The organism is Streptomyces sp. NPDC015532, assembly GCF_043078065.1.
Classification (GTDB): Bacteria; Actinomycetota; Actinomycetes; order Streptomycetales; family Streptomycetaceae; genus Streptomyces.
This window is the reverse complement of record NZ_JBIBSY010000001.1, coordinates 1,219,516-1,277,186: the sequence shown is the minus strand read 5'-3', so window position 1 is coordinate 1,277,186 and position 57,671 is coordinate 1,219,516. Positions and strand designations below refer to the sequence as shown.

The window sequence follows — 57,671 nt, the reverse complement described above, 5'->3', positions numbered from 1 at the left end:
GCCATGATCTGGGCCGTGTACTGGCCGCCGCCGGCCAGCGTGTAGCGGGCGAGTTCCTGGCCGTTGGTCTCGTCGACCAGACGGCAGAACGCGTTCTGCACTTCCTGGAAGGTCTGGCCCGTGAAGGAGTTCACGGTGAAGATGATCTGGTCGATGTGGACCGGGATGCGCTGCAGGTCGACGAGGATGGCCTCGTCGTCGCCGCCCTGGCCCACGCCGCCGACGAGGTTGTCGCCGGTGTGCCGCACCGAGCCGTCGTCACTGACGAGGTGGCGGAAGAACACCACGTCGACGGGCTGCTTGTCCGCGAAGAGCACGGCGGACGCGTCGAGGTCGATCTCACGGGTGCGCGAGCCGAACAGGCCGCGCCGGGGGGCCGCCTGCCAGCCGAGTCCCATACGGACCGCGGTCAGCGTGCCCCCGTCGTTCTTCTGCAGACTGATGGCCTGACCCTTGGTCATGTTGACCGTCACGCGCTGTTCCCCTCTCGAACTGTCCCCTGTTTCCGCGGAGTCCGCGGATGAACAGAACCCTACGCAGCGGCACTGACAGCGCCGAACCCTGGGGCGGACTTTGTGTCGGTCTTGCAACACACCGCGCGTCCTCCGGGGTCCGGCGCCGTCGGCGGGACGGTCAGGCGATTCCCGCCTCCTTCATCTGCCGCAACTCCTTTTTCATCTCGGACACCTCGTCACGCAGACGGGCCGCGATCTCGAACTGGAGGTCGGCCGCCGCGGCGCGCATCCGTTCCGTCAGGTCCTCGATCTGCTGGGCGAGCTCGGCCGCGGGGCGGTCGGTCGGCACGGCGCCCTTGGCCTTGGCGGACTTGGCGGAGCGGGTCGCCTTGGCGCCCAGTGCGGGCACCGGGGCCTTGGCGCCCTTGCCGTCCTTCGTCTTGCGGTAGCCGGAGCCGAGGAGTTGCTCGGTGTCGACGTCCTCGCGGGCGATCTGCGCGACGATGTCGTTGATCTTCTTGCGGAGGGGCTGCGGATCGATGCCCCGCTCCTTGTTGTAGGCGATCTGCTTCTCCCGGCGGCGGTTGGTCTCCTCGATGGCCTTCTCCATCGCCGGGGTGATCCTGTCCGCGTACATGTGGACCTGGCCGGAGACGTTGCGCGCCGCGCGGCCGATGGTCTGGATCAGAGAGGTCCCCGAGCGCAGGAAGCCTTCCTTGTCGGCGTCGAGGATCGCCACCAGGGAGACCTCGGGAAGGTCGAGGCCCTCGCGCAGCAGGTTGATGCCGACCAGGACGTCGAACTCGCCGGCACGCAGTTCGCGCAGCAGTTCGACGCGGCGCAGGGTGTCGACGTCGCTGTGCAGATAGCGCACCTGGATGCCCAGTTCCAGGAAGTAGTCCGTGAGGTCTTCGGCCATCTTCTTGGTGAGCGTGGTGACCAGGACGCGTTCGTCCTTCTCGGTGCGCTGCCGGATCTCGTGCACCAGGTCGTCGATCTGGCCCTCGGTGGACTTGACGACCACCTGGGGGTCGATCAGACCGGTGGGGCGGATGATCTGCTCGACGTGGCCGTCCGAACGGGAGAGCTCGTAGTTGCCCGGGGTCGCCGAGAGGTAGACGGTCTGACCGATGCGCTGCTGGAACTCCTCCCACTTCAGGGGGCGGTTGTCCAGGGCGGAGGGCAGCCGGAAGCCGTGGTCGACGAGGGTGCGCTTGCGGGAGGCGTCGCCCTCGTACATCGCGCCGATCTGCGGAACGGTGACGTGGGACTCGTCGATGACGAGCAGGAAGTCGTCCGGGAAGTAGTCGATCAGCGTGTTCGGCGGGGAGCCGGGTTCACGGCCGTCGAAATGCATCGAGTAGTTCTCGACCCCGGAGCAGGAGCCGATCTGGCGGAGCATCTCGATGTCGTACGTCGTCCGCATGCGCAGGCGCTGGGCCTCCAGGAGCTTGCTCTGCTTCTCCAGTTCGGCGAGGCGCTCCCCCAGCTCCTTCTCGATGTCGTTGACGGCGCGTTCCATGCGCTCGGGACCCGCCACGTAGTGGGACGCGGGGAAGACGTAGATCTGGTCGTCGTCGCTGATGACCTCACCGGTGAGCGGGTGCAGCGTGGACAGGGCCTCGATCTCGTCGCCGAACATCTCGATGCGGACCGCGAGCTCCTCGTACACCGGGAAGATCTCGATGGTGTCGCCGCGGACCCGGAAGGTGCCGCGGGCGAAGGCGACGTCGTTGCGGGTGTACTGGATGTCGACGAAGCGGCGCAGCAGGGCGTCGCGGTCGATCTCGTCGCCGACCTTGAGGTTGACCATCCGGTCCACGTACTCCTGCGGAGTACCGAGACCGTAGATGCAGGACACCGACGCGACCACGACGACGTCGCGGCGGGTCAGCAGCGAGTTGGTCGCGGAGTGGCGCAGGCGCTCCACCTCCTCGTTGATCGAGGAGTCCTTCTCGATGTAGGTGTCCGACTGCGGTACGTAGGCCTCGGGCTGGTAGTAGTCGTAGTACGACACGAAGTATTCGACCGCGTTGTTCGGCAGCAGCTCACGGAACTCGTTGGCCAACTGGGCGGCCAGCGTCTTGTTCGGCGCCATGACGAGCGTGGGGCGCTGGAGCTTCTCGATCATCCACGCGGTGGTGGCGGACTTGCCGGTGCCGGTCGCGCCCAGCAGGACGACATCCTTCTCGCCTGCGCGGATGCGCTTCTCCAGGTCGGCGATGGCCGTGGGCTGGTCACCGCTCGGCTGGAAGTGGCTGATGACCTCGAAGGGCGCCACCGAACGTTCGATCTTGGATACTGGCCGCATGGATCCACCGTACGACCCCGCACTGACAACCGGGCCGGATCACCTGCTCTGCGGGGTCCTCGAGCGGCGGTAGGCGCGTTCCCGCGCGGGGTGGACGGCCGCGCGGCGGCCGGTGTGCGCGGAGCCGGGATGGGCCGGGACGCCGGGGCGCCGGATCTCCGCGGGACGCCGGTCGGGCTTGCCCACGACCATCTGCGGATCGAACATCACGACGACGCCCGCCAGACAGAGAAGGGCCAGGGGGCCGATCATCATGGGCGCGAGCAGCGCGGCCGCCGAGTCCCCGGCGGGGGCGCCGTCGGCGGGGCCGTGCAGATGCACGCTGAGTGCCGCCATGCCCGTGTAGTGCATGCCGCTGACCGCCAGCCCCATGACGAGGCTCGCACCCACGCTCCAGAGGAATCCGCGTACCTGCCCGGCGGCCCACAGGGCGGCGATGGCGGCGACGACGGCGATGACGACCGAGGCGGAGACGGTGAGGGTGTTGTAGGCGAGCTTCCCGTTGAGCCGCATCCCGGCCATGCCCAGGTAGTGCATCGAGGCGATGCCCAGGCCGGTGACGGTCCCTCCGGTGAAGAGCGCGGTCCCGGTGGCGCCCTGGTACCCGACGATGAAGATCCCGGCGCCGACCATGAGGACGGCGACGCCCAGGCTCGCGAACGTCGTCGGCCGGTCGTAGTGGACGGGGCTCTCCTCGACCGTGAAACCCATCATCGCTATGAAGTGCATCGTCCAGATGCCCGAGGCGATCGCCACCGAGCCGAGCGCGAGCCAGCCGGCCCGCCAGGAGCCGCCGACGAGCACGGATCTGGCGGTGCAGCGAAGACCCAGCGCCCCGCCCAGGCAGGCCATGAAATAAGCCACCAGCGGTGTGACGAGTCCGTAGGTGAAGCCGTCGACCGTGCCTTGCATGCGCGGCTGCCTTTCCCGCCCTGTTACTCCTGGAACCGTCCGAAAAACCCCCGCGGCCCCGACCGCCGGAGCGGACCGGGTTGAGGCAGAGACTACGACCCCACCGGAATGGTCGAACGATAATCCTGCAAACAATCACGACCTCTCCCCAGTTGTGCGGTGGCCGCGAGCGGACTTGGACAACTCCATTCAATCCGCGGCCATCTTCCTTCCCCCCTGTGTCGACTCTCTGCTGTCAATCTTGTGCTGTCCGTGATCGCCCGACGCGAGGAGAACGCATGCACGCGCGCGTTGCCGCCGCCACGACCGCCGCGCTTCTTGGGGGAGCCGTTCTGATACTGCCGGGCCCGCACGCGAAGGCCGGCGGCCGGATCACGGCACCGCTGGTCGTCGCCCACCGCGGCGCCTCGGCCTACGCTCCGGAGAACACGCTGGCCGCCGTCGACCGGGCGGCCGAAATGGGGTTCGACTGGGTCGAGAACGACGTCCAGCGCACCCGAGACGGCCGGTTGGTCGTCCTCCACGACGCCTCGCTGGCACGGACGACCGACGTCGAGGCGGTCTATCCCGGCCGGAGCCCCTGGAAGGTCAAGGACTTCACCTCGACGGAGATCGCCCGCCTGGACGCAGGGAGCTGGTTCGACCCGCGGTTCGCGGGCGCGAAGGTTCCGACGCTGCGGGAGTACATGGATCAGGTCTCGCGCAACCACCAGAAACTCGTCCTGGAGATCAAGAATCCTGAGCTGTATCCGGGCATCGAGCGGCAGACGCTCAGGCTCCTGAGCAACCAGGGATGGCTCGATCCCGTCCATCTGCGGGACCGTCTGATCGTCCAGAGTTTCAGTGCGGACAGTGTCCGGGCCGTGCACCGGCTGCGGCCCGGCATCACGACGGCCTACCTGGGAACGCCTCCGGTCGCGCAGCTGCCCCGGTACGCGCGGTTCGCCGATCAGATCAACTCCGATCACCGCTCGCTCTCGTCCGACTACGTCTCGGCGGTGCACGCGCTCCACGGCCCGCACGGCCCGATGAAGGTCTTCGCCTGGACCGTGGACGACGCGGCCACCGCGCGGAGCCTGGCGGGCCTCGGCGCGGACGGCGTCATCACGAACACGCCCGACGTGATCCGCGCGGCCCTGCACTAGCGTGCCGTCAGCCCGGGGCGCGGACGGGTTCCGGGTGCGCCCCGGGCATTGTCAGAGGCGGGCCGTACGGTGGATCGCATGAACAGCCACGGGCGGTACGAGCAGCAGATCGTGTGGTCCGTCGTCGGCACGGACATCGGTCCGCTGCTCCTCGCCGCGACGCCCCACGGCCTGGTCAACGTCGTCTTTCACGCCTCGGACACGGTGCGCGACAAGGCGCTCGGCCGGCTCGCGTCCCGACTGGGCGGCGAGCCGGTCGAGGCACCCGGCTCACCTCTGCTGGCCGAGGCGATACGCCAGGTCGAGGCGTACTTCGCGGGCGAGCGGCACGATTTCGACCTGCCGCTCGACTGGTCGCTGATCTCGGGGTTCAACCGCCAGGTGCTGCGTGAGCTGAACTCGGGCGTTCCGTTCGGTTCCGTCGTGGCCTACGGCGACCTGGCGGGGCGGGTGGGCGCGCCCGGAGGGGCCCAGGCCGTGGGGGTGGCCATGGGCTCGAATCCGCTGCCGGTCGTGGTGCCCTGCCACCGGGTGGTCGAGAGCGACGGCGGCATCGGCGGCTTCGGGGGCGGTCTGGAGACCAAGCGGAAACTGCTGGCCCTCGAAGGCGTCCTCCCGGAACCGCTGTTCTGAGGTCGGCGCGGGGGCCGGTGGCAAAGGGTGTGGTGGAGCGTCCCGTCCGCCGCACCTCAGAGGCTGATGTGGTACGCCTTGCGCAGCGTCTCGTGGACGGTCCACGTCGTGCGGTCGCCCTCGCGCAGGAACGCCGCGTCGCCGGGGCCCACCTCGATGACGTCGCCACCCTCCACCTCGATGGTGGCGCGGCCGCTGACCACCACGAAGAGTTCGTTGGCCTCGGTGTCGGTCACCACGCCGGGTGTGATCTGCCAGATGCCGCGCAACTGCTTGCCGTCGGCGGACTCCCACAGCACCTTGCCCGTCACGGCGGGGTCGCCGGAGACGATCTGGGCCGGGTCCAGCGGCTCGGGTTCGAGTTCGGCGTCGGGAATGTGCACAGCGAACGACGGCGTGGCCTGCGGGTACATGGTCATGAGCGGACACCCTAAGGGCTTGCCCTCCACTCGGTGCGCCGAGGGGGCCGCACGACGACATGGCCGAGTCGTGGCGAGTTGTCCGCACCACCTCCGCGGCGCGTGCCGTACGCCGCGGGTCGCCAGGGTTTGACCGGGGGCGCCGCTCGCCAGAGATCAGGGAGGGGAACGTCGACCGACAACAGGAGGCAGGCGCGTGATCGTGACGTCCGAAGAGGTGCGGGAGGCGCTCGACGCGCGTCGGCCGGTGGTGGCCCTGGAGTCCACGATCATCGCCCACGGGCTGCCGCGCCCGCGCAATCTGCAGGTCGCCCTCGAACTGGAGGAGGTCGTCCGCGAGGAGGGTGCCGTACCCGCGACGATCGCCGTGCTCGACGGCCGGCCTCACGTGGGCCTGGACAAGGACCAACTGGAGCGGGTCGCGAACGAGGACGGCATCCGCAAGCTGGGCCACCGTGACCTGCCTCTCGCGGTGGCCGCGGGGGCGAGCGGGGCGACGACCGTGTCCGCGACGGCACTCCTGGCGGCCCGCGCGGGGGTGCGGGTGTTCGCGACGGGAGGGCTCGGCGGCGTGCACCGCGAGTGGACGGCGACCCAGGACGAGTCCGCCGATCTGGGCCTGTTGGCACGTACCCGGATCACGGTGGTGTGCGCCGGGGTCAAGTCGATCCTGGACGTGCCCGCGACACTGCAGCGCCTGGAGACGCTGGGTGTGGCGGTGGCCGGGTACGGCACGGACCGGTTCCCCGGCTTCTATCTGTCCGACTCGGGGCACCCGGTGGACTGGACCCTCGACTCTCCCGAGCAGGTCGCGGAGGTGATGCGCGCCCAGGACGCTCTGGACGCCCCCGACTCGTCGCTCGTGGTCGCGAACCCCGTCCCCGAGGAGGAGCAGCTCGATCCCGCGCTGCACGCGCGTGTGCTCGCCGAGGCGCTGCGTGCGTGCGAGTCGGAGGGTGTGACAGGACAGGCGGTGACACCGTTCCTGCTCGCCTATCTGGTCCGGCACACGGACGGTGCCTCGCTCGCCGCCAACCTGGCGGCGGTGCGCGGCAACGTGCGTCTCGCGGGACGGATCGCGGCGGCCTGGGCGGGGGCGTGAGCGACACGGACCGGGGCGGCCGGGACGGCGGTGGCGAGGCCGCTGACCGAGGCGGCCTGGCCGAAGGCGCTCTGCTCGTCGTGGGGGACGTGGTCACGGATGTCGTCGCCCGGCATCGCGGACCGCTGGCGGCCGGCACCGACACGGTCGCCGCCATCCGGACCGTGCCGGGCGGCGCGGGCGCCAATGTCGCGTGCTGGGCCGTGCACGAGGGCTGCGCCGACGTGCGGCTGCTCGGCCGGGTGGGCTTCGACGCCGCCGCGTGGCACGAACGCGAACTCACGGCGGGCGGCGTGCGGCCTCTCCTGGTGACTGATCCGACGGTGCCGACCGGGACGGTGATCTGCCTGGTGGACGGCGGCGCGTCGGCGGAGCGTACGTTCCTCACGGACAGCGGGGCGTCACTGCGGCTGGCACCGGACGACTGGTCGCCCCCGCTGCTCGACGGGGTCGCGCGGCTGCATCTTTCGGGCTACCTGTTCTTCTCCGGGCCGAGCCGGGCGCTGGTGTCGGCGGTGCTGGAGTCGACGCGGGCGCGTGGTGTGCCGGTGAGCCTCGACCCGGCGTCGGCGGGATTCCTCACCGAGCTGGGCGTTGACCGCTTTCTCGAACTCTGCGCGGGTGTGGACGTCCTGCTGCCCAGCCGTGACGAGGCGTGTCTGCTGACCGGGCTGCCCGATCCGGCCGACGCTGCCGCCAAGCTGAGCCGCCATTTCCCCCTGGTCGTCGCCAAGCTGGGGAGTGACGGCGCCCTGGTCGCCCGTTCCGGATCCGTCCGGGCCCATGTCCCGGCGCTGCCGGCGACACCGCGGGACACGACGGGCGCCGGTGACGCGTTCACCGGCGCGTTCCTCGCGGCACTGCTCACGGGCGCCGGCCCCGAAGAGGCGGCCGGAGCAGGGTGCGTGGCCGGGGCGAAGGCCGTGGAACGGGTCGGTGGACGACCGCCCGCGGGAAGTGTCCGCCGAGGCGAAGGGGAGACCCGCGCCCGCTGAACGCCTGGGCCACGCGACGACGTCCGCGGGGGACCGACCGGGCCCGCCGTCCTCGCCCCTCGCTCAGTTCTTGCGCCCCCAGGCCGAGATCATCGGCGCGGTCGCCAGGTCCATGGACCCGGTGGCGATGTTCGCGAGGTGCTGGTCGATCTCCTCCTGGGTGGCCAGGCCGGCGTCGACGAGCTGGTCGCGGATCTGACGGACCGTGGCGGACTCCAGGGCCTCGCAGGCGGGTGAGGTGACGGGGAAGTACGCGTCGGCCTCCACACCCCGCAGCCCCGCGTCCCGGAGCAGCCGCGGGAGCTTGCGTCCGTAGGCGAGGTCGGCACCGCGTTCGGCGAGCAGTGCGCGAAAGCCCAGGCGCAGCCGGTTCGCGAGTTGCTGCTCGGGCCCGTACTCCTCGGGGCAGAGCAGCGGCTGCAGAGCGGGATCCGCGTCCTCGACGAGGAGCCTGCCGCCGGGCCGCAGGGCTTTGATCATCGACTGCAACGCGCGCTCCCGGTCCGGCACATGGACCAGGACGAGCCGGGCGTGCACGAGGTCGAAACCCTCCCCCGGCGGCTCCTCGGCGCCCACGTCGTGGACGCGGACCTCGACGGGTGAGCGTGCCACGGAGGCCGCCCACGAGGTGTCGATGTCGGTGGCGACGACCTTCCCCGTCGGCCCCACCTTCTTGGCCAGCCAGGACACGACGGACGTGCCCCCGGCCCCGACCTCCCAGCAGCGCCAGCCGGACCCGACGCCGAAGCGCTCCATGTGCCGCAACGTCGTGGGATCGAAGAGAGTGGCGAGGGCCTCGAAACGCCGGCCCGCCTCCGTCTGCTGGTTGTCGAGGAGATACCCGTCGGCTCGCGTCATGGGGAGATCATCCCAGTTGACCTGCTCATCCCGGATCGTCGACGCTCCCGTCGTCGGCACGGACGTCGTAAGAGGGGTCCGTCCCGCAGCGTCTGGCGGAATCGTCCGCACGCCGGAACGGAATGCTCCGTTCCCACAGGCTTTTCCGGTGTCCGACCAGGCCTGGCAGACTGGCGTGCCAGGCGCAAAGTGCGGCCCGAGGAGATCCACGCGAGGAGATCCAGATGTCCATGGCAGGGAATTTGCGGAGGGTGACGGCTCTCGGCGCGGTCGACGGCCTCCGCAGAGTGGCACGGCTGACACGGCGGAGCCGCCGGGTCGACCTGAGTCACCCCGCCCGGTCCCCCTTGGGTTCCTCGGTGGTGAACTGTGTGGCGTACCGGGACGGCGCGCGCATCCCCGAGGGCCGCGACCTGGTGGACACCGTGCAGCGGATCCGCAAGCGCGACGAGGGATTCGTCTGGCTCGGGCTGCACGAACCGACCGACGCCGAGTTCGCGGGCATCGCGGAGCTCTTCGACCTGCATCCCCTGGCCGTCGAGGACGCGGTGGAGGCTCATCAGCGTCCGAAACTGGAGTGGTACGGCGACACGCTGTTCGCGGTGTTCAAAACGGTCTGTTACGTGGAGCACAAGGAGTTGACGGCGACCAGTGAGGTGGTGAACACCGGCGAGATCATGGTGTTCGTCGGTCCGGACTTCGTCATCACCGTGCGGCACGGACGCCATGGCTCCCTGGGTCCGCTGCGCGAGGAGCTGGAGTCCGACGCGCAGCAGTTGTCCAAGGGGCCGGCCGCGGTCCTGCACGCGGTCGCGGACCATGTGGTCGACGAGTTCGTGATCGTCGCGGACTCCGTCCAGGCGGACATCGACCAGGTCGAGGCCGACGTGTTCGCCGAGGACGGCGCACGCGCCGACGCGGGTCGCATCTATCAGCTCAAGCGTGAACTCCTCGAACTGAAGCGGGCCGTGGTTCCGCTCGCCCGGCCCGTCCAGGAACTGGCGACCCGTCCGACCCGCGTGGTCGACCCGGAGATACAGGCGTACTTCCGTGACGTCTCCGACCATCTGCTGCGGGTCACCGAGCAGATAGCCGCCTTCGACGAACTGCTCAACTCGATCCTGCAGGCGCATCTCGCGCAGGTGACGGTGGCGCAGAACGAGGACATGCGCAAGATCACGGCATGGGCGGCGGTCATCGCCGTCCCCACCATGGTCTGCGGCGTCTACGGGATGAACTTCGACAACATGCCCGAACTGCACTGGAGGTTCGGCTACCCCATCGTCATCGGCGCCATATCCGTCGGCTGCCTCGTCCTCTACCGAGGGTTCCGGCGCAACGGCTGGCTCTGACACCCGCCTCGCCCGGCATGTCCGGTCGAGTGGTGTGGTTGGTGTGGTTGGTGTGGTGCGGACGGGCGGATCGGCCGGTCATCCCGTCGCGCTGCCCGCACCCCTCGCGTAGACACTCTCGACCCACGCGGCGAGTTGTTCGTCGCTGAGGTGCTGGGCGAGGTCGGCCTCGCTGATCATGCCGACCAGTCGTTTGTCCTCGATCACCGGAAGCCGGCGGATCTGGTGCCCCTTCATCTCCTGGAGCACTTCGCCGACATCGGCGCCCGCGTCGATCCAACGCGGTGTGCCCTTGGCCATCTCACCCGCGGTGATCTGGGCGGGGTCATGACCCATGGCCACACAGCCGACGACGATGTCGCGGTCCGTGAGAATGCCGCAGAGGCGTTCGTCCTGGTCACTGATGGGCAGCGCGCCCACGTTGAGCTCGCGCATCAGCTGGGCGGCGCGGTCCAGGGTCTCGTGGGCGGGGATCCACTGGGCACCACGGTGCATGATGTCTCCGGCGGTGGTCATGGGGTACCTCCCGGTGCCGGACGGCCGGCGCGGCGCGGAACACGCCGCTAGTCCCGGCGCCCTATATTCTCGCCGCGCCCCAGAGGCCACGCACCTGGAGATCCGTGGATGCGGGCTTCCGGTCAGCCGTTCCAGGCCGGGTGGCGGGGGTCGTCCGCCCGTACCAGGACGTCGGCGGCGGCGCCCGGATCCACCTCTCTCTCGTACTGGGCGAACGCGGGCAGAGTCCAGTGCTCCGCCTCGGGAGTACGACGACGGAGGGCGCCCGGGGAAAGGAGTATGTGGACGCTGAGGTCGAACGGGAACCAGTGACGCAGCAGGAGGGGGCCGTGCAGCAACAGCATTCCACCGGGCGGGAGTTGGACATAGGGACTGCGGGTGGCCCGGTCGGTGACGGGGTCCCGGAGATCGGGCAGGACCCGGCCGTCGCCGTCGGGTTCGAGGGGACCGAAGACCTCGCGCCACAGGGCGCCGGTGTCGAACCAGCCGTCGTAATAGGCCTCGACGTCCTGGTGGCCGTGTTCGAGCCGGAGCGACGCGGGGCGCAGGAAGTCCTGCGCGCCGACGACCAGCGAGGGACGGCCCCGTACCCGCAGCGCCTCGAAGACGCGCTGCGCGAGTTCGCCGGTGCGGGCGGCCGGTGCGCCGTCGAAGGCGACGCGTGGCCAGGGGCTGCCGTCCTGCGGTTTCAGTTCGAGCAGACGATCGGCGAGGTGGTCGCCGAGCCGTTCCCAGGTGATCGCTTCGAGTCGCACACGCCCCATGATGCCGCGCGCGTGCGGGGTCCCGGCCGGTGCGTCGGGCCGGTCGCGGGCGGGGAGGGCATCGGGCCACCGGGGCGAGCGCCGTACGGGGGTATCACCCGACGACGTAGATGGGGCACGGGTCCGGGGAAGGAAACGCGTATGGCACCGATCACCGATCCCCCGCGCCGGAACGGACTTCTCGTCGTCCAGCCGCTCAGGAAGCGGCACTGCGTCGAGTGCCGGAGCGGGCCGCTCCCGCTGCTGGTGCTGGAGGACGGGGCGCCTCGGTGTCTGGACTGCGCTGATCTCGGACACCTGGTGTTCCTGCCGCGCGGCGACACGGCGCTGACGCGCAGATCACGGGAGGGCAGCACGCTGTCGGCGGTGGTGGTGCGGTTCAACCGGCGGCGGGGGCGTTACGAGCGGCAGGGCGTCATGGTCGAGGAGGCGGCGCTCGCCCTGGCCGAGGAACGGTGCCTGGCGGACGCGGAGGCACGACGGCGGCGCCGGGCACGGGACGCGCGGCGCCGGGAGGCGGAGGACGTCCGCTTCACGGAGGCGTTCGCGCGGGAGATATCCCGGCTGTTCCCGGCCTGTCCGGCCGACCGGGCACGAACGATCGCCGCCCACGCCTCGGTGCGCGGCAGCGGGCGGGTCGGGCGCAGCTCGGCGGGCCGCGCGCTGTCCGAGGCGGCGGTGACCGCGGCGGTCCGCGCGTCGGTACGGCACGCGGAGACCCCGTACGACCATCTGCTGATGAGCGGCGTTCCGCGTCACGAGGCGCGCCGCCGGATCGCGGCGACGGTGGACACGAGGCTCTGGGAATGGCGCGACGAGATCACCGCGCAGGCGTGAGTGAAGGGTTCACGCGGGTGCGACGGGACGGCCTGCGGGCGCCGCGGGACGGTCGGCGGCGCCGCGGGACGGTCGGCAAGGTCGCAGGACGCTCGGCGAGGGTCGCGGGGCGGTCGGCTGCGATGTCCGGAAAGGGGGCCGGCGGCGATGTGCGAGGAGAGGGACGGCGGCGTGTGAGGGAACGGCCGGCGGCGATGTGAGGGGGCGGGGCGGTCGGGCAGAAGGGGACGGTCGGCGGGGCAGGGGGACGACGGGCCGGGGCGGAGACGGTCGCGCATGGGGGTGCGGCGCTCGGCCATGGCCGTTGTGGGCGTGAGGGATTTGGCTTGAGATGACGGCCGGCGGTGTGCAGGATCTTGGGTCCGGCCGGCTCGACACGGGAGTGGACATGATCGATGGACCGTATTTCGTGCTGACCCTGCTGGGGGTGCTCGGCTGTGGGCTGGTGGCCGGGGTGTTCTTCGGCTTCTCGACCTTCGTGATGAGAGCGCTCGCCCAGCTGCCGCCGTCGCGGGGAGTCGCCGCGATGAACGCGATCAACGTCGCCGCGGTCCGTCCCCCGTTCATGCTGGTGTTCATCGGGTCGGCGGTACTGAGCTCGGTGCTGGCGGTGGTGACGTTCGTGCTGCTGCCGGACGACGGGACGGTGGAGTTGCTGCTCGGCAGCGCGCTGTATCTGTTCGGGGCGTTCGGGGTGACGATCGCGGCGAACGTCCCGCGCAACGACGCGCTGCGGAAGCTGGACCCCGAGACTCCGGAGGCCGCCGCCTACTGGCCCCTGTTCGTCCGCCAGTGGACGATGTGGAATCACGTCCGCGCCGCCGCCTCGGCCGCGGCGGCGGTGTCCTACGCACTCGCCCTCGCCTGAGCCGTACGTCTCTCCCCTCCCCCCGGCCCGCTGTCGTCCGGGGCGGCGGCGGGTGCGCGGGCGACGTATCGTGGCGGGAAAGGAGTGCTGCCCGGATTCCGTGGCCGACGACGGCCGATGTCCGTGCGGCTGTGCCCTCTCGTACGCTTCCATGAGGGAGACGGCCATGGCCGATCCCAAGGGTTTCATGACCACACCACGCCAGGAGTATCCGCGCCGGCCGGTCCGGGAACGGGTACGGGACTGGGACGAGGTGTACGTTCCCGGAAGCCTGCTGCCGATCATCGAGAAACAGGCCGACCGCTGCATGGACTGCGGCATCCCCTTCTGTCACGACGCGTGCCCCCTGGGCAATCTGATCCCCGAGTGGAACGACCTCGTATCGCGCGACGACTGGCGGGCGGCGAGCGACCGGCTGCACGCCACGAACAACTTCCCCGAGTTCACCGGGCGGTTGTGCCCCGCTCCGTGCGAGGCGGGCTGTGTGCTGGCGATCAACCAGCCGGCGGTCACCATCAAGAACGTCGAGGTCGCCATCGCCGACCGCGCCTGGGAGGACGGGTTCACACCGCCGCGTCCGCCGGACCGCCTCTCGGGGCGGACGGTCGCGATCGTCGGGTCGGGGCCCACCGGGCTCGCCGCGGCACAGCAGCTCACCCGGGCCGGTCATACGGTGGCCGTGTACGAACGAGCGGACCGGGTCGGCGGTCTGCTGCGGTACGGAATCCCCGCGTTCAAGATGGAGAAGCGGCATCTGGACCGTCGGCTGGCCCAGATGCGTGCGGAGGGAACCAAGTTCCGCACGTCGACGGCGATCGGAACCGACATCGGGGCGGTCGAGCTCAAGGCCCGCTACGACGCCGTGGTTCTGGCGCTCGGCGCCACCGCCTGGCGCGAACTGGACGTACCGGGAAGACAGTTGTCCGGCATCCATCAGGCGATGGAGTACCTTCCGCTGGCCGACCGGGTGTGCGAGGGGGATCTGGAGGTCTCCCCGCTGTCCGCGGCGGGCAGGCATGTGGTGATCGTCGGCGGTGGTGACACCGGCGCCGACTGCCTGGGGACGGCTGTGCGCGAGGGCGCCGCCTCCGTGACCCAGCTCGACATCTATCCGCAGCCGGAGGCCGAGCGCGACGAGGACGCCGAGCCGTGGCCGACGTATCCGAAGGTCTACCGGCTCTCCGCCGCGCACGAGGAGGCCGGCGCGCTGGGCACGGCCCCCGCCGCCGACGCGGACGCCCGGCTCTTCGCCGCGTCCACGCTCCGGTTCGAGGGGGACACGGAGGGCAGGGTGCGCTCGCTGCGTCTCGTCGAGGTCGACGAGGGGCGCCGCCCGATCCCCGACTCCGCGCGGACCCTGCCCGCCGATCTGGTCCTGCTCGCCCTCGGCTTCTCCGGCCCGGACCCGCACGACGGGGTGATCGACCAGCTGCAGCTGGAACTCGAACCGCGCGGCACGATCGCCCGCGGCGCCGACTTCGGCACGAACGTTCCCGGGGTGTACGCCGCCGGGGACGCGGCACGGGGCGCGTCGCTCGTCGTGTGGGCCATCGCCGAGGGCCGGGCGGTCGCCGCGGCGGTGGACGGGGCGCTCAGCGGGGCGGCCCGCTCGCGGCTGCCGGCACCGATCGGACCGTACGACCGCCCCATGACCGCGTAGCGCAGGCCGCGTACGCGGACCGTCACCCTCGCGAGGACAGCGCCGCGGCGGGATGTGTGACGTCCGCGTGCCGCAACGCCCCTGAGCGGCCTACGGTTTGCCGAGGTACCAGTCGTACATGCGCGCCGGATGCGGCTTGCCGGTGTCGATTCCGGGCGGGGGCTGTCCGGTCATGGCGGTCTCCGTAAGTCCGCGCCGTGGTGAGTGATCAAGTCAGAACCAAATTCAGGTCGGAACCAAATTCAGGGAAGTCGTGGAAAAGAGAAAGCAAGTCGTTCAGGAGAGAAGGAAGTCCGCCTCTCCCGCTTTCGCACCCTCGATGAAAGCGGTCATCTCGCCGGGCGTGTAGATGAGGGCGGGACCGTCCGGGTCGGCCGACTGGCGTACGGCGATACGGCCGTCGGCGAGTTTCATCGCCTCCAGGCAGTTGCCGCCGTTGCCGCCGCTCCACGGTTTGTGCCAGCCCTCGCTGCCCAGTTCACGGGCGGGCATTCCGTTGTAGATGCGCACGTTGCCTATTCGCGGGTTGATGCGTTCCGGCGTGACGCGTTCCATTCACAGCTCCTTGCGGAGATCCCGGAGGATCTCCTTCGTGCGATGTGCCGTGGCGGCTTGGGCCGCCATGCGGTCCATGACCTCCAGGTGGGTCGCCACCTCGGAACGCGCGTCCAGGTAGACAGCGCCGGTCAGGTACTCGCTGTAGACCATGTCCGGGAGTTCCGGCATGGCAAATCGGAACAGCACGAAGGGCCCGTACGTGCCGGGATGCGGACCCGAGGCGAACGGGATCACCTGCAACGTCACATGGGGCAGCTTCGTGGCCTGAAGCAACTTGTCGATCTGGGCGCGCATCACCTCGGGGCCGCCGATGGTACGGCGCAGCACCGTCTCGTCCATCACCACCCAGATCCGGGGCGCGTCCTCGCGCGTGAGCAGATCCTGGCGCTGCAGGCGCAGCGCGACATGGCGTTCGATGTCCTCGGGCCTGGTCTGCCCGATGGCTCCCGCCTTCAGGACGCCGCGCGCGTAGTCCTCGGTCTGCAACAGGCCCGGAACGAAGTGCGGTTCGTAGGAGCGCAGCAGGGAGGCGGCGCCTTCCAGGCTGACGTGCATGGAGAACCAGTCGGGCAGGATGTCGTGGAACCGCTGCCACCAGCCGGGCTTGTTGGCGTCCTCCGCGAGCCGGACGAAGGCTTCGGCCTCCTGGTCACCGACGCCGTACGACTTCAACAGGAGCTGGAGGTACGGGATTTTGAGGGAGACCTCGGCCATCTCCATCCGGCGGACCGTCGCGGGGGCGACACGCAGGATCCGCGCGGCCTCCTCGCGCTTGAGACCCGCGCGTTCTCGCAGGTCCAGCAGTCGCCGTCCGAGAACGACCTGGCCGACCGTCGGCGCGGACCGCGGTTCGCTCACGTCCCACCTCCACTGAGTCCGGGCAGCCCGTTCGGCGCCGTCCGGGTTCTTCCTCGTCCGCCTCGACGATCCCAACTGGCGCCGCTTCGCTAGCTGTTGCCAGCAGTGTGCCACGCGCCCCCACAGCGTCACACGGCACTCTGCATTTTTCAGAGTGAGTCTTGCCAAGTGTTCGCGGCGACGCGATAGTGGCAAGCGTGATTCCGTCCGCGCCGTTAGGAACAGACGCCGCCGAAGACCGGTTCGGTCTCCGTGCCGCCATGGGGCAGCAGCGCCCCCACGCGGCCGCCGAGCGCCGGTTCCGCTTCGAGTTGGCCGCACACCCGGGCTCCGTGGCACAGGCGAGACGCCTGACCCGGTCCCGCCTGTCCGGCTGGGCGGTGTGCGAGGACACCTGTGACACGGCGACCCTCGTGGTGTCGGAACTGGTCACCAACGCGATCGTCCACGCCGCCGGGCAACGCGTGATCTGCGAACTGCAGGACGCCGACGACGTGGTGCGCATAGCCGTGTGTGACGAGGGGTGCGCTCCTGGCGATCCGCATCCCTCCCCGCAGCGGCCCGACGAGGAGCACGGGAGGGGATTGCTTCTCGTCGCGGCAGTGTCCAGGGCCTGGGGGGCCCAGGACACCGGGCCCGGTCTGCTGGTGTGGGCGGAGATCCCGCGCTCGGCAGACCGGGCCGAAAACACCCGGCGCGAACCGGGCTCGCCCGAAACGGGCACCGGCCCGCGGGCGGACCTCGGCTGGAGCGCGAAGAAGCCCCCGAACGACGGTCGGGGCACGGCGGCGGAGGGATCCTGGGGGGCGGGAATCGTGGGGACCCCCGGGCCTTCCTCCGTCCGGAGCGGGAACAGCGACGGGGATCGGCGACGAGGCGAGGATCCCTGTGGGGACGGGGATCCGCGTCGGAACGGCGATCCCCGTCAAGCCGAGGACCCGCGTCGGGAACAGAACCGGGAACAGAACCAGAATCGGGATCAGAACCGGGATCGGGAGAGCCTGTGAGCCGTACGTCTGCGGCGGGGCCTGCGACGCAGGTCCTGAACCTGGACACGCTGGTCCGCGTGAGCCGCGGACGGCGACAGTCCGGGCCGCCGAGACGTCTGCCCGTTCCCGAGGGCATGAACGTGCCGCTGGGCTGCGACGCGGTGTCGGTGCCCGCCCGCTTCGGCCCGTTGCTGGTGTCGCGGCTGCCTCGCGTGGGCTGCGTCTACGCCGACGGGGCGCACTGGTGGTGGATCGTTCCTTCCGACTCCGATGTCGCCCTGGAGTGGCCGACGCCCGCCCACTACGTCACGGGGGCTGTCGTGTCGGACGCACCGCGGATTCCCGGGCTCATCCACAAACCGGATGGCACGCTTCCATATACCCCGCCGATCCCCCTGTATCTGGCTCTGTGCCAGGTCACGGGGACGACACCCCCCTGGTCACGCCCGATCAGCGCGTGAAGCTCGTTGGGCGGCCGCCGACATCGAAAGCGGCCGACCTGACGTGAGCGGCCGACGGGGACGCACCGGAATCGCCCGGCGCCACGAGCGGAACGGCTGACGGCGCCGAAGACGGCGGCGGCCCCCGCCTCCGGGGCTACTGATCCCGGCTGGGGGGCAACTGGTCCCGTCTCCGGCGCAACTGGTCCCGTCTGGGGGTTGACTGCCCCGTCTCCCGGGGGGCAACCGGTCCCGGCTGGGGGGCGACTGCCCCGCCTCCGGGGGCAACCGGTCCCGGCTGGGGGAGCGACGGGTCCAGAGCCCCCTCACTCGACGCCGTCGACACCACCCACGACGACCAGGAACGCGTCGGAGGCGAGGTCCATGACGACCTCCGCCGCCTGGCCCTCCTGACGGCGCGCCTGCGCGAACTCCTCCGCGGGCCACGACCCGCGTGGTCCGCCTGCGGGAAAGCGCTCCAGCACCATTCGCCCGTTCACCGTCTACCTCCATGTCGTGCCGCTGTGGAGATTTAAACGCCTGCCATGGGGTGAACGGCTCTGGCAGTGACGGTACTGAGACGAAGTCGACACCAGGCCGGAGAACAGCCGCGACGGACTCCGCGGGTCCTCTTGCCCGCCCCGAGGGTCAGACCGCGACGGGCCGCGCGGGCGCCGTCCGCAGGCCCGCATGCTCGCGCCGCTCGGCCAGTTCGCCGAGGAGTTCGGCGATCCGCTCGGTGTGCCGGGGCGTGAGCCTGCCGGTGTCGTCGAGCTGCACGGCGCACGCCGTGGTCGTGTCGACGAGCCGTTCCAGGGTGGCCGCGACCGCGCCGGTGCCCTCGGAGTGCCGTGCCAGGGCGGGGAGTTCGGCGGCGGCGAGATCGATCGCGGCACGGGCCTCGGCGAGCGCGCGATAGGCCTCACGGCGAAGGACCCAGCGGCCCGTACGGTCGCGGGCCGTACCGTCGCTCAGCACATGGGCGAGATACACGTCCGCCGCCTCGCCGGCCCGGGTGAGCCTCGCCCGCACGGTCCCGCCACGCTGGCCGAGTGCCGGCAGATGTCCGACGAGCAGCACGATCGCGCAGGCCAGCAGGGTCTCCACGATCCGGTTCCAGGAAGCCTGCGGCTCACCGCCGACCATCACCAAGGCGAGGACGAGGACGGTCACGACGGCGGTCTGTGCGGCGAAGTGCCGGGTGGCGACGGGGATGAGTGCGCCGCTGACCGCGACCAGCGCGACGAACCCCTCCGGCCGCGGCAGCAGAAGAACGAGCCCCGCGAAGACGACCGCGCCGAGGACGGTGCCGGCCGCACGGCACAGCACGCGGGAGGCGAGCGGTCCCAGATCCGGCTTGACGAGGAAGACGGCGGTGGCGGGGAGCCAGTACCAGTGCGGGTGGTTGCCGTACCAGCGCGCGTGGTGCAGGGCCTGTGCCACGGCGACGCTCACGCCGAAGCAGAGGGCGACCCGGAGCCCGTACTCGCGCCCCGCGGCACCGACTGCGGTGCGGACGAGGGAGACAGCGGTACGCCGCCTGGTGTGCAGGGCGTTCCCGAAGCCCCGGTCGAAGGTCTCGGCGGCATGCAGCAGGGCGTCGTGGAGGGCGCGCAGCGCGGGCACGACGGAGGTGCCACCGGGCGGCCCGGTCCTGACGCCGGGGACGGCGGGCGCCGGCAGCGGGCCGGTGGGGGCGCCGGTGCGGACCGCGACGGCGAGCCGTCGTGGGCCCTCGGCGGCCCGTGCGGGCACGGCCTCGCCCGCCCACGCGAGCGCGGTCGCGGCCTCGGCGAGGGGCAGGGCGGCGGCGTACTGCGCGTGCAGTCGCCGCTCGGCCGCGGAACTGGCGTACCGCCGCAGCCGGGGCCCGTCGAGCGCGTCCTGCGCGTGATCGAGGGCCGCGGTGAGCGCGACGCGCCGCCGGGTCGCGTCGGGTCCGCCCACGGCGAGCAGCAGCCCGGCGACGGCGTCGTACACGCCGCCGACCGCGTCCCGCTCCCCGTCGAAGCGGTAGTCGCCGGTGTTCACCGCGGTCGTCGGCAGCGCCAGCCGCAGCGCCAGCAGCCAGCCGGCCCCGCCGAGGAAGAGCAGCGCGCGCACCCAGCCCGGGTCGGGCAACGGCATCCCGGCCCCGATCGCCGAGGCGACCAGGAACTGGGTGCCGGCCCCGGAGGCCACGGGTCCGACGGCGCTGACGGCTCCGGCGAGCAGTCCGAGCCCGGTGAGAACGAGGGTGAGCGCCACGGCACCGGTGTGCTGTCCGGCGTACGAACCGATGAGCAGACCGGCGGCCCCGGCGAGGGCCGGTACCCCGAGCCGTTCGACGGCCACCCGGCGACTGCCCGGCCTGTCGTTGATCCCCGTCAGCATGGCGCCGAGGGCGGCGATCACTCCGAGCGAGGTACGGCCGCTCAGGACGGCCGCGAGCAGCAGCGGCCCGGAGGCCAGCGCACCCCGCACGACCGCGTTCCAGGGGACCGGTCCGCGCTGGGCGCGCAGGGCATGGGCGAGCCAGGGCGGTGCGGCAAGGGGGGTGATGCGCACGGGGCTCCTGTCGGGCGAGGGCGGGTGCCTTCGGGCGACGTCGGCCGGGCTCGTGTCGTTACCAGGGTAGTGCGCGTCGTCCGCGATCAACGAACGCGCGGATTTCCGCGACGTGACATTTCACGGGAGACGGAGGTGGAGAGCGTCGGGAACAGCTCCCGGGAGGCGGGCGTGGAGAGCGTCGGGAGCTTCCCGGGAGACGGGTGTGAAGAACGTCGGGAACAGCTCCCGGGGACCGGACGTGGAGAGTTCCGGGAGGGAGGAGGAGCGGGTCCGAGGGCGTAGCCGGCCCCCGGACCCTGAGATGCCACCATGTCGCACGCCGGCACGCTTGAGGACCCAGGTCAGTCGTTATGTCGCCGCGTCCTGCCTTTGGACCACCACGCATCGAGCTGCGCGGACTGGACTTGAACCAGCATCTCGGCGTACTGGGGCCTGGGCCCGGTCGATCCGGCGATCGGCGGCGAATGCTGAGTCTGGAGCAATAGTCTGAGATTGATCACGGTCTGCCTCTGCCGAGTTGGGCTACCGCGGCGCGTGGACACTCCGTGGATCCGGAGTGCCGCTTGGTGCCGCGGGGAGGACTCGAACCTCCACTGGAACCGTGCATTCACGACAAGCCTCAGGTTCAGCTTGCGCTCCTCGCGCACCCCGGCCGCGGTGCGTTGTGGCCGGGGAGTTCAGAGGCTACCCCTGTGCGAACAGGTAGCCGAAAACAGCGTCACCGACGCGCTGGTCGACGACGTCCGCGCCGTTGGCCTCCTCGCGGGCGAACTTGACCGCCTGCTGCAACTTCTCGACACGGTCGAGGAGTTCGTTCACGCGCCGCGCGGGCAGGGCGCCGGAGAACTTGACGGTCGTCCAGTACCCGACGGGGATGTCCTCGTAGTACACCTCGACCTGGGCCGGGTGCTTCTCGGTCGCCTCGGCCTTGACGTGGTTCCGCGGGACCTTCTTCGTACGAAGGGTCCGCACCGGCTCGGTCTTCCAGGCGTCCGTGGAGGGATCCCGCACCCAGGACTCGGAGGCGTCGAGGACGGGCAGCTTCCTGACGAAGGTGTTGAGATCGGTGAGCTGCTTCTCGAGGAAGAGCAGATAGGACACCGGCACCTCGGCGACGAGTACACGCCCGTCCACCACCACATCGGCCCTCGCCGCGCAGTTGGCCCAGTCCTTGGTGGCGGTCACGTCGAACAGCCGCGTCAGGGTCGCCGCGGTCGCCCGCAGCACGTCCTCGGCCTGCACCTGGACCCGGGTCGACTCGGGCGGCAGCTGCTCGCCCTCCTCGTCCTTCGGCTGGTACGTCCGCGAGATGCCCGCGAGCAACGCGGGCTTCTGCAGGCCATGATGAGCAGCCGTCAGGTCCTGGTGGGACTTGGACTTGATGCCCTTCTCCACTGCGATGATCTGATTGAGTTTCGCCACGTCGGTGACCGTAGCAGCGTCGACGGCGATCACTCGAAGGATTATTCGCCCGGGACGGGTACAGCCGCCTCCGCCCCCAAGTCGGTCCGGCCCATGTCGGTCCGGCCCATGTCGGTCCGGCCCATGTCGGTCCGGCCCATGTCGGTCCTGCCCATGTCCGGCTACGCCAGGTCTGTCCGCCGCGTGTCCCTCCGCCGCGTCCGGCGCGCGGTCGACGGTAATGGGGATGCGCGGGCCGGTGCCGGACCCGCATCATCGGCAGGTTGTCCGCCAGCCGTCGGCGGACCCCACCCACAGGAGCCCCCATGGTCCAGCGCGTCACCGTTCCCAGCCTCTTCGCGCCGCCCGTCTACGCGCACGCGTCCGTCGTCGAGGCGGGGGCCAAGCTCGCCTTCCTCGCCGGGTCCGTGCCGCTCGACGCCGACGGGAAGCTGGTCGGCGCGGGCGATCCCGTACGCCAGGCCGAGCAGGTGCTGGCCAACCTCGACGAGCAGCTGCGCGCGGTGGGAAGCGACATGGCCCATGTCGTGTCGACCGACGTGTACGTCGTCAGCGGTGAGCCCTCCGTGCTGTCCGCGGTCTGGAATGTCGTCGAGGCCTCGGGGCTGAGCATCGGCCCGCACTCCTCGACCCTGCTCGGTGTGGCCTGCCTCGGGTACACCGGGCAGCTCGTGGAGATCACGGCGACCGCCGTCGTCCCCGAGACCGAACCGGCGGCCGGCGGTGGGCCCGACCGCGGCTGACACCCGCGGAACGCTCACGGGGAGCACGCCGTCAGCCCCGCGGACTCCGCCGCCGTGGTCAGGACCTGCCTCAGCATCGCCGGTGTGAGGCGCCCGGTGAAGGTGTTCCGCTGGCTGACGTGGAAACACCCGAACAGCTCGACGGAAGCGGGGGCGGTGTCGATGCCGGTGCCGATACCCGTGTCGTCCGGTTCCGGCACTCGTACGAGCGTCACCCGCGCCCCGTGCGCGAACGCCGGACGTGGCCGGGGCACCGTCCAGCCCGCCTCCGCGAGGGCCGGCAGGGCGGCCTGCCAGCCGAAGGCCCCGAGCACGACCACCGTGCGCAGCGTGGGCCGCAGCAGCCCCAGCTCCCTGACGAGCCAGGGCCGGCAGGTGTTCCGCTCCTCGGGCGTCGGCTTGTTGGCCGGTGGCGCGCAGTGCACCGGAGAGGTGACCCGCACCCCGTACAGCTCCAGTCCGTCGCCGGCGCTCACCGAGGTGCCCCGCGAGGCGAGCCCGACGTCGTGCAGCGCCGCGTACAGCACGTCACCCGACCGGTCCCCGGTGAACATCCGCCCGGTCCGGTTGCCGCCGTGCGCGGCGGGGGCGAGCCCGACGACGAGGAGGGACGCGTCGGGCGGCCCGAACCCGGGCACCGGACGCCCCCAGTACGTCTGGCCGGCGAAGGCGGCCCGCTTGGTGGCGGCCACCTCTTCGCGCCACGCGACAAGCCGCGGGCAGGCCCGGCAGCCGGTGATCCGCCCGTCGAGCACGGTGAGATCGCCGGAGCGGGCCGCGTCTTCCGCCGGAGTGCCGCTGTCCACCTCACCACCGTACGGCCGCCGTACGACCGCCGTACGACCCCTGTACGACCCTGTACGTCCGGCCCGCCCGCGCCCGGTCCCACGGCTCGGCGCTCCTCCCCCGTCCGTTCCCGGCCTCCCCCGCTCACCGACGGCTAGGTCATCTCCGCTCCCAGCGCCAGGAACCCGCAGATCAGCAGGAAGAGGAGGGCGAGGAGGGGCCAGATGAAGCGCAGGTACTTGTCGTAGCCGACCTTGGCGAGCGCGACGCCACCGATGGTGACGGCGGTGGTGGGGACCCAGAGGTTCATCCAGCCGCTGGCGGCCTGCCACGCCGTCACGACGACGGCCCGGGAGACGCCCGCGAAGTCGGCGAGCGGGGCGAGGATCGGCATGGCGAGGGTCGCGTGCCCGGAGGTGGAGGGGATGAGGAAGGCCAGCGGCAGGTTCACGATGAAGACGATGATCGCGAAGAGACTGGAGGAGGTGCCCTCCACGATGCCCTCGATGGAGTGCAGAACCGTGTCGGTGATCTTCGAATTGTTCATGATCACGGTGACCCCGCGGGCCAGCACGATCACCAGCGCGGGCGAGATGAAGTCCGCGGCCCCCTGGACGATCGTCGCGCTCAGCTTCTGCTCGCCCATCCGCGCCACCACCCCGACCAGCACCGCCGCGCACAGGAACAGCGCCGCCAGCTCCGGGAAGGACCAGCCGAGCTCGAACCCGTACGGTCGCGCGTCCGCCTCGCCGGTGAGCGCGCTGGACCACGGCACGACGGAGAAGATCATGAAGGCGAAGACCAGCGCCGTGGTGACGAGGACCGCCTTGTGCAGACCGGTCAGCTCGGGAACCTCGCCGGCCGCGTCCTGGGCGTGCTCGCGGTCCCCCGGCAGGAACCCGGTGATCGAGCGGTCGGGGCTCCGCTGCACCCGGCGCGCGTAGCGGATGACGTATCCGATCGTGACCGCCGTCAGCACGACCCACATCACGAACCGCAGCACGATGCCGTCGCCGAGCGAGATGCCGGCGGCGGACGAGGCGACGCCCGTCGCGAACGGGTTCACCGTCGAGCACAGCACCCCGATGCCCGCGCCGAGGATGATCGTGCCGACCGCCACCATCCGGTCGTAGCCGAGCGCCAGCATCAACGGCACGATCAGCCCGTAGAACCCCAGTGTCTCCTCGGCGAAGCCCTCCACCGTGCCGAGCACCGAGAACACCAGCATGATGCCCGCGATGAGCAACGCGCCGCGCGTGCGCAGCCGGTGGGCGAGGAGGCCGATTCCCCGGTCGAGCGCGCCCGTCGCGAACACCACCGTGATGAACGCCCCGATGGCGAGGACGAACAGGAACACCCCCGCGCTGCCGTACAGTTCACCGGCGAAATCCGGCCCGACCTGCGCCGTCCTCTCGTCCAGGATTCCGTAGAGGCCGTTGACGGGCGCGAGGAAGAGGTCGTTGAGGCGGTCGACGAAGCTCTGCCCCGAGTCGACACGGTGATACGTGCCCTGGATCGGCCTCCCCTCGGGCGTGCGGTCGTACTGTCCCGCCGGGATCAGGAACGCCAGGGCCCACACGGCGATCGTGACGATCGCGAGGACGGTCAGCGCGCTCGGAAACGTGAACCCGCTCTGGTGCGGCGGCTCTTCGGTGCCGGTCGGCTCGGTCCCGGTCGGGGTCGTCACCGGGCCGTCCTCTCCCGGCTCACGCGCTCTCCCCCGCTCCCGGGCCGAAGCCGGCCGCGTACTCCCGTACGAAGGCGCACATCGCCACCACGGTGTTGCGCAGTTCCGAGAACAGGACGCGCTCGTTGGGCGCGTGCAGGTTGCACATGCTGTCCTGCGCCCCGAAGAGCAGCACCTCGGCGTCGGGTGCGGCTCGTGCGAGCCCGTTGACCAGCGGAATCGAACCACCGGTCGCGATGTACGCGGCCTCCTCGCCCCAGGCCTCGCGCAGCGCGGTCAGCGCGGCGCGATAGGCGGGGCCGCCGGTCGAGGCCTTGTAGCCGGGGCCCGTGTCGCCCGGTGTGACGGTGAGCGGGACGCCGAAGGGCCGCAGCGAGCGCAGGTGGTCGACCAGCCTGGCCCGCGCCTCGCTCGCGTCCTGGCGCGGGTGGAAGCGGAGATTGAGCTTGGCACGCGCGTACGGGACGACGGCGGAGGCCGCGTGTTCGACACTCGGCGCGTCCAGGCCGATCACCGTGATCGCGGGCCCGCTCCACAGCCGCTCGCCGAGGCTTCCGCTGCCGATGAGCGGGACCCCGTCGCGGACACCGGCGAGTTCACGGAATTCGTCCTCGGTGTACGTCGTCCCGCTCCACTCCTCACGCCGAAGCCCGGCGACGGCCACATCGCCGTGCACGTCGTGCAGCGTGGACAGAGCGGTCAGCAGCACGAGCAGGGCGTCCGGCGCGGCACCGCCGAACTCCCCGCTGTGCCGGGGCTCCTCAAGGGTGCGCACCTCGACCACGACCTCGGCCGCACCACGCAGCGCGGTGGTCAGGGTGGGGCTGCCGGGGCGGAGGTTGCCCAGGTCGGCGATGACCATCGCGTCGCACGCGAAGCGCTGGGGATCGCTGGGCGGATAGTCGTCGAAGGGGCTGCCGTACTCCTCCTGCCCCTCGAAGACGATCTTCACCCCGACCGGCGGCCGCCCCTCGTACGCCCGGAGCATCCCCAGGTGGGCGATCACGTTGGACTTGTCGTCCGCGATCCCGCGGGCCCGGAGACCGCCCTCGACGGGTGTCGGCTCGAAGGGCGGCGACAGCCACAGCTTCTCGTCCCCGGCCGGCTGCACGTCGTAGTGCGAGTAGAGCAGGACGGTCGGCGCGGCCGGGTCCGGCGGCGGGATCTCCCCGAAGATCACGGGGGCGGTGCCGGGCAGTTCGATGCTCTCGACACGCCCCACTCCGGCGTCCCGCAGCAGGCCCACGAGGAGATCGTGGGCCTCCCGCACCGGCTCGGCCGGGAAGCCGGGGAACGCGACGGAGGGGATGGCCGCGAGGCGTTCCAGATCGGCGCGGAGGCCGTCCATCAGCGCGTCGACCCTCGCTGCTGTCTCCACCCTCGGCCCCTCTCCTGTTCCCCGGACGGCTTCACCGACAGCCTCCGCCCGCCCCGGGAGCGACGCATCCGGTGTGGTCCGTGCGACGGAAAAGGCATGCGGTGTCCCGGGCCGCGGGCATTAGAGTCGGGTCATGGCTTCTCAGGGTGCTGACGGGGAGATGAAGGGCGCGGGAACCGAGGGCGGGCGCGGCGCGAACGCCGGCGGGACCGCCACGGCCGACCGCGGCACGAACGCCGGGAAGGCCGCCACGGCAGGGTCAAGGACCGAGTCCAGGACCGGCCGGACCGGCTCCGAGGACGCTGCCACGGCCGTCTCCGGGACGGGCCCCAAGGCCGCTTCCGGGATCGAGTCCGGGGGTGCCTCGGGGACCGATTCCATGACCGGCTCCGAAGCCGCTGCCACGGCGGCCTCCGCGACCGCTTCCGCCGTCAGGGCCGCCGTCGCCGCCGGGCCCGCCGGGGGCGAGAGCGTGCGGGTCGACGCCTGGATCTGGTCCGTCCGTCTCGTCAAGACCCGTTCGATCGGTGCCACGGCCTGCAAGGGCGGCCATGTTCGGGTCAACGGGGAGCGGGTCAAGCCCGCGTACTCGGTCCGTGTCGGCGACGAGGTGCGTCTGTGGCACGAGGGCCGCGAACGGGTCGTCGTCGTGAAGCGCGTGATCCGCAAGCGGGTCGGCGCACCCGTCGCCGCCGAATGCTATGTCGACAACAGCCCACCGCCCCCGCCGCGCGAGGCCGTGGCTCCGGCGGGTGTCCGTGACCGGGGCGCGGGACGCCCGACCAAGCGGGACCGCCGGGACATGGAACGCCTGCGGGGAATGCAGACGGGTTCGTCCGGCCCCGTCCACACCTCAGGCCCCTCCACGGGGCCGACCGGCTCGACCAGGTCCCCGGGCACGACCGGGTCCGGAGGCTCCTCCCGCCACTGAGCCCTCCCGCGCCGGAAACTTCCCCTCCCCCTCGCCTCCCCCGCCCCGTGCTCTCCTCCGCTCCCCGCTCCTCCGGTTCGTCGAGCCGCTCAAGCACGCGTCTCGGCTTCCCGGCCGTCCGAACGCGGCCACGCCGAGGCACCGGCAGGCTCACCTGGCTGCGCTCCGGTGCACGGGCCGATTCCCCGGCGGGCGTACGGACGTACGACGTGCAGGGCTCCCCCTTCGCGGAGGAGCCCTGCGTCCTTGCTGTGCCGTCACACCCGGCGTCCGGCCCGCCGGCGTACCAGGCGGAGCAGTTCGGTCGTGTGGCCGCGCCTGGCCCAGGCGATCAGGCCGAGCGGCAGCATCAGGATGAGCGGGGTCGCCGCGTACGGGCCGTGGACGACGGTGACGTTGACGATGAACGCACCGACCATCAGAGCGCTCAGCGCCAGCGCGGCCACCGCGTCCAGCAGCGGGATCAGCAGGGCCAGGCCTCCGGCGAGTTCGAGCGCGCCGATGATGTACATGCCGGTGTGGCCCCAGCCCAGCTTGTCGAACGACTCCGTCGCCGAAGGGTGGGCGATCAGCTTGGGAAGGGCGCTCGCGAACGCGTAGAAGAGGCCGAGGACGACCTGGAGGGCGGTCAGGGAGATCCGGGCGGCACGGGAGCGGGGGGTGACGGCGGCGCGGGTGGCGGTGAGGGCGACGGTGGTCTCGGACACGGTGGTCTCCTGGGGAAGCGGTGGCTGCTTTCACAGAGGTAGACCTGGGGACTGCCGGGAACTCATCGGCGCTGAACGGACTTTGTCCCGTCCACCGCCCGCCGCTCACCCCTTCACGGCCCTCACCCACATCCCGTCGTCCGTCAGATACCGGTCGACCTTGAGCCCCGCCTCCGCCAGCGCCTCCTCGAACGCCTCCTTCGTCAAAGGGCGGGACAGAAACGTCTGCGTCCAGGTGGCGTCCGGGAACGTGTACTCCGCGCGCACCGAGTCGACCCCGTCCCCCACGGGCTCGGCGGACAGGATGCGCACGACGAATCCGGACGGGTCGACGCGCTCCCGGGGCACATCGGTGTGGTAGTTCTCGCCCTCGCGCTGGATCAGCACACAACCGTCGTCCGCGACATGGCGAGCACAGGTGTCCAGCAGTCCCCGCCGCACCCGGACGTCCCCGGCGTGCACGAGGAACGACGCCATCAGCACGACGTCGAACGTCTCGCCGAGGTCGAGATCCTCGATGCTGCCGCGTATGCGGCGCGCACCTCGGACGTGCTCCAGCATCTCGGCGGACTCGTCCACCGCCGTGACCGCGAACCCGAGTTCCAGGAGCGGGTGGGTCATCCGGCCGACCCCGCTGCCCAGCTCCAGGATGTGCGAGGCGGGAGGCACGGCCGCGGTGATGATGTCCGGTTCGGTTCCGACGGGCAGACGCGTGTAGAGCTCGACCGCGCAGCCGTCCGGTGTGATGGCACCCGGTCCCGTGCCCTCGTATCCCTGACGCATTTCGATCCTCATACCCGTCCAACGGATGGATTCCGCAAGCCCGTTCCCCTCTCCGGCCACTCGTTCGGGTGACGTGTTCGAGGGATACCCGAACGAGTCCGGACGCCGGCGGGAGGACTACAGCGCGAACCAGCCCCGTCCTCCGTACCAGTGCCCGCCCGCGTGCAGATGATCGACCACCGCGCGCTCCACACTGTTGCGCCGCGGCAGTTCACCGAGCGGGAGCTCCGGATCGCCGAAGACGAAGCCTATGGGCACCGTGTCGTCCGGGGTCTTGTCCTCGTGCACCAGGTGGAAGCGGTCCTGGAAGCGCATGATGTTGGAGTCGGCAGGCAGATATCGCTTGAGCTGCGGGTCGAGCAGCCAGGAGTCGCAGACGGCGATCTCATGGCGCTCCTCGGGGTAGTGGCGGGCGAAGAACTCCCGCGCCAGGCCGAGCGAACGGTCGCACGCGGCCGGGGAGAGCGGGCCTCGGAAGTCGGTGATGTGCAGGCTCAGGCAGGGGGCTCCGGGGTCCAGGGCCAGCCCCGCCGCCTCGGCGGCACCGGCCGTGCGCCGCCCCAGCAGGACCCGCTGGAACTGGAGCCGGCCCAGTTGGAACAGCTCGCCGTGGAAGTGCAGGGCGAGCCACCAGGGGAACAGCAGTCCGGGGCCGCCGGCCCTTCTGTGGTGCACGGACACATGACGGCCGAGGTCGGCGAGGGTGCGCCGTGAGACGTCCTCGGGCACCCCGCGCTCCCGGTGATGGGCACGGACGTACGGAAGCGCCGCTATGAACACGTACAGATGGAAGCAGCGCCCGAGAAGTCCGGTCGTCGCGGGGAAGGCGGGCGGTTCCCAGCCCTTCCCTATGTCCCCCATGTCACGCACGAAGCGGGTGACGCAGCGCGCGAGGAGGGTCATGGCCTCGGGATCGGCGGTGAACCGGGCGCGCAGTGCGACGAGTTCGTTGATGTGTTCATGGGGCACGGCCAGGTCGAGCAGGATGTCCGGCAACGCGTCGGCGTCCGGGAGCGCCGCTTCCCGCAGGTCGGAACCCTCCCCTTCCAGGTCTCTCAGCCACTCGGCTGTCCTCGCGTCCGCCCGCAGCGTCTTCAGCAGCACCGTCGCCTCCCCCGGCGGCCGTCTGCGACCGCGCTCCCATGGTGAACGTGCACCACGAAGAGTACGTTTTCTCGTAGGAGTGGTGATCCTGATGCGTACGGGCAGTGAACCGGTGACAGCGCGCAGTGCTCTGCGGATGCGTTTCTGGCTGAGCGTCTGGGGGCTGATCTGGGCCGTCTTCGGAACGGTGGCGTTCATCCTGGTGGGGCGCCCGGGGTGGGCGGCCGCGTGCGCCGTGCTCTGGGTGATCGTCACGGTCGACATGACCATGATCCTTCGGCACATCAGGCAGGGCCCGCACTACCAGCCGGGCCGTGACGTCCCACCGTACGAGCCCGTGGACGACCGGCGTGGGTACCGGCCGCCGGAGCGCCGCCGGCCGTCGAGGCCGTCGCATCCCTGAGACCGTCCCTGAAACGGCGGGACGGCCGTACCGCTTCACCTGATCGGCAGGTCGGCCGTGCCGCTTCGCGCGGTCGCGCTACGCGTCGAACCGCGCCGCCCGCAGATACTGCGGCTTCGGGTCGAGCGCGGCCGCCAGTCTGAAGTGCCGCTTCGCCTGCTCGGGGCGTCGCTGACGCTCATAGGTCCGGGCCAGCGCGAAGTGCGCGAACGCGTTGTCGGGCTCGCGCTCCAGGACGATCGTGAACTCCAGCTCGGCCGGCCGCAGTTGCGCGGCGGCGAAGAATGCACGCGCACGCAGCAGCCGGGCCGCGGTGTTCTCCGGGTGGGCGGCGATGACCGGGTCGAGGAGCTTCACCGCACCCCGCGGGTCGCGCGCGTCGAGCAGTTGCTCGGCGGCACGGAAGTCGATCACGTGCGTCTCGGGAGTCCGTCCGGTCGATCCGCTGGTCTCGGGCACGGCAGAGTCCTTCCCTCGCTGCAAGGGTTCAACGCCCCCTCGAAGGGGCGCTATTCCTGGGGCCGGCGGGCTCTGCTCACGAGATCGGCCCATACGTCCCCTACGCGACGCTCCAGTGTCTCCAGGGGCACGTCGTTGTCGATGACGATGTCCGCGATCGCCAGACGCTTGTCGCGGGAGGCCTGTGCGGCCATGCGCGCGCGGGCGTCCTCCTCTGCCATGCCGCGCAGCCGGACGAGACGGTCGAGCTGGGTCTCGGGGCGGGCGTCGACGACGATCACGAGGTCGTACAGCGCGGCCAGGCCGTTCTCCGCGAGCAGGGGTACGTCGTGGACCACGACGGCGTCCTCGGGCGCGGCGTCCTCAAGAGCCCGCGAGCGGGCACCGACCAAGGGGTGCACGATCGAGTTCAGGACGGCGAGCTCCTGCGGGTCGGCGAAGACGATCGAGCCGAGCTTCGGCCGGTCCAGGCCACCGTCCGGAGCGAGGACGTCCTCACCGAAGGCGTCGACGACCGCCGCCAGCCCGGGAGTTCCGGGCGCGACGACCTCCCGCGCGATCCTGTCCGCGTCGATCAGCACGGCGCCGTGCGCGACGAGCAGCCGTGACACTTCGCTCTTGCCGGCGCCGATACCACCGGTCAGGCCCACCTTCAGCATGCCTCGCAGCTTAGGCCCTGGCACTGACAGACCCTCCGTCCGGGAGCCCGGTAGTCCCGGGAGCCCGGAAGGGGGTCAGGCGTCGCCTTCGCGTTCCGCGAGGAACCGCTCGAACTCCTGGCCGATCTCGTCCGCCGAGGGGATGTCCACCGGTTCCGCGAGCATGTTGCCGCGGGTCTCGGCGCCCGCCGCGGCGTCGTACTGGTGCTCAAGGCCCTGGACGAGCGCGACGAGTTCCTCGTCGCCCTCCTGGATCTGGCGGTCGATCTCGGTCTGGGTGCGGTGCGCCTCGGTCCGCAGGCCGTGCGCTATCCCGGGGAGCACCAGGCCGGTCGCGGCCGTGATGGACTCCAGGACCGTCAGCGCCGCGTCCGGGTACGGGGAGCGCGCGATGTAGTGGGGCACGTGCGCGGCGACACCGAGAACGTCGTGACCGGCCTCCATGAGGCGGTACTCGATCAGCGACTCGGCGCTTCCGGGGACCTGCGCCTCGTCGAAGGGGCTGCGGTGGCCGGGCACCAGGTCGGTACGGTTGCCGTGCGGGGTGAGGCCCACCGGGCGTGTGTGCGGGACGCCCATGGGGATGCCGTGGAAGTTCACGCAGAGGCGGACTCCGAGCCGCTCCACGATCTGCTGGACGGCGGCGGCGAAGCGCTCCCACTCGGTGTCCGGCTCGGGGCCCGACAGCAGCAGGAAGGGCGCGCCGGTGGCGTCCTGCACGAGCCGTACCTCAAGGGTCGGCTCCTCGTACTCGGCCCAGCGGTCGCGCTTGAACGTCAGCAGCGGACGGCGGGCGCGGTAGTCCACGAGCCGGTCATGGTCGAAACGGGCCACGACCTGGTGGGGCAGCGAGTCGAGCACCCGGTCGACGATCTGCTCGCCGGTTTCGCCCGCGTCGATGTATCCGTCGAAGTGGTAGAGCATGACAAGACCGGCCGACTCCTGGGCGAGCGCCATGTCGACCACGGCCAGGCCCTTCGGCTCCCATGCGTACAAACCCTGCGGATCAAGCACTGTGACCGCTCCTCCTCGTGTTCGTACTGCACAACGTGGTGCGGAGCACGGACATTCCCGCCCGTGCTCCGCACCACTGCCTCATGCCGGTCCATCGGCCTCCACGAGCGGCCGGAAGGCTTTCGGGGGACGGTGGGGACCGGCACCAGCACAACACACGTGTGTTACGAGGACAGCACGCGCGCGTGGAGCGCGCTGACGGCGTTGCGGGCCGACGTGAAGGCGCCGTGCTGCCAGGCATCGGCGTAGCTGAGCCAGTCGCCCGCGAAGTAGACCCGCCCGGTGGGCCGGTTCAGCGGCTTGTAGCGAACGTCGTCGGGCCCGCCGGGGGTGTTGTGCCAGGCGCCTTCCAGGTGCGGCGTCTGGCGCCAGTGATGGGAGAAGGACGAGTCGAGTTCGGTGCGGTACTTCTCGCCGTAGATCTTCACGCCGGCGGCCACCGCGCGCTTCTCGCGTTCCTTGGGGGTGAGCTTCGCGTACGAGTCGGCGTCGGAGCCGTAGTTGTAGTAGCCGATCATGACTCCGCGCCGGCCGTGGAAGCCGTACGAGGGGTGCCAGATGTGGGTGACGTCCAGGTCGGTCTCGGTGATGCCGCCGTAGATCCGGTGGTCGAGCTCCCACCAGCGGGACCGGTATTCGAGGCCGATCTTGCCCGCGGACTGCGGGGTGATCGCCTCCAGGGCGCTCTGGACGCCGGAGCCGAGGTTGTGCGGGATCCTGGCGAGGATGTTGGGCGGCAGGGCGCCGATACAGAAGTCGGCGTCCAGGGTCCTGGTGCGCCCGCCCTGGGTGTACGTGACGGTGACGCCGTCTCCCTTGTCGGTGATCCGGGAGACCGCCGCTCCGGTACGGATGCGGTGGGCCCCTATCGCCCTGGTGAGCGCCTTGGGTATCTGGTCCATGCCGCCCACCGGCTGGAACATCAGCATCGCCTGGTCGAACTCGAACTCGAAGGAGAAGTAGCGGCCGACGCCGGAGGCGAAGACCTCGGAGGCGCTCGGGACGTCGCCGAGGAGCACGCCCGGGGTCCCGGCGGCGGCGGGGACGGTGGTGTAGCCCCGGCGCGGACCTCCCTCGTAGGTGAGCTTGTCGCCGAGTTCACCGAAGTCCTTGAGGAACTCGACGAGTCTCTCCTGGTCGGCGGCCGTCAGCTCCTTGTCCAGGGCGCCCTTGTCGGTGGCCTTGGCCAGCAACTCGGAGACGTAGCCGTAGACATCGGCCTTCGCGGTCCGGTGACGCATCGGCCTGGTCATGCCGGCCGACTCGTTGTACATGTACGCGTCCGCGTTCGTATTCGTGAACACTTCGACGGGGACGCCGAGTTCCCGGCAGTAGTCGAGGGTGACCATCCACTGCGGGAGGCGGGCCGGACCCGCGTTCATGTACTGGCCCTCGCCGAACCGGGCCGTCTGCGTGTGGCCGTACAGGTCGGTGGTCGAATCACCGCCGCGCACGGTGAAGTTGCGGCCGCCGGTGCGGTCCCTCGCCTCCAGGACCATACAGTCGTAACCCGCCTTGCCGAGCTCGTACGCGGAGGCCAGACCCGCGATGCCGCCGCCTACGATCACGACCTTCGCGGCCCCCCTCCCGGAGAGCGTGAAATCACCCGACTTCGGTGCTCGGAAGGGCTGTTCGCGCTGGGCGGCCTGCGCGGTGGGCGCGAGGCCGAGGGCCCCCATGGTGGCGAACATCGCGCCCGCGCCGCCGGTCAGACCGACGGTGCGCAAGAACGCCCGCCGGCTCGCCGCTGTCGATCGCTCGTGTGCTGCCATGCCTTCGACTCCCCTCACGATCTTGAATGACCCGGGGATCCTGGCAACGGCCTGTTACCGCCCTGCAGTTACTCGTGTATCCAGCACGTTTCTCTCCCCGCACATCGGCCCGGTCCCGACCCTGACGCACATCCGCAATCTCCCCACGTTCAGATGGGCACCCGAAGTTCAGGTAAGAGAACAGGTTCCGGGACACCCCCCCCATGAAAGTGGGGGCCCCCCCAAAACGGGGGGGGGCCCCACTTCTTTCAGCTACTTGCTAGCGGTGAGCTTTCAGCTCTGGCCGCCGGCGAGCTTCTCGCGGAGGGCGGCGAGCGCCTCGTCCGACGCCAGGGCGCCGGAGTTGTCGTCCGACTCCGAGGAGTACGAACCGCCGCCGCCACCACCGGACGCGGCCGGAGCCGCGCTGGAGGTGCTGGCACCCTCGGCCTCGGCCTGCGCGTCGGCCTCGCGGGACTTGATGACCTGAGCCTGGTGCTGCTCGAAGCGCTGCTGCGCCTCGGCGTACTGGTTCTCCCACACCTCGCGCTGAGCCTCGAAGCCCTCGAGCCAGTCGTTGGTCTCGGGGTCGAAGCCCTCGGGGTAGATGTAGTTGCCCTGGTCGTCGTACGACGCGGCCATGCCGTACAGGGTCGGGTCGAACTCGACCGAGGCCGGGTCGGCACCGAAGGACTCGTTGGCCTGCTTCAGCGAGAGGCTGATGCGGCGGCGCTCGAGGTCGATGTCGATGACCTTGACGAAGATCTCGTCGTTGACCTGGACGACCTGCTCCGGGATCTCCACGTGGCGCTCGGCCAGCTCGGAGATGTGGACCAGACCCTCGATGCCCTCGTCCACGCGGACGAACGCACCGAACGGAACGAGCTTCGTGACCTTACCCGGGACGACCTGACCGATCTGGTGCGTACGGGCGAACTGCTGCCACGGGTCTTCCTGCGTCGCCTTGAGCGACAGGGAGACACGCTCGCGGTCCATGTCGACGTCGAGAACCTCGACGGTGACTTCCTGGCCGACCTCGACAACCTCGGAGGGGTGGTCGATGTGCTTCCAGGAGAGCTCGGAGACGTGCACCAGGCCGTCGACGCCACCCAGGTCCACGAAGGCACCGAAGTTGACGATCGAGGAGACGACGCCGGAGCGGACCTGACCCTTCTGCAGGGTCGTGAGGAACGTCTGGCGAACCTCGGACTGGGTCTGCTCCAGCCAGGCACGGCGGGACAGGACCACGTTGTTGCGGTTCTTGTCCAGCTCGATGATCTTGGCCTCGAGCTCCTTGCCCACGTAGGGCTGGAGGTCGCGGACACGGCGCATCTCGACGAGGGAAGCCGGCAGGAAGCCACGGAGGCCGATGTCGAGGATGAGACCACCCTTGACAACCTCGATGACGGTGCCGGTGACGATGCCGTCCTCTTCCTTGATCTTCTCGATGGTGCCCCAGGCGCGCTCGTACTGGGCACGCTTCTTCGAGAGGATCAGGCGGCCTTCCTTGTCCTCCTTCTGGAGAACAAGGGCTTCGATCTCGTCGCCGACCTTGACGACCTCGTTCGGGTCGACGTCGTGCTTGATCGAGAGCTCGCGGCTCGGGATGACACCTTCGGTCTTGTAACCGATGTCGAGCAGGACCTCGTCCCGGTCGACCTTCACGATGACGCCGTCGACGATGTCGCCGTCGTTGAAGTACTTGATCGTCTCGTCGATCGCGGCGAGGAATGCTTCCTCGTTACCGATGTCGTTGACCGCTACCTGCGGCGTGGTAGAGGTGGTCTCGGTGCTGCTCGTCATGTGGGAAAGGGCTCCGGTACGGACAGTGAGTCGTAGGTACTGCTTACGCCGGGAGCCCGTTTCGCTCTGTAGAAGGCCGGACAGCCAAGGAAGCGCCAAACCCGGCCAAAGCCGGAGGCGCCTCGAAAACCGAGGGGACATACATACAGATGCGAGCGCAGCCTGCTACGTCTGAGGAGCGCAGGCCCGCAGCGCAACTTGTAGCATACGGGGGCAGCCGGGCAGGGTCAATGCGCGAAGGCGCACACCCGGGGCGGATCGCCGCAATCCCGGCACAAGACCTGTCTCACAAGGCCACGCGGGCAGTAGGACGCCTCTTTCGTGACACGCCCGAGACGGGTTGGACGGAAGAGTACGACGAGGGAGCCGATCATCCAAGAGCCCGAACCGTTCGAACCGGAAGCCACCCGACGTGACGCGGACCTCATGGAGAGTTCACGGGCGAATCGGGGCTGGTGGGACCGGAACGCGGACGACTACCAGATCGAACACGGCACGTTCCTCGGCGACGACCGGTTCGTGTGGTGTCCCGAGGGTCTCGACGAGGTGGAGGCCGAGCTGCTGGGCCCCCCGGAGGACCTCAAGGGCAAGGACGTCCTGGAGATCGGCGCGGGAGCGGCGCAGTGCTCGCGCTGGCTGGCCGCGCAGGGCGCGCGCCCCGTGGCCCTGGACCTCTCCCACCGCCAGCTCCAGCACGCGCTGCGCATCGGAGGCCCGGTGGCCCTCGTGGAGGCGGACGCGAGCGCCCTGCCGTTCGCGGACGGCTCCTTCGACCTCGCGTGCTCGGCGTACGGCGCGCTGCCCTTCGTCGCCGACCCGGTGCTGGTGCTGAGGGAGGTGCACCGGGTTCTGCGCCCCGGCGGCCGCTTCGTCTTCTCGGTCACGCACCCGCTCCGCTGGGCGTTCCCCGACGAGCCGGGCCCCGAGGGCCTGTCGGTGTCCGCGTCCTACTTCGACCGCACCCCGTACGTGGAGCAGGACGAGGACGGCCGCGCGGTCTACGTCGAGCACCACAGGACGCTGGGCGACCGGGTGCGTGACGTGGTGGCCGGCGGTTTCCGCCTGGTCGACGTCGTCGAACCCGAGTGGCCCGCCTGGAACACCCAGGAGTGGGGCGGCTGGTCCCCGCTGCGCGGGAACCTCATTCCGGGCACGGCGATCTTCGTGTGCGAGCGGGACTGACCTGCGCGGTCCACGAGGAACGGCCCGTGGCATGAGCGACGACGAAGGGGGAGCCGATCGGCTCCCCCTTCGTCGTCGTCGCGGCTCCCCCCTCGGCCCCTTCGCGCCTGCCGCCCCTCTTCGTCGTGCCTGCCGCTCCCCTTCGTCGCGTCGCGGTGCCGCCCGCGCCCTGGGGCTGTCCCGGAGTTCCCGCGCGGCCGGTTCGGCGCAGGTACGAGACTGGGGGGCGTGATCCGTTACGAAGCCCTGGACGCGCTGCCCGTGCGCGGCGCCCTGCCCGCTGTGGACGACGCCCTGGAGGGGCACGGCGCCGCGGTGCTGGTGGCGCCGCCCGGCACCGGCAAGACGACGCTGGTGCCGCTGGCCCTGGCGGGTCTCCTGGACGACGGGCGCCCGGCGCGGCGGGTGGTGGTGGCCGAGCCGCGGCGCATCGCGGCACGGGCCGCCGCCCGGCGGATGGCGTGGCTGCTGGGCGAGAAGGTCGGGGAGAGCGTCGGCTTCACGGTGCGCGGGGAACGGGTGGTCGGCCCGCACGCGCGCGTGGAGGTCGTCACGACCGGGGTCCTGCTCCAGCGGCTTCAGCGGGACCAGGAGCTCGCGGGCGTCGACGTGGTCGTGCTCGACGAGTGTCACGAGCGGCATCTGGACGCCGACACGGTGGCCGCGTTCCTGCTGGACGTGCGGGCCGCGCTCCGTCCCGAACTGCGGCTGGTCGCCGCGTCCGCGACCACGGACGCCGGTGGCTGGGCCCGGCTGCTGGGCGACGCGCCGGTCGTCGAGGCGGAGGGTGTCTCGTATCCGGTCGAGACGGTGTGGGCGCCGCCCGCGCGCCCCGTACGGCCCCCGCACGGGATGCGGGTGGACCCGGCGCTGCTGACGCATGTGTCCTCCACGGTGCGGCGGGCGCTGACCGAGCGCTCGGGTGACGTCCTCTGCTTCCTCCCCGGCGTCGGGGAGATCGCGCGGGTGGCCGGACAGCTGGGCGGTATCGGGGATGTCGACGTCCTTCAGGTGCACGGGCGGGCTCCGGCGGCCGTGCAGGACGCGGTGCTCACGGCCGGTGTGCGGCGCCGGGTGGTCCTCGCGACCTCGGTGGCCGAGTCGTCGCTGACGGTTCCGGGGGTGCGGGTGGTCGTGGACTCGGGGCTCGCGCGGGAGCCGCGGGTGGACCACGCGCGCGGGCTGAGCGCCCTGGCGACCGTACGGGCCTCGCAGGCGGCCGGGCGGCAGCGGGCGGGGCGGGCCGGGCGTGAGGCGCCGGGCGCGGTCTACCGCTGCTGGGCGGAGGCGGAGGACACCCGTCTGACACGGTTCCCCGCCCCCGAGATCAAGGTGGCCGACCTGACGGCGTTCGCGCTCCAGGCGGCCTGCTGGGGCGACCCCGGGGCGACGGGGCTGGCTCTGCTGGATCCGCCGCCGGTCGGGGCGATGGCGGCGGCGCGGGCCGTCCTGTCCGCCGTCGGCGCGGTCGACGCCGCGGGGCGGGCCACGGACCGCGGCGTCCGCATGTCCCGCCTGGGACTGCACCCCCGGCTGGCGCGCGCCCTGCTGGACGCGACCCCGCTGGTGGGCGCGACGCGGGCCGCCGACGTGGTCGCCCTGCTGAGCGAGGAGCCCCCTCGCGAGTACGGCGACGACCTGGCCGCGGCCTGGCGCACGGCCCGGCGTGGCGGTGACGGCTACGCGGCCCGCTGGCGCGCCGAGTCCCGCCGCCTCCGCTCCTCCGCCGCCGCCCTCACCCCGTCGTCGGCCCCCGCCCCCGGCCAGGCGCCGCCCTCTGGCTCTCCCGGCAAGGCATCCCCATCGGGCTCCCCCGCCTCCACCTCGACCTCCGTCCCCGCACCCGGCCAGGCGCCACCCTCCAGCTCTCCCGGCAAGGCATCCCCCTCCGACTCCCTTGCCTCCACCTCGGGCTCTCCTTCCTCAGGGGCCTCCCCTGTCCCCTCCGTCTCTTCTTCCTCTCCGGGGCTGCGCGCCGGTGAGCCGCAGGCCGGGGACGACGGGGTCGTCGGGCTCGTCGCCTCGCTGGCGTTCCCCGAACGCGTCGCGCACCTGCGGGGTGGCTCGCACCTCATGGTCAACGGGACCCGTGCCGACGCCGGCGAGGGGTCCGTTCTGCGCGGTGCTCCCTGGCTCGCGGTCGCCGTCGCCGACCGCCCCGTCGGCAGGGGGCACGCGCGCGTGCGGCTCGCGGCGGTGATCGACGAGCCGACGGCACGGCGGGCCGCCGCCGGTCTGTACGGCGAGGGCGACGAGGTCCACTGGGCCGGGGGCGATGTCGTCGCCCGGCGGGTGGAGCGGCTGGGGGCGGTGGAGCTGGCCGTGCGGCCACTGCGCAAGGCGGACCCCGGGCTCGTACGGGAGGCGCTGCTCGAGGGGCTGCGGGAGGAGGGCTTCGGCCTGCTGCGGTGGTCGCCTGACGCCGAGGTGCTGCGGCTGCGGCTGGCGTTCCTGCGCCGCCGGCTGGGCGACCCGTGGCCGGACGTCTCCGCGGAGGCCCTCCACGCGCGCGTGGAGGAGTGGCTGGAGCCGGAGCTGAGCCGTGCCCGACGGCGGGCGGACCTGGCGCGGATCGACGCCGGGCAGGCCCTGAACCGGCTGCTGCCCTGGGCCACCGGCGAGGCGGCCCGGCTGGACGAGCTCGCGCCCGAGCGGATCGAGGTGCCGAGCGGTTCGAGGATCCGCGTCGACTACACCGACCCGGCGCAGCCGGTGCTCGCCGTGAAGCTCCAGGAGATGTTCGGGCTCCACGCCTCGCCCGCCGTTGCCGGCGTGCCCGTACTCGTGCATCTCCTGTCCCCCGCGGGCCGGCCGGCCGCGGTGACCGCCGATCTCGCGTCCTTCTGGAAGGACGGCTACAACGGCGTACGGGCCGAACTGCGCGGCCGCTACCCCAAGCACCCGTGGCCCGAGGACCCGGCGACCGCCGAGCCGACGCGGTACACGAACGCGCGGCTCAGGCGCTGACGGGCTCGGGGTCGGCGGCCGGCGCCGGCGCGGGTTCGCCCGGCCTGCGGCCGCGGGCCTCCAGATACAGGGAGAGGGCCAGCAGGGCCGTCCCCAGGAGCAGGAAGCCCCACGGGAGGTAGGAGGTCATCATCAGGACGAGGGTGCGGTTGGACTTGACGAGGTCGACGGTGTTCCGGATGTAGTCCTCGCGCATCTTCACGTCCCCGGAGAAGGCGGTCACCTTGTCCCGGCCTCCCAGGAGTGTGCCGCCGCGGAGTTCCTCCCGGTGGCTCTCCTCGCCGTAGACGGGTGCTCCGGTGACCGGCTCGACCCAGAACCTGCGGACGGTGGTGTACCAACGGGTGGTGCCGGTCTTGGCGAGGGACTGCGGGGTGACCCCCTGGACGGGCATGATCTTGGGGAACTTCACCTTCGTCCAGGGGATGGTCTGCTCGAAGTAGTAGACCTTGACGCCCCGGAAGGTCCGGGTGCCCTTGTAGTGGATGGGCGCCGAGGTACGGGTCTGGGCGTCGAAGTACTCGTAGTCCCGTTTCTCGGTCCTGAAGGGCCATTTGAACTCGATGCCCTGGCGGGTGACGGGGTCGCCGTCGACGGACTCGCCGGTGGCGTGGACGGGTTCCTGGCTGTGCGCGTCGAAGATGTAGCGCTCGGGGAGCTTGGAGACCATCGTGCCGTCGGGGCCCTGGACGTAGGACAGGGAGTCCCAGACGACGACGTCACGGCCGGCGGTCCGCTCGATCCGCTCGGAGGCCTCGACGTCGCCCTTGAGGGTCTGGACGACGGTGACCTTGGGGACCTTCCTGGCCTTCATGGTGCCGTAGTCGAGGAGGGTGGCGTCCTTCGCCTCCAGGACCATGTCCTGGTACTGGTTCGCCGGGATCTTGGCCAGGCGCGGGAAGGCGTACCAGCGCAGCAGCGGGGACAGTGCCGCGAAGAACACGGCGAGCGCGAGCAGGATCAGGCTTGCCTTGCGGCGCATCTCGACGGCCCTCCCGGTGCGTGCGTCAGGGGTGTTTGGGGACGGTGGTGAGCAACGGCTTCGGCGAGGTGTGTCCGGCGGGCGAGCCCATGGCCGTGATGGTCAGGACCAGCGCGAGTGCCGCGGCGAGACCGGTCGCGGCGGCGATGAGGGCACGCATGCGGGCCTCCCGGGGCCAGGAGCTGATACATCGTCAGGTCCGGCACCGTAGCAACGGCGGGGCGAGATGAGAACACGTCGCGCACACAACGGATCAGGGCGCCCCCGCGGCGTGAGCCGGGAGGGCGCCCTGGAGGCGAGCTGTGCCGCGCGCGGTGGCGGCTCGGTTCTAGGAGGCGGTGGGAGAGGCCGCGGGAGTGGCGGTGGCAGGAGCGGCGGCGACCGTCAGTTCGACGGTCAGGGTGGCTCCGCCGGTGGTGGTGATGCGGAGCAGGAAGGTGCCGGTGGTGTCGTCGGCGTAGAGCTTCGGCAGCTTGAGCAGGCCGTCCGCGTCGGTGGTCAGGGCGGTGAGGGTGCGTACGGTCTTGCCGTCCGCGTCCTTGAAGGAGGGGCCCTTGTCGTTCTCGCCGGTGTCGTCGGCGGACTTGATCAGGGTCGCGGTCGCGGCGACCTTGCCCGCCGCGGCGCCCTTGTAGGTGGCCTTCACCTCGACCTGGTCGGCGAACTCGCCGCCCGGGACGCAGGTCAGCGCGGTGTCGCCGGTGCGGGCCAGGGTGTCGGCCTGGCGCGCGGTGACACTCGCCGTGTAGTCGAGGCCGGCCATGACGCGGCCCACCACGGTGACGCGGACGGTGAAGTCGCCCGTCTTCTCGCCCGCCACGAGCGCGGGCGCGCCGGCGACGCCGAGTCCGTTGGTGACCAGCGTGGCGACGCTCTCGCCGCCGGTGAAGGTGGCGTCGGTGTCACCGACGATGGTGAACCGCACCCGGACCTTCGCCACGGGCTTGCCGGCCTTGTCGTCGGTCCGCACGGCGATCTTCTGCGCGAACGTGTCCCCGGCGGTCGCCGTGAGCTTCCCGGCGCCCATGTTCGTCAGGTGGTCCACCGTCTCGGTGGGCGTCGGCGTGGGAGTGGGCGGGCTCGTCGGGGGCTGCGTGGCCGGCGGGGTCGGGGTGACGGGAGGGGTCGGCTTCGGAGCGGGGCTCGACGGGCCGCCGCCGGGCCGCGGGCCGACCGGCGGGGACGGCTGCGCGGGCGGCGTGGGCGTCGGGCCCGGCGAGGTGGGCTCGTCGCTGTGGTGCGAGGGCAGCGTGCCGGTACCGTCCGGCACCTCGTGCGTGCCCTTGCGGTAGTACTCCAGCCACGACATGACGGTGTTGAGGTACGCCGTCGAGTTGTTGTAGCTGAGGATCGCCGCGTTCATCTGCGCCTGGACCGACATGTCGTGGTCGAAGCGGCACAGGTAGTGCCCGGCGGCCAGCGCCGCGTCGTAGATGTTGTTGGGGTCCTTCTTGCCGTCGCCGTTGCCGTCGCGGCCCGCCCACTCCCAGGTGGAGGGGATGAACTGCATCGGCCCCACAGCGCGGTCGAAGGTGCTGTCGCCGTCGAACGCGCCGTTGTCGGTGTCCCTGATGTTGGCGAATCCGTAGCCGTTCAGGACCGGGCCGAGAATGGGCGACAAGGTCGTGCCGTTGGCGTCGACACGGCCGCCACGGGCCTGGCCCGACTCGACCTTGCCGATCGCGGCGAGAAGCTGCCAGGGCAGGTTGCAGGTCGGCTTGGACTCGCGCAGCGACGCCTCGGCCTGCTTGTAGGCGGCCAGGACGGTCGCCGGGATGCCCGCCTCGGCCACGCCCGTGGCGGCGGGCGTGTCACTTCCCGTGGTCGGTGCGGGGTTCGGGCTCTGCAGCGGCGGAAGGTCCGTGTAGTAACGCCCGTTGCCGGTCGCGGTGCCGTCGCCGCCCGTGTCACCCGTGCCCAGGCCGAGATCGGCGCCCGTCGACTGTCTGCCGTGGTCGTCGGTGATCACTCCCGGGGCCTGGGAGGCGGATAGAGCCGCGACCGCGGCCGCGGCCACAGCGGTGGTTGCCGCGCCCTTGCGCAGCCTCCTGCCGAATTGCGCCGCCATCGAGTGAACCCCTCCTACGGACGACCGGCGTGACCCGTCGCCTCTCCGTCCTGCGCTGCCGCTGTCTCGGACCGTGCTCCCCGCACGGCAACCCAGGCGACCCTACGACAACTTCCGCCGCCCAGGGACCTGTTCGCGCCCGATATTCACCACTTGGCCATGGACCGCCGTCCCGCATACTGGCCTCCGGTGATCAACCGGCCGAACATAGCCGGTCAACAGGAGACGCAGGGGGACGATTTGCCCTTCACGCTCAGTCACGCGGCGGCCGTGCTTCCCGCGATCCGCGGGAACGGAAACGGCCGCGGCCGACTGATTCCCGCCGTTCTCGTGACGGGTTCCTTCGCTCCCGACCTGACCTACTACGCGGCGAGCGTAGTGCCCGGGGCGATGGAGTTCGGCACGTTCACCCACTCGTTCACCGGCGTGTTCACGGTCGATGTGCTGATCGCATGGATGCTGACGGGTGCCTGGCTGGTGCTGCGCGAACCGCTGGTGGCGCTGATGCCAACGGCACGACAGGGGCGCACGGCACAACTCCTGCGCTGCGGAGCCGCGCGCGAGCCGGTGCGCGCGCCGACCGTTCTGCGGTGGTACGCCTCCGCGGTACTCGGCGGACTGACGCATGTCGTGTGGGACGCGTTCACCCATCACGACCGGTGGGGAGTACGGCTGTTCCCCGTCCTCGGCCACAGCCTCGCGGGCTCGCCCCTCTACTGGTACGTCCAGTACGGCAGTTCGGCCCTCGCGGCCGTCGTGATCGTGACCTTCGTGGCGCTCGCGCTGCGCCGCGCGCCGGACGGCCCCGCCGTCCCGGTGCCCGTCCTGTCCACCGCCGACCGGTGGCTGGCCGCGACCGTGATCGGCGGCCTCGCGCTGGCCGCCGCGGTACAGCGGGCGGTGCGCTGGTGGACGTACTGGAAATCCGTCGCGAAGCCGTGGGAACTCATCCCGGCGCTGTGCTTCGGCGGGGGCGCCGGCCTGGTCCTCGGCCTCGGCCTGTACGTCGCCGCCGTCAGGGTCTGGCGTCCCGCTCCGGCTCGTCCCGGTCCCGCGGCGGCGCGTACGGAACCGAGCCGTCCCGCCGCTCGCTGACCGCCCCGCCGGCGGCAAGACTGCGCAGCACCCCGCCTCCCCGGCGAAAGCCCCGGTGCACGGCTCGGGCGACCCGCTCGACGACGCGGGCACGGTACGGCGCCGTCGGATGGTCGTACGACAGGACGATGACGCGGTAACTGCGGGCAGGGCCGGTGAAGGAACCGATGCCGTGGACGCGTCCCCCGTTCGCGGCCCGGGGCAGTCTGCCGGTCGAGATGTGCGCCCCCGGTCCGCGCGCGAGGCCGAACAGCGCGCTCCGGCGCCCGCTGTCACGGAGCCGGGTCAGCAGCCGGAGGCGGTGCGCGCAGGAGCTGAGGAACGCGCGGGCGCCTGCGGCCACCGCCGCCGGCCGGATCCGGTCGACGGCCTCTGCGCCCGCCGGGCCGCCTCTCGTGCCGTCGGGCACCGACACCAGGACCGTACCCGGGCGCGCGGACAGGGCCGCCTGGAGATCGCGGGACAACCGGGCTCCGAAATCCTCCTCGCGGTCCTCGTCACGTGCGGAACCGCCGGGACCCGGCAGCTGGGCGGTACCCGCCCCGGCCGCGAGCGCGGGCAGCGGCGCGAACAGCACCGGGACGACGACCGCGGCCACCGTCGCGGTCGCTACCACCACGGTCGTGACCATGGCGGTACGACCGTGGAGCGTGCGCATACCCGTGGCCGTTCGGCGGTGGAGCGTGCGTATACCCATGCCCGCATCCTTACGTCACCCTCCGGCCCGGGGCGCCCCGTGCGAGCCACGCGGGTGACGCCCCACGGGCACGCCCCGGGCCGCCCGGCACACCGCCGAAAACGCCCGAGGGCCGTGGGGGGGGGCCCCCCCGGGGGCCCCCCCCCCCCCCCCCCCCCCCCCCCCCCCCCCCCCCCGCGCGGGCCCCCCCCCCGCCCCCCCCCCGGCCCCCCCCCCCCCCCCCCCCCCCGCGGGGGGGGGGGGGCCCCCCCCCCCCCGGGGGCCCCCCCCCCACGGCCCTCGGCCGAAGACGTCGCGCCCGATGGCTAGTGCGCCGCCGACTCCCAGTCCCGGCCCGCGCCGACGGAGACGTCCAGCGGAACCTGGAGCCGGACGGCGGACGCCATCTCGTGGCGCAGCAGCGCCTCGGTCCTCTCCCGTTCGCCGGGAGCGATCTCCAGCACGATTTCGTCATGGACCTGAAGCAGCATGCGGGAGTTCAGCTTCGCCTCGCGCAGCGCCCGGTCCACATGGAGCATCGCGATCTTCACGATGTCGGCGGCCGTGCCCTGGATGGGCGCGTTCAGGGCCATCCGCTCGGCCGCCTCACGGCGCTGGCGGTTGTCGCTGTTGAGGTCGGGCAGATACCGGCGGCGCCCGAACAGCGTCGCGGTGTAGCCCGTGGCCCGGGCCTCGTCGACCGCCCGGCGCAGATAGTCCCGCACACCGCCGAAGCGCTCGAAGTACGTGTCCATCAGCGCACGGGCCTCGCCCGCCTCGATGTTCAGCTGCTGCGACAGACCGAAGGCCGACAGCCCGTAAGCGAGGCCGTACGACATCGCCTTGATCTTGCGGCGCATCTCCGCGTCGACCGCTGTCCGCTCCACCGAGAACACCTGGGAGGCGACGGTGGTGTGCAGGTCCTCACCGGAGGTGAACGCCTCCAGCAGCCCCTCGTCCTCGGACAGATGGGCCATCACCCGCAGTTCGATCTGGCTGTAGTCCGCGGTCATGAGGCACTCGAAGCCCTCACCGACGACGAAGCCGCGGCGGATCGCCCGGCCCTCGTCCGTGCGCACCGGGATGTTCTGCAGGTTCGGATCGGTCGACGACAGCCGTCCCGTCGCCGCCACCGTCTGGTTGTACGTCGTGTGGATACGGCCGTCCGGGGCGATCGACTTGATCAGCCCCTCGACGGTGACGCGCAGTTTGGCCTGCTCACGGTGACGGAGCATGATCACGGGCAGGTCGTTCTCGGTCTGCGTCGCCAGCCAGGCCAACGCGTCCGCGTCCGTCGTGTAACCCGTCTTCGTCTTCTTCGTCTTCGGCAGGGCCAGTTCACCGAAGAGGACTTCCTGGAGCTGCTTGGGCGAACCGAGGTTGAACTCGTGCCCGGCGGCCGCGTGCGCCTCCTTCACCGCCTGCTGCACCGCGCCGGCGAACATCTGCTCCATGGCCTCCAGATGCGCACGGTCCGCCGCGATGCCGTGCCGCTCCAGGCGCGCCAGCAGGCTGGACGTGGGCAGCTCCATGTCCCGCAGCAGATCCGCCGCGCCGACCTCCTGGAGCTTCTCCCCGAACGACTCCCCCAGATCGAGGATCGTCCGGGCCTGCGCCATCAGCGCGTCGGCCTCGGCCTGCTCGTCCGCACCGAACGCGAGCTGTCCGTCGGCCGCGGCGGCGGGCCCGAGCTCCCGGCCCAGATACTCCAGGGAGAGCGCGTCCAGCGCGAACGAACGACGGCCCGGCTTGACCAGATAGGCCGCGAGCGCCGTGTCCATGGTCACACCCTCGATGCTCCAGCCGTGCTCGGCGAAGACCCGCATCGCGCCCTTGGCGTTGTGCATGACCTTGTGCCTGCCGGAGTCGGCGAGCCACGCCGCGAACGCGTTCTCGTCGGACTCGTCCAGCCGGGACGGATCGAACCAGACCGCCGGCCCCGCACCCGCCGCGAGCGCCACCTCGGCGACCGACCCCGAACCCAGCGCCCACGAGTCGACCGTGGACACACCCAGCACCCCGGAACCGTGCTCGGCGAGCCACGGCATCAGCTCGCCCGCGCCCAGCACCGTGCCGTCGATCTCGACGCCCTCGACGACGGGCCGCGCCTCCTCGGCCTCCGCGGCCCCCGGGTCCACGGCGAGAAGCCGTTCCCGCAGCGAGGGATTACGGATCTCCAGGGTGTCCAGGACCATCGCGAGCGCCGTACGGTCGTACGCGACCCGCTCCAGGTCCGCCACCGTCCGCGGCAGCTCGACGTCCTTGACCATCTCCGTGAGACGGCGGTTGAGCTTCACCGCCTCCAGATGGTCGCGCAGGTTCTGCCCGGCCTTGCCCTTGACCTCGTCGACCCGCTCGACCAGCTCCGCGAACGAACCGAACTGGTTGATCCACTTCGCGGCCGTCTTCTCCCCCACACCGGGAATGCCCGGCAGGTTGTCCGACGGGTCACCGCGCAGCGCCGCGAAGTCCGGATACTGCGCCGGCGTCAGCCCGTACTTCTCGAAGACCTTCTCCGGAGTGAACCGGGTCAGCTCGGAGACACCCTTCGTCGGATACAGCACCGTCGTGTGCTCCGAGACCAGCTGGAAGGAGTCACGGTCACCCGTGACGATCAGCACGTCGAAGCCCTCGGCCTCGGCCTGGGTGGCGAGCGTCGCGATGATGTCGTCGGCCTCGAAGCCGTCCACCGCGAAGCGCTGCGCGTGCATCGCGTCCAGCACCTCGCCGATCAGCTCGACCTGCCCCTTGAACTCGTCCGGGGTCTTCGACCTGTTCGCCTTGTACTCGGTGAACTCCTCGGAACGCCACGTCTTGCGCGACACGTCGAACGCCACCGCGAAATGCGTGGGCGACTCGTCGCGCAGCGTGTTCGCCAGCATCGACGCGAAACCATAGATGGCGTTCGTCGGCTGACCCGTCGCGGTGGTGAAGTTCTCCGCGGGCAGCGCGAAGAACGCGCGGTAGGCCAGCGAGTGCCCATCCATGAGCATCAGGCGCGGGCGGCCCGTACCTGCGGTCTTCTCGGTCTGCTTCGATGCTGTCTCTGCCACACCCCCGATCCTGCCACGGCCCACTGACAACGAGAGCCGTCCCGGTCCGGCACACCCCCTCCCCGCCCCGCATTCCCCCAACCCACGGCCTTCGCTGCCGGTCACGCGTGCGAGGATCGAAGCGGTACGAAGACACGCACACCGACGTGCGCACGCGAAGGGGTTCAGCGATGGCCAGCAAGCCGCCGAAAAGCGATCCGGTCCAGGACGCTCCGCAGGTAGCCGGACCGAAGCACGCCGCGGCCGGGCTCCCCGCCATCGGACACACCCTGCGCATCGCCCAGCAGCAGATGGGCGTGCGCCGCACCGCCCTCACCCTCCTGCGCGTCAACCAGAAGGACGGCTTCGACTGCCCGGGCTGCGCCTGGCCCGAGCCCGAGCACCGGCACGCCGCGGAGTTCTGCGAGAACGGCGCGAAGGCCGTCGCCGAGGAAGCCACCCTGCGCCGGGTGACCCCCGACTTCTTCGCCGCGCACCCCGTCTCCGGCCTCGCCGGCCGCAGCGGCTACTGGCTCGGCCAGCAGGGCCGCCTCACCCACCCCATGTACCTGGCCGAGGGCGCCGACCACTACGAGCCCATCGCCTGGGAACGCGCCTTCGACATCGTCGCCGAGGAACTCGCCGCGCTCGGCTCCCCCGACGAAGCCCTCTTCTACACCTCGGGCCGCACCAGCAACGAGGCCGCCTTCCTGTACCAGCTCTTCGCCCGCGAGCTCGGCACCAACAACCTGCCGGACTGCTCGAACATGTGCCACGAGTCGTCCGGCTCGGCCCTCAACGAGACCATCGGCATAGGCAAGGGCAGCGTCCTGCTCGACGACCTCTACCGCGCCGACCTGATCATCGTCGCCGGCCAGAACCCCGGCACGAACCACCCGCGCATGCTCTCCGCCCTGGAGAAGGCCAAGGCCAACGGCGCGAAGATCATCACCGTCAACCCGCTGCCCGAAGCGGGCATGGAACGCTTCAAGAACCCGCAGACCCCCCAGGGCATGCTCAAGGGCGCCGCGCTCACCGACCTCTTCCTCCAGATCCGCCTCGGCGGCGACCAGGCCCTCTTCCGCCTGCTGAACAAACTGATCCTCGACACCGAGGGCGCCCTCGACGACACGTTCATCGCCGAACACACCCACGGATTCGAGGACTTCGCCCAGGCCGCCCGCGCCGCCGACTGGGAAGAGACCCTCACCGCCACAGGGCTCACCCGCGACAGCATCGACGAGGCCCTCAAGATGGTCCTCGCCTCACGGCGCACCATCGTGTGCTGGGCGATGGGCCTCACCCAGCACAAGCACTCCGTCCCCACCATCCGCGAAGTCGTCAACTTCCTGCTCCTGCGCGGCAACATCGGCCGCCCCGGAGCCGGCGTCTGCCCCGTCCGCGGACACTCCAACGTCCAGGGCGACCGCACCATGGGCATCTTCGAACGCCCTGCCCCCGCCTTCCTCGACGCCCTGGAGAAGGAGTTCGGCTTCAAGCCGCCCCGCGAACACGGCTACGACGTCGTACGGGCCATCCGGGCCCTGCGCGACGGCGACGCGAAGGTCTTCTTCGCCATGGGCGGCAACTTCGTCGCCGCCTCCCCCGACACCGAGGTCACCGAGGCGGCCATGCGGCGCGCCCGGCTGACCGTGCACGTCTCCACCAAGCTGAACCGCTCGCATGTCGTCACCGGCGCCCGGGCCCTCATCCTGCCCACCCTCGGACGCACCGAACGCGACCTCCAGGACAGCGGCGAACAGTTCGTGACCGTCGAGGACTCCATGGGCATGGTGCACGCCTCACGCGGGCGCCTGGAGCCCGCGAGCCCCCACCTGCTGTCCGAGCCCGCCATCGTCGCCCGCCTCGCCCGCAGGGTCCTCGGCGAGGCCAGCACCACCCCCTGGGAAGAGTTCGAGAAGGACTACGCGACCATCCGCGACCGCGTCGCCCGCGTGATCCCCGGCTTCCAGGACTTCAACGCGCGCGTGGCCGACCCCGCCGGCTTCGCCCTCCCCCACGCCCCCCGCGACGAACGCCGCTTCCCGACGGCCACCGGCAAGGCCAACTTCACCGCCGCGCCCGTCGAACACCCCGAACTCCCCGAAGGCCGCCTGCTCCTGCAGACCCTGCGCTCGCACGACCAGTACAACACCACCATCTACGGACTCGACGACCGGTACCGGGGCATAAAGAACGGCCGCCGCGTCGTCCTCATCAACCCCGACGACGCCCGCGAACTGAAGATCGCGGACGGCTCGTACGTCGACCTCGTCGGCGAGTGGAAGGACGGCGTCGAACGACGCGCCCCCGGCTTCCGCGTCGTGCACTACCCCACCGCCCGCGGCTGCGCCGCCGCCTACTACCCCGAGACCAACGTCCTGGTCCCGCTCGACTCGACCGCCGACACCAGCAACACCCCCGCCAGCAAATCCGTGGTCGTCCGTCTGGAACAATCGACAGCCGACTGAGCGTTCGCTCAGCGAGGACATCCACGACGAAGTGGTCCACGACGAACGGAGCCGGGCGCCATGGGCGAACAGCACACCCCGAAGTTCCCGCAAGGGGTCATCGACGAGTACGCCGCACTCGGTGTCGACCTGCCGGCGCTCTTCTCCGCGGGCCACCTCGGCAACCGCATGGGCGTCCAGATCATCGAGGCCTCCGCGGACCGCGTCGTGGGCACCATGCCCGTCGAGGGCAACACCCAGCCCTACGGCCTCCTCCACGGAGGGGCCTCCGCCGTCCTCGCCGAGACCATCGGCTCCGTCGGCGCCATGCTCCACGGCGGCATCACCAAGATCGCCGTCGGCGTCGACCTGAACTGCACCCACCACCGCGGCGTCCGCTCCGGCCTCGTCACCGGCGTGGCCACACCCGTCCACCGCGGGCGCACCTCGGCGACGTACGAGATCGTCATCACCGGCGAGGACGGCAAGCGCGTCTGCAGCGCCCGCCTCACCTGCATCCTCAAGGACGCACCCCAGAGCTGACGCCCGGACGGCCCCGGGGCACCCCGAAGCCCTCCGGGGCGCACGGACCCCCGGGGCACTCCCAGGCCCTCCGGGGCACGCGAACCGTCCGGGGGCACCCCGGAGGCCCTCCAGTGGCTCTCCGGGGCCCTCAGGGGGTGCACAGCACAGACACAGCATTGCCCCGGGCCCGTCCCCGGCACTCCGGGGCCGCCACGAACGTGCTCGCCGAGCCCAGGGCTTCACGGAGCGTCCAGAGGTTCACGGACCTTCCAGAAGTTCGCGGTCCCTCCGGAGATTCGCCGCCCCCAGGGATTCGCCGCCCCTCCCGATCCGCGGATCCGTCGAAGGCCAACCCTCCGCCCCTCGGCGCCCGTTGGGACGCGACCCAGCCGGGCCCGGACCGTCATCGCGATCGCAACCGGAGCCCCCGCCGCCCCGCCTCGGCCACTACCCGTGACCACCGATCGCACAGCTCCCCGCCGCAACCGCCCCGACGGCACGAGCGCTTCCTTCCGCTTCGGGGCCGGCACCGCCCGCGACACTGCCGCCGGCCCCCACCAAGTAGGCATCGGAACCGCCGAGTTGAGCGCGAAGACCCGCCCCCGCTGCCACGGACAGTGAAGGCCGGAAAACCCCCGCCTCATCGCCTTGCGCGGCGTCGTATACAACCGCGCCGGCCCGCCGCCCGCCGCCGAGGCCCCCCACGCCGACCGGTCCGTCCGCGGCGACAACGCACAGCAACAGCAAAGCCTCACTTCGGCGGCACGGGGCCGCTCGGCCCGAGGGCCGGACCACGCGGCCCCCGCTTCCCCAACAGGCCCTTCCGCACACCCACTTCACCCGGCCAGGGTGCCGACGACCACATCACGCGGCGGTAACAGTCGGTTACCTCTGCCGCAATAAAGCAATCACCGCGCCACGAGCCGCGTGACACCGCGCCCCGAGCGGCTCCCCGAACCGCCACCGCGCCTGCAGCTTCCGGTATCCGCCATCAACCCGGAACAGCGCGTTCTCGCCATGCGAACACACAACCGCCCCCGGCCAACACGCCGAAATGCTCCGATCGTCCGCCCCACGCCCCACGAGGCACCCCCCGGATAACAAGAGCGTCACAGCCTTCCCCACGCTCCTCCCCACCCCCCCAACCTGCGCTTATAGTCACGGCCAGTCACCGCGCCGCCGGGCGCGTCACTGCACGGCCCTGCTTCACCCAGTACGGCCCGGCGAGAAACACGGCCCCCACCCTGGGGTGCCGCGCCAGGGAGAGGATTCAACGTGCGACAGCGTTCTATGGTCATACTCACCGCCGTGCTCACGACAGGAGCACTCACGCTGACCGCCTGCGGCTCGCGCGACGACAGCGGCGACAGCAAGAGCGACAAGAAGACCGAGATCATCATCGGCGTGGACGCGCCGCTGACCGGTCAGAACTCCGCCACCGGTCTCGGCATCCAGGGCGGCGTCCAGATCGCCGTGGACGACGCCAACAAGAACAACACCGTCCCCGGCGTGACCTTCAAGGTCAAGGCGCTCGACGACAAGGCGATCCCGGCCTCCGGCCAGGCCAACGCCACCCAGCTCGTCCAGGACGACAAGGTCCTCGGCGTCGTCGGCCCGCTGAACTCCGGCGTCGCCACCCAGATGCAGCAGGTCTTCGACACCGCAGGCCTCGTCGAGATCTCGCCGTCCAACACCGCCCCGGAGCTCACCCAGGGCAAGAACTGGCAGACCGCCAAGTCCCGCCCGTTCAAGACGTACTTCCGCACCGCCACCACCGACGCCCTCCAGGGCGGCTTCGCGGCCGACTACGCATACAACACGCTGAAGAAGCGCAAGGTGTACGTGGTCGACGACAAGCAGACCTACGGTGCCGGCCTGGCCAAGCTCTTCAAGGCCGGCTTCACCAAGTCCGGCGGCAAGCTCGCGGGCGAGGACCACGTCAACACCGGCGACACGGACTTCTCCGCCCTCGTCACCAAGATCAAGAACTCCAAGGCCGACCTCGTCTACTACGGCGGCCAGTACGACGAGTCCGAGAAGCTCACCAAGCAGCTCAAGGACGGCGGAGTCAAGATCCCGCTGTTCGGTGGCGACGGCATGTTCTCCGACACCTACATCCAGACCGCCGGCAAGCCCTCCGAAGGTGACCTCGTCACCTCCGTCGGCCAGCCCGTCGACTCCCTGGCCTCCGCCGCCGACTTCATCAAGAAGTACAAGGCGTCCGGCCTCAAGGGCGACTACGGCACCTACGGCGGCTACTCCTACGACGCCGCCACGGCCATCATCAAGGCCATCGGCGCTGTGGTGAAGGACGGCAAGATCCCGGACGGCGCCCGCGCCAAGATCGTCGCCGAGGTCCAGAAGACCAAGTTCGACGGCATCGCCGGCCCCGTCTCCTTCGACGAGTACGGCGACACCACCAACAAGCAGCTCACCGTGTACCAGGTCGTCGACGGCAAGTGGAAGGCCGTCAAGAGCGGCACGTTCAACGGCTGATCAAGCACCACCCGGGCCACTCCGATGGATCGGTCCACCACCAGGCAACGGCGCCCCAACCGGCGCCACCCGCCCGGTCCGATCCACCGGACAGGCCCTCAGCACAACCACAGGGCCGCGCGGCCACGACCACACGTCACCGCGCGGCCCGCTTCATACGCCCTGATCAACTCTCCCCACCACATGGAGGCCACGCGGTGAACACCCTGCCGCAGCAGCTGGCCAACGGGCTGTTCCTCGGCTCGATGTACGGGCTGATCGCCATCGGCTACACGATGGTGTACGGCATCGTCCAGCTCATCAACTTCGCCCACGGCGAGATCTTCATGACCGGCGGCTTCGGCGCACTCTCGGTCTACCTGTACGTTCTGCCAAACGGCACATCCATGTGGATAGCCCTCCCAGCGATGCTGATAGGAGGCGGAATCGTCTCCGTCCTCATCGCCGTCGGGGCCGAACGCTTCGCCTACCGCCCCCTGCGCGGAGCGCCACGCCTCGCACCCCTCATCACCGCCATCGGTCTGTCCCTGGCCCTCCAGCAGATCGTCTTCAACACCTACCCCGATGCCAAGACCGACCTGAAGTTCCCCCAGCTTCCCTTCGGCACCATGCACATCGGCTCCGTCAGCATCCAGAGCGGCTCCGTCTTCGTCATCATCGCCGCCCCCCTGTGCATGGCGGCCCTCGCGCTGTTCGTCAGCCTCTCCCGCACCGGCCGCGCCATGCAGGCCACCGCGCAGGACCCTGACACCGCACAGCTCATGGGCATCGACACCAACCGCATCATCGTCATCGCCTTCGCCATCGGCGGCTTCTTCGCCGCCGTCGCGGCCATCGCCTACGGCCTGCGCTACGGCACCGTCAAGTACGACATGGGCTTCCAGATGGGCCTCAAGGCCTTCACGGCGGCCGTCCTCGGCGGCATCGGCAACATCTACGGCGCCATGATCGGCGGCCTCGTCCTCGGCCTCGCCGAGACCATGGCCACCAGCTACATCGACGGCATCCCGGGCATGCAGCAGCTCGGCGGCGGCGGCTGGTCCTCCGTCTGGGCCTTCGTACTCCTCATCCTCGTACTGCTGTTCAGGCCACAAGGCCTCGTCGGCGAACGCGTCGCGGACAGGGCGTGAGCACCATGGCAACCACCGAGACCACCACCTCCGAGCGCGGCCTGATCGCACTCCCCGAGAGCGCCGCCCGCGCCCTCATCGCCTTCGGCGCCATCGCCACCATCGCCAGCACGTTCATGTCCTGGACCTACACGTCCGACTTCCCCGGGGACCTCACCTACTACGGCTCCCCGGCCGGACTCCAGGTCCTCGACATCGTCGCCGGCGCGCTCACCCTCCTCTTCGCCCTGACCCTCTGGAACGTCCGCGGCCTCGGCTGGCTCAACCCGGCGGGCGCCACCCAGCCCGTCGTCCTCGCCGCCGCCTCCGCGTTCGCCGTCAGCTGGTTCAGCGCCATCGCCATCGCCGTCGACCTCAAGGGCCTCGTCGCACTCGACCCCGGCGCCTACGTCGCCGCCGTCGGCTCCCTGATCGCCCTCCTCGGCACCCTGGCACTCCCCAAGCCCGGTGACACCTTCAAGGACTACGTCACCAAGCCCGACCTCATCCCGCCGGCCGCCAAGCTGGCCGCCTGGGTTGAGCGCCTCGTCATCACCGCCGCCACCGCCGTCGCGCTCACCGCGTTCACGTACGGCATCGGCGTCGACCCCGACGCGAGCGAAACGTTCCTGGGCTACCTGCTCCTCGTCGTCTTCGGCGCCTGGGCCCTCCAGACCGCCGGACTCTTCGACCGCTTCGCCCAGCTCAACGCCCGCCACAAGGGATTCGCCACCACCATGGCGTTCCTGGCCGCGGCGATCTTCCCCTACGTCGCGGACAACGAGCACAACTCCAACCTCGGTGTGAGCATCCTCGTCGTCGGCACCGTCGCCCTCGGCCTCAACATCGTCGTCGGCCTCACCGGACTCCTCGACCTCGGATACGTCGCGTTCCTCGGCGTCGGCGCCTACGCCGCGGCCCTCGTCTCCGGCTCCGAGTTCTCCCGCTTCTCCGGCGTCCAGTTCCCCTTCTGGGCCGCCATGCTCACCGGCATGGCCGCGTCGCTCGTCTTCGGCGTCCTCATCGGCGCCCCCACCCTGCGACTGCGCGGCGACTACCTCGCCATCGTGACCCTGGGCTTCGGAGAGATCTTCCGCATCGCCGTCAACAACCTCGACGGCGCCTCCGGACCCAACATCACCAACGGCCCCAACGGCATCTCGATGATCCCGGACCTCAACATCTTCGGGTTCGACTTCGGTGCCTCCCACGACGTCGCCGGCCACGTCCTCGGCCGCTTCGCCAACTACTTCCTGCTGATGCTGCTCATCACCGGACTCGTGGTCGTCGTCTTCTCCCGCGCCGCCGACTCCCGGATCGGCCGCTCCTGGATCGCCATCCGCGAGGACGAGACCGCCGCCACCGCCATGGGCATCAACGGCTTCCGCGTCAAGCTCGTCGCCTTCGCCCTCGGCGCCTCCCTCGCCGGCCTCGCCGGAACGGTCAGCGCCCACGTCGGCTACAGCGTCAACCCGGCCCCGTACCAGTTCGCCGGCTCCGTCCCCCCGAACTCCGCCTTCCTCCTCGCGGCGGTCGTTCTCGGCGGCATGGGCACCGTCAGCGGACCCATCCTCGGCGCCACCCTGCTCTACCTCCTCCCTGAGAAGCTCCAGTTCCTCAGGGAGTACCAACTCCTCGCCTTCGGCGTCGCGCTCGTCGTCCTCATGCGCTTCCGCCCCGAAGGCATCATCGCCAACCGTCGCAACCAGCTCGAATTCCACGAGAGCGACGACAGCGACGAGACCGTCCACATCCCCGAACAAGGCCTGCCCGACTCCACCGTCGGCGTCACCAAGGCAGGGGCGTAACCAACATGACCACCACCACAGCCCCCAGCCCCGTCCTCGAAGCCACCGGCGTCACCATGCGCTTCGGCGGCCTCACCGCCGTCCGCAACGTCGACCTCACGGTCAACGCCGGAGAGATCGTCGGCCTCATCGGCCCCAACGGCGCGGGCAAGACCACCTTCTTCAACTGCCTCACCGGCCTCTACGTCCCCACCGAGGGCAAAGTCGCCTACAAGGGCACGGTGCTGCCCCCCAAGCCGCACCTCGTCACCAGCGCAGGCATCGCCCGCACCTTCCAGAACATCCGGCTCTTCGCCAACATGACCGTCCTGGAAAACGTGCTCGTCGGACGCCACACCCGCACCAAGGAAGGCCTCTGGTCCGCCCTCCTTCGCGGCCCCGGCTTCCGCAAGGCAGAGGCCACCTCGCGCGAACGCGCCATGGAACTGCTGGAGTTCATCGGCCTCGCCCACAAGGCCGACCACCTCTCCCGCAACCTCCCCTACGGCGAACAGCGCAAGCTGGAGATCGCGCGCGCGATGGCGAGCGAGCCGGGCCTGCTCCTCCTGGACGAGCCCACCGCCGGCATGAACCCCCAGGAAACCCGCGCGACCGAAGAACTCGTCTTCGCCATCCGCGACCGGGGCATCGCCGTCCTCGTCATCGAGCACGACATGCGCTTCATCTTCAACCTGTCCGACCGCGTGGCCTGCCTCGTCCAGGGCGAAAAGCTCGTCGAAGGCACCTCCGAGGTCGTCCAGGGCGACGAGCGCGTCGTCGCCGCCTACCTGGGCACCCCGTTCGAGGGCGCCCCGGGCGAGGAGGAGCTGGCCGAGGTCGAGGCCGCGGAAGCGGCGGGAACCGCCGAAGCCGTGACCGCGACGGACACCGCTCCGAAGACCGAGGAAGCCGGCGAGACCCCGGCGGCCGAGGACAGCACGGACACCGACAAGGCCCCCGAGGCCTCCGCGGAGCCCGATGACGCCACCCCGGCCGACGACTCCGACGCCCCCACCGCGTCCGACGCATCCGACGCGCAGGGCAGCAGCACCAGCAAGGAAGGAACCGCCCAGTGACCGCACTGCTCGAGGTCGAAGACCTCAAGGTCGCCTACGGCAAGATCGAAGCCGTCAAGGGCATCTCCTTCACCGTCGAAGCCGGCCAGATCGTCACCCTCATCGGCACCAACGGTGCCGGCAAGACGACGACCCTGCGCACCCTCTCCGGGCTCCTCAAGCCCAGCGGAGGCCGCATCCTCTTCGACGGCCAGCCCCTCGCCAACATCCCCGCCCACAAGATCGTCGCCCTCGGACTCGCGCACTCCCCCGAGGGACGCCACATCTTCCCCCGCCTCTCCATCGCGGAGAACCTCCAGCTCGGAGCCTTCCTCCGCAGCGACAAGGCGGGCATCGAGAGGGACATCCAGCGCGCCTACGACCTCTTCCCCATC

At 70.9% G+C, this 57,671-nt stretch carries 51 protein-coding genes (2 of these 51 only partly in view); 23 read left to right on the top strand and 28 right to left on the bottom strand.

The annotated features are described in order from the left end of the window. From ACF07B_RS05425 to ACF07B_RS05415, 3 genes are all read right to left on the bottom strand, one after another. Positions 1–473, bottom strand: partial view of a TerD family protein gene (locus tag ACF07B_RS05425; protein ID WP_351548001.1) — the 5' portion only. Its footprint begins 106 nt before the window's first position; only the first 473 of its 579 coding nucleotides appear in the window; the start codon lies at positions 471–473; its stop codon lies beyond the left edge, outside the window. A 160-nt stretch (positions 474–633) separates the two neighbouring features. Next, entirely contained in the window at positions 634–2,766 is a 2,133-nt protein-coding gene (uvrB, locus tag ACF07B_RS05420) for an excinuclease ABC subunit UvrB (RefSeq protein ID WP_392177799.1), read from the bottom strand. A 39-nt stretch (positions 2,767–2,805) separates the two neighbouring features. Continuing rightward, positions 2,806–3,678, bottom strand: a complete 873-nt coding sequence (locus tag ACF07B_RS05415; RefSeq protein WP_392177798.1) for an MHYT domain-containing protein — start codon at positions 3,676–3,678, stop codon at positions 2,806–2,808. 278 nt (positions 3,679–3,956) lie between these two features. On the opposite strand from ACF07B_RS05415, the gene ACF07B_RS05410 reads away from it, so the two are divergent. Together ACF07B_RS05410 and ACF07B_RS05405 are read left to right on the top strand one after the other, a co-directional pair. Beyond that, positions 3,957–4,823, top strand: coding sequence for a glycerophosphodiester phosphodiesterase (locus ACF07B_RS05410; RefSeq protein WP_392177797.1), 867 nt, complete (start codon positions 3,957–3,959; stop codon positions 4,821–4,823). 78 nt (positions 4,824–4,901) lie between these two features. Beyond that, positions 4,902–5,456, top strand: a complete 555-nt coding sequence (locus ACF07B_RS05405) for a methylated-DNA--[protein]-cysteine S-methyltransferase (RefSeq protein WP_392177796.1) — start codon at positions 4,902–4,904, stop codon at positions 5,454–5,456. Positions 5,457–5,512: 56 nt separating this feature from the next. Here the strand turns inward: ACF07B_RS05405 and ACF07B_RS05400 are convergent, their stop codons facing one another. Next, on the bottom strand, positions 5,513–5,875 hold the full coding sequence (locus ACF07B_RS05400; RefSeq protein WP_362407542.1) for a cupin domain-containing protein: 363 nt from the start codon (positions 5,873–5,875) through the stop codon (positions 5,513–5,515). 196 nt (positions 5,876–6,071) lie between these two features. Between ACF07B_RS05400 and ACF07B_RS05395 the strand changes: the two genes are divergently transcribed. Further along, positions 6,072–6,977, top strand: a complete 906-nt coding sequence (locus ACF07B_RS05395; RefSeq protein ID WP_392177795.1) for a pseudouridine-5'-phosphate glycosidase — start codon at positions 6,072–6,074, stop codon at positions 6,975–6,977. 56 nt (positions 6,978–7,033) lie between these two features. Continuing rightward, the gene (locus tag ACF07B_RS05390) at positions 7,034–7,972 is read left to right on the top strand and encodes a carbohydrate kinase family protein (RefSeq protein ID WP_392177973.1); all 939 of its coding nucleotides are present in this window, start codon (positions 7,034–7,036) and stop codon (positions 7,970–7,972) included. Positions 7,973–8,035: 63 nt separating this feature from the next. On the opposite strand, the gene ACF07B_RS05385 is transcribed toward ACF07B_RS05390, so the two are convergent. Beyond that, a complete protein-coding gene (locus ACF07B_RS05385) occupies positions 8,036–8,830 on the bottom strand; it encodes a methyltransferase domain-containing protein (RefSeq protein ID WP_392177794.1) in 795 nt (264 codons plus the stop codon). A gap of 224 nt (positions 8,831–9,054) precedes the next feature. Here ACF07B_RS05385 and ACF07B_RS05380 point away from each other — a divergent pair, with 224 nt between their 5' ends. After that, positions 9,055–10,182, top strand: a complete 1,128-nt coding sequence (locus ACF07B_RS05380) for a magnesium and cobalt transport protein CorA (protein WP_369483535.1) — start codon at positions 9,055–9,057, stop codon at positions 10,180–10,182. A gap of 78 nt (positions 10,183–10,260) precedes the next feature. Here the strand turns inward: ACF07B_RS05380 and ACF07B_RS05375 are convergent, their stop codons facing one another. Continuing rightward, positions 10,261–10,698 (bottom strand): CBS domain-containing protein, encoded by a 438-nt coding sequence (locus ACF07B_RS05375; protein WP_369483536.1) that lies wholly within the window; start codon positions 10,696–10,698, stop codon positions 10,261–10,263. Positions 10,699–10,820: 122 nt separating this feature from the next. After that, complete coding sequence (locus ACF07B_RS05370) at positions 10,821–11,462, bottom strand: uridine kinase (protein ID WP_392177793.1); 642 nt, start codon at positions 11,460–11,462, stop codon at positions 10,821–10,823. 141 nt (positions 11,463–11,603) lie between these two features. On the opposite strand from ACF07B_RS05370, the gene ACF07B_RS05365 reads away from it, so the two are divergent. The 3 genes from ACF07B_RS05365 (at position 11,604) to ACF07B_RS05355 (ending at position 14,827) form a co-directional block, all read left to right on the top strand. Then, positions 11,604–12,299 (top strand): DUF2293 domain-containing protein, encoded by a 696-nt coding sequence (locus ACF07B_RS05365; RefSeq protein WP_392177792.1) that lies wholly within the window; start codon positions 11,604–11,606, stop codon positions 12,297–12,299. Positions 12,300–12,687: 388 nt separating this feature from the next. Next, positions 12,688–13,167, top strand: a complete 480-nt coding sequence (locus ACF07B_RS05360) for a DUF1772 domain-containing protein (protein WP_369483539.1) — start codon at positions 12,688–12,690, stop codon at positions 13,165–13,167. Positions 13,168–13,333: 166 nt separating this feature from the next. Then, positions 13,334–14,827, top strand: a complete 1,494-nt coding sequence (locus ACF07B_RS05355) for a glutamate synthase subunit beta (RefSeq protein WP_392177791.1) — start codon at positions 13,334–13,336, stop codon at positions 14,825–14,827. A 276-nt stretch (positions 14,828–15,103) separates the two neighbouring features. On the opposite strand, the gene ACF07B_RS05350 is transcribed toward ACF07B_RS05355, so the two are convergent. Together ACF07B_RS05350 and ACF07B_RS05345 are read right to left on the bottom strand one after the other, a co-directional pair. Next, positions 15,104–15,382, bottom strand: a complete 279-nt coding sequence (locus ACF07B_RS05350; protein WP_326788416.1) for a DUF397 domain-containing protein — start codon at positions 15,380–15,382, stop codon at positions 15,104–15,106. Next, positions 15,383–16,243: a helix-turn-helix transcriptional regulator gene (locus tag ACF07B_RS05345; RefSeq protein WP_362407515.1), complete on the bottom strand. Its 861-nt coding sequence runs from the start codon at positions 16,241–16,243 to the stop codon at positions 15,383–15,385. Positions 16,244–16,503: 260 nt separating this feature from the next. On the opposite strand from ACF07B_RS05345, the gene ACF07B_RS05340 reads away from it, so the two are divergent. Beyond that, positions 16,504–17,250 (top strand): ATP-binding protein, encoded by a 747-nt coding sequence (locus ACF07B_RS05340; protein ID WP_392177790.1) that lies wholly within the window; start codon positions 16,504–16,506, stop codon positions 17,248–17,250. Further along, positions 17,247–17,693, top strand: a complete 447-nt coding sequence (locus tag ACF07B_RS05335) for a hypothetical protein (protein WP_369483542.1) — start codon at positions 17,247–17,249, stop codon at positions 17,691–17,693. The genes ACF07B_RS05340 and ACF07B_RS05335 overlap by 4 nt, the downstream gene beginning before the upstream one ends. 305 nt (positions 17,694–17,998) lie before the next feature. On the opposite strand, the gene ACF07B_RS05330 is transcribed toward ACF07B_RS05335, so the two are convergent. From ACF07B_RS05330 to ACF07B_RS05320, 3 genes are all read right to left on the bottom strand, one after another. Next, positions 17,999–18,172, bottom strand: a complete 174-nt coding sequence (locus ACF07B_RS05330; protein WP_339128732.1) for a hypothetical protein — start codon at positions 18,170–18,172, stop codon at positions 17,999–18,001. Positions 18,173–18,320: 148 nt separating this feature from the next. After that, a complete protein-coding gene (locus tag ACF07B_RS05325; RefSeq protein WP_392177789.1) occupies positions 18,321–20,219 on the bottom strand; it encodes an FUSC family protein in 1,899 nt (632 codons plus the stop codon). A 687-nt stretch (positions 20,220–20,906) separates the two neighbouring features. After that, on the bottom strand, positions 20,907–21,644 hold the full coding sequence (locus ACF07B_RS05320; RefSeq protein ID WP_261703435.1) for a hypothetical protein: 738 nt from the start codon (positions 21,642–21,644) through the stop codon (positions 20,907–20,909). A gap of 305 nt (positions 21,645–21,949) precedes the next feature. On the opposite strand from ACF07B_RS05320, the gene ACF07B_RS05315 reads away from it, so the two are divergent. Then, on the top strand, positions 21,950–22,387 hold the full coding sequence (locus ACF07B_RS05315) for a RidA family protein (protein WP_392177788.1): 438 nt from the start codon (positions 21,950–21,952) through the stop codon (positions 22,385–22,387). Positions 22,388–22,401: 14 nt separating this feature from the next. Here ACF07B_RS05315 and ACF07B_RS05310 read toward each other — a convergent pair whose 3' ends face one another. From ACF07B_RS05310 to ACF07B_RS05300, 3 genes are all read right to left on the bottom strand, one after another. Continuing rightward, the gene (locus tag ACF07B_RS05310; RefSeq protein ID WP_392177787.1) at positions 22,402–23,193 is read right to left on the bottom strand and encodes a uracil-DNA glycosylase; all 792 of its coding nucleotides are present in this window, start codon (positions 23,191–23,193) and stop codon (positions 22,402–22,404) included. A gap of 134 nt (positions 23,194–23,327) precedes the next feature. After that, positions 23,328–24,860, bottom strand: coding sequence for a YfcC family protein (locus ACF07B_RS05305; RefSeq protein WP_392177786.1), 1,533 nt, complete (start codon positions 24,858–24,860; stop codon positions 23,328–23,330). A 19-nt stretch (positions 24,861–24,879) separates the two neighbouring features. Beyond that, positions 24,880–26,208, bottom strand: coding sequence for a M20/M25/M40 family metallo-hydrolase (locus ACF07B_RS05300; protein ID WP_392177972.1), 1,329 nt, complete (start codon positions 26,206–26,208; stop codon positions 24,880–24,882). 409 nt (positions 26,209–26,617) lie between these two features. Here ACF07B_RS05300 and ACF07B_RS05295 point away from each other — a divergent pair, with 409 nt between their 5' ends. Further along, entirely contained in the window at positions 26,618–27,169 is a 552-nt protein-coding gene (locus ACF07B_RS05295; protein WP_392177971.1) for an RNA-binding S4 domain-containing protein, read from the top strand. Positions 27,170–27,426: 257 nt separating this feature from the next. Here the strand turns inward: ACF07B_RS05295 and ACF07B_RS05290 are convergent, their stop codons facing one another. The 3 genes from ACF07B_RS05290 to ACF07B_RS05280 form a co-directional block, all read right to left on the bottom strand. Beyond that, a complete protein-coding gene (locus ACF07B_RS05290; protein WP_392177785.1) occupies positions 27,427–27,876 on the bottom strand; it encodes a DoxX family protein in 450 nt (149 codons plus the stop codon). 105 nt (positions 27,877–27,981) lie between these two features. Beyond that, on the bottom strand, positions 27,982–28,659 hold the full coding sequence (locus ACF07B_RS05285; RefSeq protein ID WP_392177784.1) for a class I SAM-dependent methyltransferase: 678 nt from the start codon (positions 28,657–28,659) through the stop codon (positions 27,982–27,984). Between the two features lie 117 nt (positions 28,660–28,776). Further along, positions 28,777–29,763: an acyltransferase domain-containing protein gene (locus tag ACF07B_RS05280; RefSeq protein ID WP_369486071.1), complete on the bottom strand. Its 987-nt coding sequence runs from the start codon at positions 29,761–29,763 to the stop codon at positions 28,777–28,779. 91 nt (positions 29,764–29,854) lie between these two features. Here ACF07B_RS05280 and ACF07B_RS05275 point away from each other — a divergent pair, with 91 nt between their 5' ends. Then, positions 29,855–30,166 (top strand): DUF6343 family protein, encoded by a 312-nt coding sequence (locus tag ACF07B_RS05275; RefSeq protein WP_392177783.1) that lies wholly within the window; start codon positions 29,855–29,857, stop codon positions 30,164–30,166. Between the two features lie 78 nt (positions 30,167–30,244). Here the strand turns inward: ACF07B_RS05275 and ACF07B_RS05270 are convergent, their stop codons facing one another. The 5 genes from ACF07B_RS05270 to rpsA all read right to left on the bottom strand — a co-directional run bounded on the left by ACF07B_RS05270 (position 30,245) and on the right by rpsA (position 35,852). Continuing rightward, a complete protein-coding gene (locus tag ACF07B_RS05270; protein ID WP_362407481.1) occupies positions 30,245–30,625 on the bottom strand; it encodes a tetratricopeptide repeat protein in 381 nt (126 codons plus the stop codon). Positions 30,626–30,675: 50 nt separating this feature from the next. Then, the gene (gene coaE / locus ACF07B_RS05265; protein WP_392177782.1) at positions 30,676–31,284 is read right to left on the bottom strand and encodes a dephospho-CoA kinase; all 609 of its coding nucleotides are present in this window, start codon (positions 31,282–31,284) and stop codon (positions 30,676–30,678) included. Between the two features lie 75 nt (positions 31,285–31,359). Further along, a complete protein-coding gene (locus ACF07B_RS05260) occupies positions 31,360–32,298 on the bottom strand; it encodes a PAC2 family protein (protein WP_328668504.1) in 939 nt (312 codons plus the stop codon). A 164-nt stretch (positions 32,299–32,462) separates the two neighbouring features. Then, entirely contained in the window at positions 32,463–33,989 is a 1,527-nt protein-coding gene (locus tag ACF07B_RS05255; protein WP_392177970.1) for a flavin monoamine oxidase family protein, read from the bottom strand. A 354-nt stretch (positions 33,990–34,343) separates the two neighbouring features. Then, complete coding sequence (gene rpsA, locus ACF07B_RS05250) at positions 34,344–35,852, bottom strand: 30S ribosomal protein S1 (protein WP_326788401.1); 1,509 nt, start codon at positions 35,850–35,852, stop codon at positions 34,344–34,346. Between the two features lie 321 nt (positions 35,853–36,173). Here rpsA and ACF07B_RS05245 point away from each other — a divergent pair, with 321 nt between their 5' ends. Beyond that, positions 36,174–37,034 (top strand): class I SAM-dependent methyltransferase, encoded by an 861-nt coding sequence (locus tag ACF07B_RS05245; RefSeq protein ID WP_384241066.1) that lies wholly within the window; start codon positions 36,174–36,176, stop codon positions 37,032–37,034. A 228-nt stretch (positions 37,035–37,262) separates the two neighbouring features. Then, a complete protein-coding gene (locus tag ACF07B_RS05240; RefSeq protein WP_392177781.1) occupies positions 37,263–40,001 on the top strand; it encodes an ATP-dependent helicase C-terminal domain-containing protein in 2,739 nt (912 codons plus the stop codon). Here the strand turns inward: ACF07B_RS05240 and ACF07B_RS05235 are convergent. The 3 genes from ACF07B_RS05235 to ACF07B_RS05225 form a co-directional block, all read right to left on the bottom strand. Further along, positions 39,991–40,983 (bottom strand): DUF3068 domain-containing protein, encoded by a 993-nt coding sequence (locus ACF07B_RS05235; protein WP_392177780.1) that lies wholly within the window; start codon positions 40,981–40,983, stop codon positions 39,991–39,993. The two genes, ACF07B_RS05240 and ACF07B_RS05235, sit on opposite strands and share 11 nt — an antisense overlap. 25 nt (positions 40,984–41,008) lie before the next feature. Next, the gene (locus ACF07B_RS05230; protein ID WP_326788397.1) at positions 41,009–41,143 is read right to left on the bottom strand and encodes an SPW_0924 family protein; all 135 of its coding nucleotides are present in this window, start codon (positions 41,141–41,143) and stop codon (positions 41,009–41,011) included. A gap of 168 nt (positions 41,144–41,311) precedes the next feature. Continuing rightward, positions 41,312–43,051, bottom strand: coding sequence for a lytic transglycosylase domain-containing protein (locus ACF07B_RS05225; RefSeq protein ID WP_392177779.1), 1,740 nt, complete (start codon positions 43,049–43,051; stop codon positions 41,312–41,314). A gap of 240 nt (positions 43,052–43,291) precedes the next feature. Here ACF07B_RS05225 and ACF07B_RS05220 point away from each other — a divergent pair, with 240 nt between their 5' ends. Further along, on the top strand, positions 43,292–44,146 hold the full coding sequence (locus ACF07B_RS05220) for a DUF4184 family protein (RefSeq protein ID WP_392177969.1): 855 nt from the start codon (positions 43,292–43,294) through the stop codon (positions 44,144–44,146). Here ACF07B_RS05220 and ACF07B_RS05215 read toward each other — a convergent pair. Together ACF07B_RS05215 and polA are read right to left on the bottom strand one after the other, a co-directional pair. Further along, entirely contained in the window at positions 44,067–44,843 is a 777-nt protein-coding gene (locus tag ACF07B_RS05215; RefSeq protein WP_392177778.1) for a hypothetical protein, read from the bottom strand. The genes ACF07B_RS05220 and ACF07B_RS05215 overlap by 80 nt on opposite strands. 305 nt (positions 44,844–45,148) lie before the next feature. Continuing rightward, positions 45,149–47,875, bottom strand: a complete 2,727-nt coding sequence (gene polA / locus ACF07B_RS05210; RefSeq protein WP_392177777.1) for a DNA polymerase I — start codon at positions 47,873–47,875, stop codon at positions 45,149–45,151. Between the two features lie 170 nt (positions 47,876–48,045). On the opposite strand from polA, the gene ACF07B_RS05205 reads away from it, so the two are divergent. The 7 genes from ACF07B_RS05205 to ACF07B_RS05175 all read left to right on the top strand — a co-directional run. Continuing rightward, positions 48,046–50,325, top strand: coding sequence for an FdhF/YdeP family oxidoreductase (locus tag ACF07B_RS05205; RefSeq protein WP_392177776.1), 2,280 nt, complete (start codon positions 48,046–48,048; stop codon positions 50,323–50,325). Between the two features lie 60 nt (positions 50,326–50,385). Next, the gene (locus ACF07B_RS05200; protein WP_355983770.1) at positions 50,386–50,847 is read left to right on the top strand and encodes a hotdog fold thioesterase; all 462 of its coding nucleotides are present in this window, start codon (positions 50,386–50,388) and stop codon (positions 50,845–50,847) included. Positions 50,848–52,119: 1,272 nt separating this feature from the next. Further along, positions 52,120–53,325 carry a branched-chain amino acid ABC transporter substrate-binding protein gene (locus tag ACF07B_RS05195; protein ID WP_362404140.1) on the top strand — a complete coding sequence of 402 codons (1,206 nt, stop codon included), beginning with the start codon at positions 52,120–52,122 and terminating at the stop codon, positions 53,323–53,325. Between the two features lie 197 nt (positions 53,326–53,522). After that, positions 53,523–54,455 (top strand): branched-chain amino acid ABC transporter permease, encoded by a 933-nt coding sequence (locus tag ACF07B_RS05190; protein WP_369483411.1) that lies wholly within the window; start codon positions 53,523–53,525, stop codon positions 54,453–54,455. Positions 54,456–54,460: 5 nt separating this feature from the next. Beyond that, positions 54,461–56,242, top strand: coding sequence for a branched-chain amino acid ABC transporter permease (locus ACF07B_RS05185; RefSeq protein WP_392177968.1), 1,782 nt, complete (start codon positions 54,461–54,463; stop codon positions 56,240–56,242). A gap of 5 nt (positions 56,243–56,247) precedes the next feature. Next, entirely contained in the window at positions 56,248–57,297 is a 1,050-nt protein-coding gene (locus tag ACF07B_RS05180) for an ABC transporter ATP-binding protein (protein WP_392177775.1), read from the top strand. Further along, a protein-coding gene (locus ACF07B_RS05175) for an ABC transporter ATP-binding protein (RefSeq protein WP_369483409.1) crosses the window boundary here: on the top strand, positions 57,294–57,671 show its 5' portion. It continues 339 nt past the right edge of the window; the window shows 378 of its 717 coding nt (coding positions 1–378); its start codon is at positions 57,294–57,296; its stop codon lies off the right edge, out of view. Before ACF07B_RS05180 ends, ACF07B_RS05175 begins: the two co-directional genes overlap by 4 nt.

Bases quoted from the DNA above. Each gene is read 5' to 3' on its own strand.
- ACF07B_RS05295 (WP_392177971.1), top strand. From the start codon at position 26,618: ATGACCGGCTCCGAAGCCGCTGCCACGGCGGCCTCCGCGACCGCTTCC.
- ACF07B_RS05195 (WP_362404140.1), top strand. From the start codon at position 52,120: ATGGTCATACTCACCGCCGTGCTCACGACAGGAGCACTCACGCTGACC.
- ACF07B_RS05255 (WP_392177970.1), bottom strand. From the start codon at position 33,989: ATGTTCGCCACCATGGGGGCCCTCGGCCTCGCGCCCACCGCGCAGGCC.
- ACF07B_RS05285 (WP_392177784.1), bottom strand. From the start codon at position 28,659: ATGCGTCAGGGATACGAGGGCACGGGACCGGGTGCCATCACACCGGAC.
- ACF07B_RS05360 (WP_369483539.1), top strand. From the start codon at position 12,688: ATGATCGATGGACCGTATTTCGTGCTGACCCTGCTGGGGGTGCTCGGC.
- ACF07B_RS05355 (WP_392177791.1), top strand. From the start codon at position 13,334: ATGGCCGATCCCAAGGGTTTCATGACCACACCACGCCAGGAGTATCCG.
- ACF07B_RS05235 (WP_392177780.1), bottom strand. From the start codon at position 40,983: ATGCGCCGCAAGGCAAGCCTGATCCTGCTCGCGCTCGCCGTGTTCTTC.
- ACF07B_RS05230 (WP_326788397.1), bottom strand. From the start codon at position 41,143: ATGCGTGCCCTCATCGCCGCCGCGACCGGTCTCGCCGCGGCACTCGCG.
- rpsA (WP_326788401.1), bottom strand. From the start codon at position 35,852: ATGACGAGCAGCACCGAGACCACCTCTACCACGCCGCAGGTAGCGGTC.
- coaE (WP_392177782.1), bottom strand. From the start codon at position 31,284: ATGCTGAAGGTGGGCCTGACCGGTGGTATCGGCGCCGGCAAGAGCGAA.
- ACF07B_RS05205 (WP_392177776.1), top strand. From the start codon at position 48,046: ATGGCCAGCAAGCCGCCGAAAAGCGATCCGGTCCAGGACGCTCCGCAG.
- ACF07B_RS05380 (WP_369483535.1), top strand. From the start codon at position 9,055: ATGTCCATGGCAGGGAATTTGCGGAGGGTGACGGCTCTCGGCGCGGTC.
- ACF07B_RS05365 (WP_392177792.1), top strand. From the start codon at position 11,604: ATGGCACCGATCACCGATCCCCCGCGCCGGAACGGACTTCTCGTCGTC.
- ACF07B_RS05300 (WP_392177972.1), bottom strand. From the start codon at position 26,208: ATGGACGGCCTCCGCGCCGATCTGGAACGCCTCGCGGCCATCCCCTCC.
- ACF07B_RS05400 (WP_362407542.1), bottom strand. From the start codon at position 5,875: ATGACCATGTACCCGCAGGCCACGCCGTCGTTCGCTGTGCACATTCCC.
- ACF07B_RS05410 (WP_392177797.1), top strand. From the start codon at position 3,957: ATGCACGCGCGCGTTGCCGCCGCCACGACCGCCGCGCTTCTTGGGGGA.
- ACF07B_RS05215 (WP_392177778.1), bottom strand. From the start codon at position 44,843: ATGGGTATACGCACGCTCCACCGCCGAACGGCCACGGGTATGCGCACG.
- ACF07B_RS05315 (WP_392177788.1), top strand. From the start codon at position 21,950: ATGGTCCAGCGCGTCACCGTTCCCAGCCTCTTCGCGCCGCCCGTCTAC.
- ACF07B_RS05185 (WP_392177968.1), top strand. From the start codon at position 54,461: ATGGCAACCACCGAGACCACCACCTCCGAGCGCGGCCTGATCGCACTC.
- ACF07B_RS05385 (WP_392177794.1), bottom strand. From the start codon at position 8,830: ATGACGCGAGCCGACGGGTATCTCCTCGACAACCAGCAGACGGAGGCG.
- uvrB (WP_392177799.1), bottom strand. From the start codon at position 2,766: ATGCGGCCAGTATCCAAGATCGAACGTTCGGTGGCGCCCTTCGAGGTC.
- ACF07B_RS05275 (WP_392177783.1), top strand. From the start codon at position 29,855: ATGCGTACGGGCAGTGAACCGGTGACAGCGCGCAGTGCTCTGCGGATG.
- ACF07B_RS05375 (WP_369483536.1), bottom strand. From the start codon at position 10,698: ATGACCACCGCCGGAGACATCATGCACCGTGGTGCCCAGTGGATCCCC.
- ACF07B_RS05180 (WP_392177775.1), top strand. From the start codon at position 56,248: ATGACCACCACCACAGCCCCCAGCCCCGTCCTCGAAGCCACCGGCGTC.
- ACF07B_RS05415 (WP_392177798.1), bottom strand. From the start codon at position 3,678: ATGCAAGGCACGGTCGACGGCTTCACCTACGGACTCGTCACACCGCTG.
- ACF07B_RS05200 (WP_355983770.1), top strand. From the start codon at position 50,386: ATGGGCGAACAGCACACCCCGAAGTTCCCGCAAGGGGTCATCGACGAG.
- ACF07B_RS05340 (WP_392177790.1), top strand. From the start codon at position 16,504: ATGGGGCAGCAGCGCCCCCACGCGGCCGCCGAGCGCCGGTTCCGCTTC.
- ACF07B_RS05370 (WP_392177793.1), bottom strand. From the start codon at position 11,462: ATGGGGCGTGTGCGACTCGAAGCGATCACCTGGGAACGGCTCGGCGAC.
- ACF07B_RS05225 (WP_392177779.1), bottom strand. From the start codon at position 43,051: ATGGCGGCGCAATTCGGCAGGAGGCTGCGCAAGGGCGCGGCAACCACC.
- ACF07B_RS05350 (WP_326788416.1), bottom strand. From the start codon at position 15,382: ATGGAACGCGTCACGCCGGAACGCATCAACCCGCGAATAGGCAACGTG.
- ACF07B_RS05405 (WP_392177796.1), top strand. From the start codon at position 4,902: ATGAACAGCCACGGGCGGTACGAGCAGCAGATCGTGTGGTCCGTCGTC.